Origin of the sequence: Spirosoma endbachense (assembly GCF_010233585.1) — a bacterium.
GTDB classification, from domain to species: Bacteria; Bacteroidota; Bacteroidia; order Cytophagales; family Spirosomataceae; genus Spirosoma; species Spirosoma endbachense.
The window spans coordinates 2887479-2945149 of record NZ_CP045997.1 but is presented as its reverse complement, the minus strand read 5'-3'; the positions used below and the strand labels follow the sequence as shown (position 1 = coordinate 2945149).

At 47.2% G+C, this 57671-nt stretch carries 43 protein-coding genes and 1 pseudogene (1 of these 44 only partly in view); 28 read left to right on the top strand and 16 right to left on the bottom strand.

Translation table 11 applies throughout. The features are described 5' to 3' along the window. The 6 genes from mads2 to mads8 form a co-directional block, all read left to right on the top strand. Positions 1-596, top strand: partial view of a methylation-associated defense system DNA methyltransferase MAD2 gene (mads2, locus tag GJR95_RS11670; protein ID WP_198424837.1) — the 3' end only. 2353 nt of this gene lie to the left of the window's left edge; only the last 596 of its 2949 coding nucleotides appear in the window; its start codon lies beyond the left edge, outside the window; it ends in the stop codon at positions 594-596. After that, positions 593-2002, top strand: coding sequence for a methylation-associated defense system restriction endonuclease subunit S MAD5 (gene mads5 / locus GJR95_RS11665; protein WP_162386028.1), 1410 nt, complete (start codon positions 593-595; stop codon positions 2000-2002). Before mads2 ends, mads5 begins: the two co-directional genes overlap by 4 nt. 111 nt (positions 2003-2113) lie before the next feature. Further along, positions 2114-3208 carry a PDDEXK nuclease domain-containing protein gene (locus tag GJR95_RS11660; protein WP_162386027.1) on the top strand — a complete coding sequence of 365 codons (1095 nt, stop codon included), beginning with the start codon at positions 2114-2116 and terminating at the stop codon, positions 3206-3208. 8 nt (positions 3209-3216) lie between these two features. Next, entirely contained in the window at positions 3217-7479 is a 4263-nt protein-coding gene (gene mads6 / locus GJR95_RS11655) for a methylation-associated defense system protein kinase MAD6 (protein ID WP_162386026.1), read from the top strand. Positions 7480-7482: 3 nt separating this feature from the next. Beyond that, entirely contained in the window at positions 7483-9045 is a 1563-nt protein-coding gene (gene mads7 / locus GJR95_RS11650; RefSeq protein ID WP_162386025.1) for a methylation-associated defense system protein MAD7, read from the top strand. Next, a complete protein-coding gene (gene mads8, locus GJR95_RS11645) occupies positions 9042-14489 on the top strand; it encodes a methylation-associated defense system ATP-binding protein MAD8 (RefSeq protein WP_162386024.1) in 5448 nt (1815 codons plus the stop codon). Before mads7 ends, mads8 begins: the two co-directional genes overlap by 4 nt. Positions 14490-15187: 698 nt before the next feature. Here the strand turns inward: mads8 and GJR95_RS11640 are convergent. The 3 genes from GJR95_RS11640 to GJR95_RS11630 form a co-directional block, all read right to left on the bottom strand. Beyond that, positions 15188-15907 (bottom strand): LytR/AlgR family response regulator transcription factor, encoded by a 720-nt coding sequence (locus GJR95_RS11640; protein ID WP_162386023.1) that lies wholly within the window; start codon positions 15905-15907, stop codon positions 15188-15190. A 27-nt stretch (positions 15908-15934) separates the two neighbouring features. Continuing rightward, complete coding sequence (locus GJR95_RS11635) at positions 15935-17317, bottom strand: sensor histidine kinase (protein ID WP_162386022.1); 1383 nt, start codon at positions 17315-17317, stop codon at positions 15935-15937. Positions 17318-17417: 100 nt separating this feature from the next. Continuing rightward, complete coding sequence (locus GJR95_RS11630; RefSeq protein WP_162386021.1) at positions 17418-18218, bottom strand: SDR family oxidoreductase; 801 nt, start codon at positions 18216-18218, stop codon at positions 17418-17420. 810 nt (positions 18219-19028) lie between these two features. Here GJR95_RS11630 and GJR95_RS11625 point away from each other — a divergent pair. Then, on the top strand, positions 19029-19370 hold the full coding sequence (locus tag GJR95_RS11625) for a hypothetical protein (RefSeq protein ID WP_162386020.1): 342 nt from the start codon (positions 19029-19031) through the stop codon (positions 19368-19370). Between the two features lie 371 nt (positions 19371-19741). Here GJR95_RS11625 and GJR95_RS11620 read toward each other — a convergent pair whose 3' ends face one another. Next, positions 19742-21370, bottom strand: coding sequence for a toprim domain-containing protein (locus GJR95_RS11620; RefSeq protein ID WP_162386019.1), 1629 nt, complete (start codon positions 21368-21370; stop codon positions 19742-19744). A gap of 29 nt (positions 21371-21399) precedes the next feature. On the opposite strand from GJR95_RS11620, the gene GJR95_RS11615 reads away from it, so the two are divergent. Further along, entirely contained in the window at positions 21400-21891 is a 492-nt protein-coding gene (locus GJR95_RS11615; RefSeq protein ID WP_162386018.1) for a hypothetical protein, read from the top strand. Positions 21892-21903: 12 nt separating this feature from the next. Here GJR95_RS11615 and GJR95_RS11610 read toward each other — a convergent pair whose 3' ends face one another. Beyond that, entirely contained in the window at positions 21904-23292 is a 1389-nt protein-coding gene (locus GJR95_RS11610; RefSeq protein ID WP_162386017.1) for a DUF3945 domain-containing protein, read from the bottom strand. Between the two features lie 116 nt (positions 23293-23408). On the opposite strand from GJR95_RS11610, the gene GJR95_RS11605 reads away from it, so the two are divergent. Next, entirely contained in the window at positions 23409-24242 is an 834-nt protein-coding gene (locus GJR95_RS11605; RefSeq protein WP_162386016.1) for a M23 family metallopeptidase, read from the top strand. 1 nt (position 24243) lies between these two features. Here the strand turns inward: GJR95_RS11605 and GJR95_RS11600 are convergent, their stop codons facing one another. The 4 genes from GJR95_RS11600 to GJR95_RS11585 all read right to left on the bottom strand — a co-directional run bounded on the left by GJR95_RS11600 (position 24244) and on the right by GJR95_RS11585 (position 29582). Continuing rightward, the gene (locus GJR95_RS11600) at positions 24244-24564 is read right to left on the bottom strand and encodes a helix-turn-helix domain-containing protein (protein ID WP_162386015.1); all 321 of its coding nucleotides are present in this window, start codon (positions 24562-24564) and stop codon (positions 24244-24246) included. A 66-nt stretch (positions 24565-24630) separates the two neighbouring features. Beyond that, positions 24631-26733: a YWFCY domain-containing protein gene (locus tag GJR95_RS11595; RefSeq protein ID WP_162386014.1), complete on the bottom strand. Its 2103-nt coding sequence runs from the start codon at positions 26731-26733 to the stop codon at positions 24631-24633. Between the two features lie 259 nt (positions 26734-26992). Continuing rightward, complete coding sequence (locus GJR95_RS11590) at positions 26993-29083, bottom strand: relaxase/mobilization nuclease domain-containing protein (protein WP_162386013.1); 2091 nt, start codon at positions 29081-29083, stop codon at positions 26993-26995. 1 nt (position 29084) lies between these two features. Next, positions 29085-29582 (bottom strand): hypothetical protein, encoded by a 498-nt coding sequence (locus GJR95_RS11585; protein ID WP_198424836.1) that lies wholly within the window; start codon positions 29580-29582, stop codon positions 29085-29087. An 821-nt stretch (positions 29583-30403) separates the two neighbouring features. Between GJR95_RS11585 and GJR95_RS11580 the strand changes: the two genes are divergently transcribed. The 18 genes from GJR95_RS11580 (at position 30404) to GJR95_RS11495 (ending at position 46362) form a co-directional block, all read left to right on the top strand. Further along, positions 30404-31120, top strand: coding sequence for a ParA family protein (locus tag GJR95_RS11580; RefSeq protein ID WP_162386011.1), 717 nt, complete (start codon positions 30404-30406; stop codon positions 31118-31120). A 13-nt stretch (positions 31121-31133) separates the two neighbouring features. Continuing rightward, a complete protein-coding gene (locus GJR95_RS11575) occupies positions 31134-31754 on the top strand; it encodes a DUF3408 domain-containing protein (protein ID WP_162386010.1) in 621 nt (206 codons plus the stop codon). Next, entirely contained in the window at positions 31754-32611 is an 858-nt protein-coding gene (locus GJR95_RS11570; RefSeq protein ID WP_162386009.1) for a hypothetical protein, read from the top strand. Before GJR95_RS11575 ends, GJR95_RS11570 begins: the two co-directional genes overlap by 1 nt. A 532-nt stretch (positions 32612-33143) precedes the next feature. Continuing rightward, positions 33144-33476, top strand: a complete 333-nt coding sequence (locus GJR95_RS11565) for a DUF4134 family protein (protein ID WP_162386008.1) — start codon at positions 33144-33146, stop codon at positions 33474-33476. 10 nt (positions 33477-33486) lie between these two features. Then, positions 33487-33807 carry a DUF4133 domain-containing protein gene (locus GJR95_RS11560; protein ID WP_162386007.1) on the top strand — a complete coding sequence of 107 codons (321 nt, stop codon included), beginning with the start codon at positions 33487-33489 and terminating at the stop codon, positions 33805-33807. Positions 33808-33827: 20 nt separating this feature from the next. Then, entirely contained in the window at positions 33828-36347 is a 2520-nt protein-coding gene (locus tag GJR95_RS11555; RefSeq protein ID WP_162386006.1) for a TraG family conjugative transposon ATPase, read from the top strand. Positions 36348-36352: 5 nt separating this feature from the next. Continuing rightward, positions 36353-37336 (top strand): hypothetical protein, encoded by a 984-nt coding sequence (locus GJR95_RS11550; RefSeq protein ID WP_162386005.1) that lies wholly within the window; start codon positions 36353-36355, stop codon positions 37334-37336. Further along, positions 37320-38255 carry a hypothetical protein gene (locus GJR95_RS11545; RefSeq protein WP_162386004.1) on the top strand — a complete coding sequence of 312 codons (936 nt, stop codon included), beginning with the start codon at positions 37320-37322 and terminating at the stop codon, positions 38253-38255. The genes GJR95_RS11550 and GJR95_RS11545 overlap by 17 nt, the downstream gene beginning before the upstream one ends. Further along, positions 38252-38722: a hypothetical protein gene (locus GJR95_RS11540; protein WP_162386003.1), complete on the top strand. Its 471-nt coding sequence runs from the start codon at positions 38252-38254 to the stop codon at positions 38720-38722. The genes GJR95_RS11545 and GJR95_RS11540 overlap by 4 nt, the downstream gene beginning before the upstream one ends. Continuing rightward, the gene (locus tag GJR95_RS11535; RefSeq protein ID WP_162386002.1) at positions 38719-39762 is read left to right on the top strand and encodes a hypothetical protein; all 1044 of its coding nucleotides are present in this window, start codon (positions 38719-38721) and stop codon (positions 39760-39762) included. Before GJR95_RS11540 ends, GJR95_RS11535 begins: the two co-directional genes overlap by 4 nt. Before the next feature lie 17 nt (positions 39763-39779). Continuing rightward, complete coding sequence (gene traK / locus GJR95_RS11530; RefSeq protein WP_162386001.1) at positions 39780-40439, top strand: conjugative transposon protein TraK; 660 nt, start codon at positions 39780-39782, stop codon at positions 40437-40439. A gap of 317 nt (positions 40440-40756) precedes the next feature. Further along, the gene (traM, locus tag GJR95_RS11525) at positions 40757-41968 is read left to right on the top strand and encodes a conjugative transposon protein TraM (protein WP_162386000.1); all 1212 of its coding nucleotides are present in this window, start codon (positions 40757-40759) and stop codon (positions 41966-41968) included. Between the two features lie 9 nt (positions 41969-41977). Next, positions 41978-43036 (top strand): conjugative transposon protein TraN, encoded by a 1059-nt coding sequence (gene traN, locus GJR95_RS11520; protein ID WP_232541155.1) that lies wholly within the window; start codon positions 41978-41980, stop codon positions 43034-43036. After that, a complete protein-coding gene (locus tag GJR95_RS11515; protein WP_162385999.1) occupies positions 43033-43623 on the top strand; it encodes a conjugal transfer protein TraO in 591 nt (196 codons plus the stop codon). The genes traN and GJR95_RS11515 overlap by 4 nt, the downstream gene beginning before the upstream one ends. Next, positions 43620-44042 carry a TraQ conjugal transfer family protein gene (locus tag GJR95_RS11510; RefSeq protein ID WP_162385998.1) on the top strand — a complete coding sequence of 141 codons (423 nt, stop codon included), beginning with the start codon at positions 43620-43622 and terminating at the stop codon, positions 44040-44042. The genes GJR95_RS11515 and GJR95_RS11510 overlap by 4 nt, the downstream gene beginning before the upstream one ends. 252 nt (positions 44043-44294) lie before the next feature. Further along, positions 44295-45089, top strand: a complete 795-nt coding sequence (locus GJR95_RS11505) for a hypothetical protein (RefSeq protein ID WP_162385997.1) — start codon at positions 44295-44297, stop codon at positions 45087-45089. A 171-nt stretch (positions 45090-45260) separates the two neighbouring features. Further along, the gene (locus tag GJR95_RS11500) at positions 45261-45431 is read left to right on the top strand and encodes a hypothetical protein (RefSeq protein ID WP_162385996.1); all 171 of its coding nucleotides are present in this window, start codon (positions 45261-45263) and stop codon (positions 45429-45431) included. A 340-nt stretch (positions 45432-45771) separates the two neighbouring features. Then, a complete protein-coding gene (locus tag GJR95_RS11495; RefSeq protein WP_162385995.1) occupies positions 45772-46362 on the top strand; it encodes a hypothetical protein in 591 nt (196 codons plus the stop codon). 192 nt (positions 46363-46554) lie between these two features. On the opposite strand, the gene GJR95_RS11490 is transcribed toward GJR95_RS11495, so the two are convergent. From GJR95_RS11490 to GJR95_RS11470, 5 genes are all read right to left on the bottom strand, one after another. Beyond that, the gene (locus GJR95_RS11490; protein ID WP_162385994.1) at positions 46555-51615 is read right to left on the bottom strand and encodes an N-6 DNA methylase; all 5061 of its coding nucleotides are present in this window, start codon (positions 51613-51615) and stop codon (positions 46555-46557) included. Continuing rightward, entirely contained in the window at positions 51605-51994 is a 390-nt protein-coding gene (locus tag GJR95_RS11485; protein ID WP_162385993.1) for a hypothetical protein, read from the bottom strand. Before GJR95_RS11485 ends, GJR95_RS11490 begins: the two co-directional genes overlap by 11 nt. A 268-nt stretch (positions 51995-52262) precedes the next feature. Beyond that, entirely contained in the window at positions 52263-52871 is a 609-nt protein-coding gene (locus GJR95_RS11480) for a hypothetical protein (RefSeq protein WP_162385992.1), read from the bottom strand. A gap of 130 nt (positions 52872-53001) precedes the next feature. Then, positions 53002-53250, bottom strand: coding sequence for a helix-turn-helix domain-containing protein (locus GJR95_RS11475; protein WP_162385991.1), 249 nt, complete (start codon positions 53248-53250; stop codon positions 53002-53004). 60 nt (positions 53251-53310) lie between these two features. Beyond that, the gene (locus GJR95_RS11470; RefSeq protein ID WP_162385990.1) at positions 53311-54048 is read right to left on the bottom strand and encodes a hypothetical protein; all 738 of its coding nucleotides are present in this window, start codon (positions 54046-54048) and stop codon (positions 53311-53313) included. Positions 54049-54749: 701 nt separating this feature from the next. On the opposite strand from GJR95_RS11470, the gene GJR95_RS11465 reads away from it, so the two are divergent. Then, positions 54750-55877 carry a replication initiation protein gene (locus GJR95_RS11465; protein ID WP_162385989.1) on the top strand — a complete coding sequence of 376 codons (1128 nt, stop codon included), beginning with the start codon at positions 54750-54752 and terminating at the stop codon, positions 55875-55877. A gap of 310 nt (positions 55878-56187) precedes the next feature. Here GJR95_RS11465 and GJR95_RS11460 read toward each other — a convergent pair whose 3' ends face one another. Beyond that, a complete protein-coding gene (locus tag GJR95_RS11460; RefSeq protein WP_162385988.1) occupies positions 56188-56862 on the bottom strand; it encodes an AAA family ATPase in 675 nt (224 codons plus the stop codon). Beyond that, positions 56843-57529: pseudogene (locus tag GJR95_RS11455) on the bottom strand (restriction endonuclease subunit S); the annotation flags it as partial. The gene GJR95_RS11460 and the pseudogene GJR95_RS11455, both read right to left, overlap by 20 nt. Between the last annotated feature and the right edge of the window lie 142 nt (positions 57530-57671).

Genomic DNA, 57671 nt, shown 5'->3' with positions numbered 1-57671 from the left:
TACTGGAGAAGTACGACCTTGGCCACAGCTGGAAACGCGATGGCAATGGCGGCTGGGATATGGACGGGCGGCTCAGTGCCTCGGAACCACCCGAAATTTTGTTTATCGATCGCTGCTACCAGTTTCTAAAACCAGGCGGACGGTTAGCTATTGTCTTACCCGATGGTATTCTGGGCAACCCGAACACCGAATATGTTCGCGACTGGATTCTGAAACGCTTCCGTGTGCTGGCTTCCGTTGACTTGCCCGTAGAGGCTTTCTTGCCACAGGTAGGCGTACAGGCTTCGTTGCTATTTCTCCAACGCCTTACCGAAACTGAACGTGCCTTACAACGCGATGGAAAATACAAAGCCTATGATGTGTTTATGGCTATAGCCGAAAAGGTAGGAAAAGACCGCCGGGGAAACCCCATCCAGGAACGAGACGAAGACGGTAAAGATATCATCACGGAGAAGACAGTGTCGTACCTGCAATTCGACACAAAGACTAACACTAAAACCTTGAAAGAGCGACGCGAAAAAACCCCCGTTCTCGACGACGACTTACCCAAAATTGGCGAAGCATACCACCGCTTCCGTAACGGCGAACGACTATGATGACTGTAAAAACCGGCTCCTCGGCTTGGTATACTGAAGCTGGCACCCGGCTTGATGCAAGCTACCATTTAAGTGAAGCTCGTCAGGCAAAAACGCTAATTGATAAAGCCCCACTGGGCTGTTTAACTCTCCGGCAAGCTACAGAAAGTGTGTTCCTCGGCGGACGCTTTACTCGTGTGTACGTGTCAGACTCTTCAAAAGGGTACCCGTACCTTACAGCTTCTGACATGATTAAGTCAGACCCTTTCTCAGCTACGTATTTGTCCAAAGCTTACACGAAAAATCTAAGTAAACTTACTATTAAGAAAAATTGGATTCTGCTATCCTGCTCAGGTTCGATTGGCCGCACTGTATACACTAATGACTTGTTCGATGGGCAGGTTGGCACACACGATTTAATTCGGATTGTACCAAATTCAACGGTCATACCAGGTGGATATTTGTATGCCTATCTATCGTCAAAGTTTGGTTACGCTTTATTGACTCAGGGTACCTACGGTGGTGTCATTCAGCATATTGAACCGCACCATATTGCTAATTTGCCGATTCCTATTCTACCAGATAATGAGCAGCAGGCTATTCACACGGCAATTGAAACAGTAGCCAAACTAAGGGTTGAGGCCAACACGCTCTTGAGTGAGGCCGAAGCGCAGTTCTTAGGCAATCTTGGACTTGACAAAAATACCTTTAAACGCCTGACCTCCGCCAGCGAACGTGATACAGCCGCCGAGTTTGTTGTCAGTAGCGCGGCTCTGTCAGCTCGCACCCTCCGAGCCCGTAACTACGCCGAACGCCTACGCGAAATCGTAGCTGCGCTGACCGTTGGCAAGCACGATGTCTTGGTCGATGTATTGCAGCAGGAGCCATACTATACAGGGCGATTCAAACGCTTAGAATCTACAGCAGCCTCAGCAGTGGAGCTTTTCTCACAGGGAGACATTTTTGCCTTGAAACCAAAAGGGCAAATGATTTCTCCCCGTACAGTGCCGACCAATAGTAAAGCCCTCACTGAAAAGGGTACTATTTTGGTGGCAGGGGTAGGTACGTTGGGTGAAAACGAAATTTTCGGCCGTGCCAAATTCGTCTGGGGCTATCTCGAAGATAAATTGGTTGCTCAACACATTATTCGGTTTGAGCCAAACGAGCAATTGATTAATTCGGGCTACTTGTTCACAGTACTCAATTCAAAGTTGTGGTTCAGGATTTTACGGTCGTCAGTTTGCGGCACAAACCTGCTTGGCTTCATAGTGCCTATGCTTAACGAGATGCCTGTCCCCCGGTTCGATAAAGCGATTGAAGACGCTATCGGACAACGGGTCAAAACTGCCTATGAGAAACTTACCGAAGCCAACAAATGCGAAGCACAAGCCATTGCCCGGGTCGAAGAACTGGTGGGGAGTTGGTAGGAGGACATGCCTGAATTTGACATCGGGCCGCCGAAGCGGACGCGTCTGCCAAATTCAGGTAAAAAAATTACCATACGAATCGCAAACGATATGCTGAAACGAACGGATTAGATGGACTTTAACCAGTTAATAGCCAACATTGAAGGTATTCATGCCGAATTAGCAGGTCGGGCAGTACAGCAGGTCAATACGGCTATGACTGTGCGAAACTGGCTGATCGGCTTTTATCTGGTCGAGTTTGAGCAAAACGGCGACGACCGGGCTACTAAAGGGGAGCAATTAATGAAGCGTACCGCACAAAAACTACGCCACATCAAAGGCATGACTATTGCCAACCTCTTTAATTTCAGGCACTTCTACATTACCTATCGTTGGTTTGCCGATTATGTGCTGGCAGATAAACTACTACCTGCATTTTTACAGACGCTGTCTGTAAAAATGGACGATGCCAACATAGAGGATGTCAAACTACGATTACCGGCCCAACAGCTTTTAAACAGCTTAACCTTTTCACATTTTATTGAACTGGGCAGGGTCGATTCAGAATTGAAGCGTCGGTTCTACGAGGTTGAAGCGGTGAAAAATGCCTGGACAGTTAAGGAATTGACCCGTGCCACCACTACACTGCTCTTTGAACGTACCGGCCTTTCGACCGACAAAGCGGGCGTGATTGCTAAAATTAATGAGCGGCAAACCATCTTGCCCGCCGAGGTTATTCGTAACCCATATATGCTAGAATTTCTGGGCCTCGACGAAAAGCCACAGTACTCAGAAAACGATCTCGAAACGGCCATTCTTAACCATCTGCAAACGTTCCTGACCGAACTGGGTCGGGGTTTCTGTTTTGAGGCTCGCCAACGGCGCATCACCTTCGATAATACTCATTATCGGATTGATTTGGTTTTCTACAACCGCATCCTGAAAAGCCATGTGCTCATCGACCTTAAACTAGGCAGATTCGACCACGCCGACGCAGGGCAGATGAACGTTTATCTGAACTATTACAAAAAATACGAGATGACCGAGGGCGATAACCCACCTGTGGGCATCATCCTTTGCGCGGACAAAAACGACAGCTTAGTTGAGTTTGCTACGGGCGGACTGGCCAACGAAGTGTTTGTATCAAAATATTTAGTGCAACTGCCCGACAAAGACGTACTGCGCGCCCTAATTGAAGCCGAAGTAGAAAACCATACTCAAAACTAACTGAACGCGTGGCCCAACTAATCCGCACCATTTATGACAAAGGCGAGGTAAACGAAGGCGAAACCCGGTTGCTGGCTTTTCTGGAAAAGAACCTGCCCGACACGTACCTGGTGGTGCCGAACGTAGAACTACCTCACACCAATCCGCGCAACCGGGCGGTGGAGGTGCTCGAATACGATTGCCTTGTAGTAGCCCCGCACGCCATCTACCACCTCGAAAATAAAGACTGGAATGGCTACCTAACCGGCGACGACCGTGAATGGTTTTTGAACGGTCGGCCCAAAGGCAACCCACTACGTACCTGCGCATACAAGACCAAAGTACTGGCCAGTAAGCTCAAAGAACAGGATACCGCCTGGGGTCGCGCCTGGGTAGCCTCGGCCATTACCCTGTCGCACCCCAGTATGGTGTCGATGCAACTCGAAGGCGACAGCGCCGACGTAGCCTTTACGCTCGACAAAGGCCTGACCGAGTTTTTGCAGGACCCCGACCGCGCCCGGAGTTTCGCGGGGAAAATTGGGAACCTGCAAGAACCCATTTGCCGGTATCTGACCGCCCGGCAGGCTCCTGCCCAACGACGACCCCGCCTGTTCGAGACCGAGTACGAAATCATTGAGATTCTTAGCCAGACTGACAGCCGAACCGACTATTTGGTAAAGCCAAAGGGCGTTCAGACAAACCTTTACCGCAAAGTATCGGAATATGCCGTGTCGCTGGCGCATCTTGATGCCCACGCCCGACGGTTACGCTTGGGAGGTATTAAGAACCAGTACGTGGCTCTGCGGAAGATGGCCAGCAGCCCCCATATTATGCACGTTGATTTTAGAAGCGACGATGAACAAGGGTATTTCTACGAAATCAGCGATTATTTAGAAGAAAGTAGCCTCCGGCGTGAGTTGCAGCAACGGACGCTCACCTTTCAGGATCGACTGGGTATCCTGCGCAGCATAGCCCAGGGCTTGAAAGTCGCGCACGCGGCCGGGGTGTATCACCGCGAGGTCTGCCCCGACAATGTGTATCTGGGCATTGATGGCTCGGCCTTTCTGGCCAACTTCGGCAAATCGTACTTCTCGGATGCTGAGCGGCAGGGGCACACCGTGTTTCCCACCCTGCGCGACGAAGAACTGAGCGTTTACATGCCCATGGAGATGGCACGCCCGCATGAGGCCGACGCCCGAACCGACGTATACGGCTGGGGTATGACTGCTTACGAAACGCTGGTGGGTCACCTACCCCGCTACAACGACGGCGACGACTTTACCCAATGGAACGACCTCGATCACTTTGGCGGACGGCTTAAACCAGAACAACTGCCCCATGCTGTGCAGCCCGAACTCCCTATCTGGACCGATGAGCTCATTGATCGCTGCCTGCAACTAAACGCCGACGACCGCTTTGCCAGCCTGGACGACGTACTGACGTTTCTGGATAAAGTGAAGCAACAGGCTCAGACCAGCGTTACATCCGATTTGCCTAATAAGGCTGCGGAGGCAACCGCGCAATACAGCTACCGCGATAGTGAAGAACTAAGACAGGGCGACAAGATCAACGACTTTCTGCTGATCGATAAAATTGGTAATGGCGGCTACTCGGAAGTATGGCGAGTGAAACACACCATTCAAGGTCGAGATTACGCCATGAAGGTGTTTTACCCTAGTGTGCAGTTCGATAGCATTCTAGACGAATACGCGGCTCTGGCCGACGTGGAGCACGTCAATGTCGTGCGCTTTCGCTGGAACGGTCGGCTCAGCAATGGGCGTTACTTTACACTCATGGACCTGCTGGAAGGCGACTGCCTGCGCGACTACGTGTATGGTAACCCACCACTCGGCATGACGTTTCCGAACGTGTTTCGAGCCGGGCAGGAGCTGTTGCAAGCTCTGACGTACCTGCACGAGCGGAACATTCTGCACCGCGATATTAAACCCCACAACATCATCTGGCACCGGCAGGAACGGTTTGTGCTGATCGATTTCAACGTGGCCAGCATTGCTGCTAACACCGACCGGGTTGGTACCGACGCCTACGCTCCACCCGACAAAGTGCAGGATAACCGACGCATGGCCTGGGATGCCAGTTGCGATACGTTTGCCTTGGGCGTGACCCTCTATCAGGTCATTTGCCATGCCCATCCGTATGGCAAAAATCAACAACCGACCCTCACTAATCCACCGACCGACCCACGCCGACACGTAGAAAACCTTTCCGACGCCTTTGCCGACTTTCTGTTAAAAGCGGTGCAGCCGCGCACGGCCAACCGTTTTGGTTCGGCAAGCGAGATGCTCACAGCGCTGGAAGCCATTGGCCCAGGTGGTCTTACCAGACCGATGCAGCAAGTAGCTGTTATACCTTCTGCTAGCGAATCGTCGGCCGAAACAGCGATGCCGACGTCGGATTTTGTAGACGCACTCAATCGTCTGTTTAGCCAGTCGCGTTATAATAACGCCGGCACGCGGGCCTCAACCCTTCGAGGACTCGATGCTTTCGCTCGCGATACCTACATCGAAACACGCTTAGACACGCATCTCAAGCAAGCCATTCTGGACGGAACGTTTCGATTAGTCATCATCACCGGCAACGCGGGGGATGGTAAAACGGCCTTCATTCAGCGGGTAGAAGAAGCCTTGCAGGCTGATAACGGCAGCCAATTTACTCCATTGCCGACCGGCAACGGGGCTAGTTTTCGTATTGGTAACGTCCCATTTCAGAGCAACTACGACGGTTCACAGGACGAAGTAGACCAAGAGAATAGCGCTGTACTAGATGCCTTTTTTCGCCCTTTCGCCCATTTGACCAATTTTCGGCAAGCACCTGAAGGGCGACTACTGGCCATCAACGAAGGTCGGTTGGTCGAGTATCTTCAGCAACGGCGTGCTGAATTTGGCTTTCTGGCCGATACCATCGAAGCGTTTTTTTATAATGAGAATGCCGGAACCCTACCCGATGGTCTGCTGGTGATTAACCTCAATGTCCGGGCCGTGGTTAGTGCCACCAATGAAACGGCGCCAAGCCTGTTTCGCAAGCAGGTAAAGGCATTCGTGAAGCCCGACAATTGGCAAGGTTGCACCGATTGCGCCATACGGGAAGCCTGCTTTATCCGTTTCAATGTGCAGTCGATGAACGACCCTGCCGCAGGCGACGAAGTAATTAGTCGGATGGAACAACTCGTTCGCACGGTTCATTTTCGGCGAGACCTGCACATCACCATGCGTGATTTGCGTTCGCTGCTGGCGTTCTGGATTACCCGCGACCATAGTTGTGTCGATGTGCACACCCTCGCCGAGAAGTCGGTACAACCGGCTGACTGGCTCAGTAAGCATTATTATAACCTGACAGCCCCACAAGATGACCCAGGCAATCAGGATCGGCTGATCGACAAGTTGCGACGGCTCGATGTCGGCCGTAGTGTCGTTCCCGCTCTTGACAGGGCCTTGTTTTTTTCGCCATTGGTGGCTCGCCAATACATTGCCTTTGAGCAGCGCGAAGGCGACTTACTGATGGTATTAAACACCTGGAAAGACGATCCCGCTGCCCCTACCGACCTAACTGCCGGGCGAGTGGTGCAGCAACTGTTGGCTCGGCATCAATATTTCGAGGGGCGTTTTTACCAAACCTACCGCCCTGATCGCGACGACCAAAAGCGTAAGGAAGGAGCCCAACCCGAAGATGACAACCGGAGACACGAAGGTGAGTCGGTTCGAAACCCCTACCGTTCCGTGAGTTCGTTTGGGCGTTTGGTGAGTCCAGCTGGCGACAGTGACGCGGTAAAAAAAGCCCTGTTCGACGCCAAACAGAGCATTGCGCAAGCCATAGCACGACTCGAAACTGGCCAGAACCCAGATATGGCCCGCCGGTATGTGGTGCAGGCGGCTGGTCGTCCCGACCCGTTGAGTGCGTCGTATCGGCTATTTCCGCTAGACGATTTCGAGCTGGTAGAAGACCGCCGTCCCAGCCTGAGCGACTATATGGAATACGTACCTGACAAGCTGATTTTTCGGCACCGTGACCCGGCTAACCGCCACATTGCCCTGACTATTTCGCTCGATCTGTACGAGATGCTGTACTACATTCAGAAAGGCTTTTCGCCCTCGCTCAACGACCTAAAAGGCCGTTTTGTCGAGTATCAGGTGTTTCGTAACATGCTCGCCAATTTACCCTACCGTAAAGTAGTGGTTACGGGCGACCGCCAGGGTAGCGCGGGCGAAACCTACGTAGCCATCGAAGCCGACGCACAAAATCGGCTTATTATTCACAACGAACAATTCGACTGACCGATGCCCATTAAAGTACCTCAGATCAAAGGCAAAAGCGAGTTCAGAAACGAACTGGTGTGCTTTATCGATCCTAAACAGATTGACATCGACCGGACTATGACAAATCTGTTCGTGTTATTACGCTATAACGGTGGTAAGCCCCGGCTACGTGTTCGGCGGGCCTCAGACAAACTCGATATTGATAAGCTTGTCAGTGCATTTCAGCAGACCGAACGGGACGGAAGGGGGATAATAGGTGCCATTGAGCATCCCGACGCGGTGCGATGGTGGCTACGTAGCAACCTCTCTGATCTGGTCTCTCGGGGCAGTGAATCCGAAAGTTTTGCCACTCTACGGCCTATCCACTTGCAAAGCTTCACCTTCCGCAATGCCCGCCATACCCGCGACTATTTTACGTCTGAGCAGGTCTATTCCTTCTTATCGGAAGATAAAGCCGTGCGCGACGAGTTGCGCCAGTTTCTCGATGAGGGGTGGAACGGGTCGAGCATCACCAGTAGCCAAAGTTTAGACGTAGATAGTCTGGGCATTTTACGACTGATTGAAGATAACACTACCAACGCACAGGAAGACAGCCAAAATGTGTTTGCGCGCGTAAGGCCCCTGCTGGCTATCGACGCTAAAAACTATTGCGATGATGTACACCGGCTATTGCAATACCGCAATACTGTGCCACGTCACGTGCTCATAGATTATATCAAGACCCTAACCGCCTTTCACCTCAGCTTGTACACCATCAAACTAGTGCGGTATCTACCGCAGATGGTACGTGCCGGAAGTACCGATATCGACACTGCACTTTCTATTGTGGTAGATCTGACCGACGACCCCGGCAGCGGAGCAGCTCGGCTAGCCAATGCCGACGCACAAGGTGTATACGATTCCATTCTGGAATACATCAAGGCGAATTTTGCGCTGATGTTGTCGCTTCGTAACCTGGATCTATCGACCACTAACTCAGCACACCTGGAAGCAGCCCTAGCCGCACTTAAGCAACCCGATGACAACTTTATGGCCGATACCCGTTCGGCGCTGCGGGCCATTCGGGAGCATGAAGACAACAAAGAAGAACTAGAAACCATACAGGATATCATCTCGTACGAGGCCGACGATATTCAGAGGTATTTAGCCCTAGTAGTGAAAGCCCGGGGGCCATTTTACCATAAGTATCTGGTGCAGTTGCTCGATACGCTGATGCTGAAGAATAACGAAAGCGGTATGCTTATTGGCGGACGTACTCGCAACAGCAAACGCCGGTTCGTGCTGGGCACCAAGTTACTGGAAATGTTGGTGCAACTCAGCGTTTTAAAAACCGATGGGCAAACATACCGTACTGAGCCGGTATCTATGGAAGACTTCCTAACCTGGCTAAACAGCCGATATGGACTGGTTGTCAGCGGGATCGATACCCCTCGCTTCCGAGATGCCGATTTGGAAACACACCAGGCCTTTCGCGACAACGTACAGGCGTTTCGGGATAAACTAAGGCAAATTGGTTTCTACACCGTGCTGAGCGATGCCTATATCCTTCAAAAAATCCGTCCACGCTACTCGCTCAACCCATGACCTACGCCCAGTATATAACCGATATTATTTACGATCTCTTTATCGACGAGTTACAGGTGGCTGAGCCTGGACACTGCATGAAATTATCGGGCGTGGCCGATAATGTCCTGGAAGAGTTGACGCGCCGATTTCGTACTGACGTTCCCACGCTTGATACCTTCCTGCTTGATGCGAGCCGAAATAAAGCCCCCTACATCACCGCGACCAAGCTTATCGAGTTGCGTAACCGGGAGGAGCGTCCAATCCTTGTACTGTGCCCATCAACGTTACGAACGGCTGCCGAAGACTCGTTCGGCAATGCAACATTTCGCGAGTTACCCATCGACAGTGCCGAGTGGCATTTGTTATTTCGACTTCGTGACCAACTGACCCCAGCCGTACGAACTGCCTTTGAGTTGCTTTGGGAACAAACGCACGGGACACATACCCCAGGCCAGTTAAATACCTACCTAATCGATTTGCTTGAGCAGGGACAACCCATCGACCAATTTGGGAACCTGCTTTTTCACCTTGACCTGCTACCCGACCGTACTCTGGCGAATGATCTTGCCCAGCTAAAAAACCGTTTGGTCTACAACTTGCAATGTACGCAGACCATGACGGCCTTCAACCTACCCGTTTATGACCGGGTGAAGCAGTTGCCCGTTACAGATCAGACGTTACAGCGCAGCATTGCCCAATTCCTGAACCAGAACGCCCATCTTCGCACACCAGCGGAAATTGGACGTCAGATTTACGAACAGGAGCCAACCCTGAATTTTAGTCATTGGACAATCAATGAGTTGCAGCAGCAACGTCAAGTGCAGGTACGTGTGCTGGCACTTATGCCCATCAGAGGCAGTAAAGGCCAGCTCCGGGAAGATAAAAATGGGGATTATGTCCTGCTTTGTCCACCCGATCAGAAAGCCGACGTTACGCTTAAATTTACCACCGTACCCGTACCCCGGAAAGAGCCCGAATTGGCTCAGTTTCAGGTTATGCTCATGCGGCATGCCGGTGCGGGCGAATACGAGTGGGTAGCAGATATGGGGCGCTTTGCCTGCTCACGCACCAACCGAGACTATCAGACCCGGAAGCTTACCCTAAACCCATCTGTCATCGACCCTGAAGATAATTACTTCTTCCGGGTAGTAGCCTTCGACAAAAATAACCTGCAACTAAACACGAATGACCCGTTCTCGGATCGCACGTTGCAGGCAGAATGGGAAACCGAACAGCAGCGTTGTGTGCAGGCCGGGATTCAACCCGATAAGAGTCAGTTTCTGGGTAAATTTATCAGCGATTCACCCAGCTTTCTGTTCACGGTCGATCAGGAGGAAGGGGGAGAAGACCGCACTGGGCGCGACCGGAAAGATCGGTTATCCAACATGGTGCAGGCCTACTTCGATTATCGATTACGACTGCTGCGAGCCCGTGAGATACCTACGTTACTTGACCGAGACGATGCTGATTGGCGATGGACCGAATCGAATAAGCAGACACAAACTAACGTGTTCATTGCCCGGTACGTCGACGCTCGGTTCAGTTACCAGGTCGAGATGTCGGTAAAGCTTCGGCAGATTGAAGTCGAGATCCTGGCGAATCCCAAGCAATTGGGTACATGTCAGGTTCAGTTGACGGGTTCCGAAGCACTGGAGCGGGGCTCGGTTACACTGGGAGCGGGGGTGCTAAGTGACCATCCGTTACTTACGCACTTTATAGCGTTACGTACCCAGTTGTTTGCTGTTATTCAACAGGAACTAAGTACCGGCGACGGTGTTTGGGAAACGTTCGAGTTATATCGACACAGAGAATTGGCGGCTGCGTATGTTGCCGAATACCGGCACGTATTAGCCACCTTGCAGCAGCAGCTTCAACAAGCAGCCACCTTGCCGGATGATCAACGTAGGGAGTTGTTCGATCTGACCTATGCCCTCCAACACCTTGACATTATTCAGTTGCAGGCAACAGTACTTCGGCAGGAAACTGTTCCGGCATGTCTGATTCCTCCACTTCACCCATTACGCATGGGATGGTGGCTTCAATTACTTGACCAGTTTGACACCTGGGAGGGCCAGACCCTTGACCAATCTAGTCGACTGGCCTATTGGAACGATGCCGTAGAAGACCTGTTTTTCGGCAGTTTGTTTCCCACGAATCAGCCACTGGTGCTGGCAGGCTTCGACAATCAATACAGCCACGAGTACATTGGTGAGTTAACCTACGGCTGGGGACTATACCTGCGGTCGGTGCCAGTTGAACGTGATCTGGAGTCAATGGCGTCTCGTAACCGGCTACTGCTGCAATCTATCCAGCGATTATTTAATATCACGGGACGAAAACAGACTGAGAATGATGTCGATAAACAAGTGGTGCTTCACCACCTAAAGAATTATATCCAACTGCACCCGTATACCGAGCAACTCAATATCAACCTGTTTAACGCAGGCGAGGGACAGGTATTTGCCCAAGTACTGGTTGAGCTGGAAAAAAACGTACAGTTCAAAGGGTTACGCTACGAATTCCGCTTCTTCTACAGCACGGCCCAGGGTCGGGCTGATCGACTCGTGCGGCATGGCGAAGGCATTATCAGATTGCTTAATCCAGACGCAAACGTTTCAGAGGAAGCTGAGTCGTTCACGCGCATCACCGGTGACCGGCTACATCCCCGTCTTCGGGTGAGCACCAATCGACTGGAGGATTACTTAGCCCAGCCAAATGCGTATGACGCGCATCTGAGCTTTTTGATCAGCCCCTTTCCACTTCGCACGTTTATCTCCCAGCCACCCGCAGAAAGCCAATCGTACTACCTGAACGGACTACTTATAGAACCGCAGATCGACGTACATGTGAGCCACGAAACAACTACCTATTCGTGGGCTCGATTCATCACGAATGCAAATGGTCGCGTCTCAGGACATTTGGCTACAGACATGGCCGGTAGTCTCGATACGCTGAACTGGCTAGTCAGTTACTACCTAAGCACCGGTGCTGGCGATAGCTCTCTGCCCGCTACCCAACTGACGCTTTCGAATCAGGATCAGGTGCTACTGAATCTGGTACACCGTACCAGCGACTGGGTAATCACGTTCGACCATCACCTCGGCCCCGAACTTTACGATTTACCAAAAGAAGGCGATCAGGTGCCGTTTCTGCTTGACTACATCCCTGGAGAGCGGCTACTGGGTATGAACACGTACCTGACTACCAAACCCAATGAAGAGGTCGAACACTTGATAACCCCTCAATTACTGCGATTTGGGCTGCCCTTGGCCGACGTTGGACAACTGGCCACCGAGCTGCTCGATGATTTACGAACTATTTCTGGTACGATTGTTCTACAACTTAACAGCAATCCAAACCGGGTACTCGAAACCATCGGAATCGGACTAACAAAGCGCTTTTTGGCACGGAAGGGGGTATTAGATAGTCAAATTCTGGTACCGATTGACCTGCATCAATACTTATTTACTGATAAAACCATCAGTGAATCAAAAAGCAGAGCAGACCTGATGTTGGTCCAGCTACTGCCCTCTGAACAACGTATTCACGTACAAGTAATTGAGATTAAAGCTCGCACAACTGGACTAACTAGCGATGAGCAGACTGAGCTTATGCTGGAGATGACTGAGCAAATGGATAATACGGTGCGGGTATGGGCGGGGCAGTTTGGCTCGAATACAGAACGATTCGACCGTGACCTAAAGCAGAAAGAAATGGCCGACATGCTTAGCTTTTACCTGCGTCGGGCGCATCGATATGGATTATTAAACGAAGTGGAACGGTTATGGGGACTTCAATTTCTAAATGCCCTTCCAGTTGATTATACATTTACTTTCGAGCGTAAAGGGCTGATTTTTGATTTTGGCAGCTCAGATGCGTTTCAGCTTCTACAAACCGACGATGATCTAACTTTCTTCTTAATAGGCCAAGCGGGCATTCGTGACCTCTTCGATTCACAATCCGCTGTCAACACCCGCCGGTCAGACAAATCGACGGACGATGTGGCAGAACACTTTACAAGACGTACCCGTCGTGCCTATACAATCGGTGACAATCCAATCCCGGTACGTTTAACGTCTTCGGTTCCAGTTGCGCCGACTCAACTGACCACTGCACCAAGTTCAGAAAGCCCGGGCGAAACGTTGCTTTTACCATCTTCGTCAGAGCAAATCATAGACGGGCAACTCTCACGTGAGGAACCGCCCGTCTATGACACTGTTACAGCAACGGAAGCTCCTAAGTTACCTGCACCACCTGCATTCGACCTACTCATCGGCGACGACGAACCGGGTGGGCAATACGGCATTCTAGGGCAGACGTCGAGCCGCAAAACAGTGGCTATGAGTTTGAGTAATACCAACACGATTAGTCTTTTTGGCGTACAGGGGGCTGGTAAGAGCTATACCCTGGGTGTGATTGCGGAGATGGTACTCAAGCAGATGCAAGGGATTAACGCCCTAACTCAACCGTTAGCAGGCGTTATCTTTCATTACAGCGAAAGCCAGGATTACGCGCCCGAATTTACGGCTATGAACCTGCCGAACACACGAGAAAGTGAATTGCAGAAACTAAAATCCGTCTATGGTGCTACCGCCGACCACATCGACGATATAATCTTACTGGTGCCCCAGGCAAAGTTAGAGGAACGACAAGCGGAGTACCCAAACTTAACCGTTCTTCCACTAACCTTTTCCTCCAAAGAATTGAGCATAAAAGACTGGCTGTTTTTAATGGGGGCTTCCGATAATCAGTCACTCTATATGAAGCAGATTAATAACCTGATGCGTATGATACGCCAAAACATCTCATTGGGTTTACTTGAAGATACAATTGCCAGCACAACGCTTCTGAATGATTCGCAGAAAGAACAGGCACGTTCGCGGTTGATGCTTGCCCACGAATATATCAATGACAGTAATAGGCTGGGGCAGTTGGTAAAACCCGGACGGCTACTGATTGTAGACCTACGCGACGAGCTAATACTTCAGGATGAAGCATTGGGACTTTTCGTTATCATGCTCAACATCTTTGCTAATGTGAAAGGCGACGATGGACAACCCTTTAACAAGTTCATTGTATTTGACGAAGCGCATAAGTACATGAACAACCGGCAACTTACGCAGAACATCGTTACTGCTATTCGAGAGATGCGCCACAAAGGTGTAAGTTTATTGATCGCCAGTCAGGACCCACCCAGCCTGCCCAACGAAATCATTGAGTTAAGCTCCATTTTGGTTATGCACGAATTTCGGGCACCCCAGTGGCTCAAGCATGTACAACGGTCACTAGAGCCAACGGCACATCTGACTGCGAAGGAACTGTCTAGTTTGAATGCAGGTGAAGCTTTTGTATGGGCTGCCAAAGCCAATTCAAAAGCCATTACCCAACAACCGGTTAAAATTACTATCCGCCCTCGTGCTACCAAGCACGGCGGAGCAACGATAAAAGCGGGTACTCACTAACTATTCTGTTTTTTATCCATTCAAATTTACACAGTCGGTTAAAGTTTTCAGTGCACCCTAAATGTTGGAGAGTTTTGGGGTGCTCAATAGGCATTAAAACTGACCGCTAAAGGAAGATTTCATTTATATCTGAATAGCTAATTCTCTGAAACCGTCCAAATAAACGGTGCAGAGAATCAAAACGCTGAACCATTAAATTGAACGGGTTTATTGAACGCCAAAAGGCCTGTTTTAGGATACTTCCCTCCCACCCTACTGTAGTTCATTAAAACGTCCATAAAAATGAAATTCTAGTTGAGCTTTTGAAGAATCCCAAATACCTTCTCCTACCCAACATCTTACTGCTGAAAGTAATAGGTTTCAAACAAGTCTATAAAAACACTAATTTCCAAAATTCATTCGGCTGGTGATAGAAGCCTTTCCGGCGCTACATCATAGCGCGAATCGCCTTATTCACTATCCACGTTTTAGGAGGATATCGAACAGTTAACCTTTTTAAAATATGGTTCTAAAAGCGATTAAGCGCTTATTTATTTAATGGAGTTCAAAAGCAACCAAAACTTTTGAACTCCAGGCCAACAAATCCCTATAATTTTGATTGACCTTGATAGTCAGTTTTAACATGATCGTTACAACTGTACTAGCTCGTTCAAATGGGTTTTAGTTAACGACAAGTTGGAATGTTGAAAAGAATTTTCTTAGCCTTTTTCTATCGCCTGAAGTAACTCTTTTTTGTATAGGCTACTTAGTGGAATCATAACGATTCCTTCCGTTCGTTTGACTCCGATTTGATCCTTTTCCACAAACTCGATTTTATCCAGTGAAACAATATATGATTTGTGAACCCGCATAAAATGAGTGACAGGAAATTCCCCTTCCAGTTTGTTAAGAGTCGTTTTGGTAGCGATATGATCGTCAGCGCGAAAAATAGTTGCGTAGTTTCGATCTGCTTCCACATAGCATATGGAATCGAACAGCATACGAACTTTCTTGTTGTCTGACCTAACGTATAAGGAATCGATAAGTTTTGGACTAATCTCTTGAGCCTGGGCTGGCAGTTGAATTCGTTCCTGTGCTTTTTGCACTGCCTTTGCAAAGCGATCGAACGAATACGGTTTACGAAGGTAATCGACTACATTATATTCATAGCTCTCTAAAGCATATTCTGCGTGAGCCGTAACTAAGATATATCGCTGGTCAGCTTTCATCAGTTTCATAAAGTCAATACCGTCAATGTCAAAATTGGGCATCTCTATGTCCAGAAAAATTAAATCGACGGTATTCGTTTGTAGAAACAGAAGGGCTTCCTGTGGATTAGTGAAAGTACCCATTAGCTTTAAATATGGGACTTTTCTGATATTCTTATCAACTAAAAAATTAACTGATAATTCTTCATCGTCCAAAACAATACAGGTCATGTTATCAATATTTAAAAGTGGATCTTGTTAAATCTCGATTTGAGACGCTAACCCATCTTGCAGATCATTCGTATTTACTGATAAATCAATACAAAAGCTTTCTTCGTCCTGATTAATATCAAATGAATAATTTCGGTACGTTAAGTCCAGTCGCCGACGTGTGTTATTCAGACCGATAAGCGTTGAGCTAACCCTCTTTTTAAGGTTTTTCTGATTACATGTGAAAAATTTAAGATAAGGAGGAGTAGCTTCAATTGTAATGATCAATGGCTTTTCGGGATTAAGCATATTTCCGTGTTTAAATGCGTTTTCCAACAGACCAATAAAGAGGAAGGGTAATACCTGAATTTGATCAACTGGACCCTCTACTGAAAAGTCAATGCACAGTCTATTGTTGTTACGCAACTGGAGCAACTCGATAAAGTGCCGCATGTGTTTGATCTCTTCATCCAAATTAACACGATCTACATTGTCTCGTACACTGTACTGCATGATGTCAGAAAGCATCAAAATAGAACTAGCTAATTCATCGGAGTACTCCGAACTTTTCATGTAGAAGTAGTTCAGAGTGTTAAATAAAAAGTGTGGATTAATCTGGGCCTTTAAATTCTTCAGTTCTGTTTTAAGGGCTTCCTCTTTCAGTAATGCACTTTTTAAATCTTGCCGACGAGCCTCTTCGAGAGCTACTTTCATATCAGCTTCTACATCGGGAACAACCTCAGTCATCTTTTTGGCACTATCAGTAAAGAAATAAGCTGACAGATACGCTACCACTATGAAGCAAACCCACATATTAAAATAGCGGGAAGCTTTTGGAGAGTTCATGTGCTGCCTCTTCAACAGCTCCTGTCGGTTGACAGCCCATTTTTCACCCTTGGCTAACGCAGTCTCGTAGCGTGTCGATTCAGCTGACGTCAGGTAATTGTACTGGTAGGAATAACCTTTCTCCATAAAGGTTGTATAAACCAGAATACCTAATACGATTGAAAACCAGATAAACGATGCTTCTCTACCCAGCAGCATTGCAACGAGCACAATGAGTGAATGTCCCAATCCAAAATCAGTCAATAACGTATCATTACTGGGATTGCCCAAGCCAATCATAAAGCAGAAGCTCATCATCATGATGGCTATTAGACTTGCCCAACGCAAGCGTTGTTCAAACTTGTTTGTTGTTTTAAAAGCGATAGTGAACCCTAGTATATTCCGGGATTGACTAGGGCTCATGTTAACATAGGTGTACACGAGCGAAATGGCATTTGTAACCCCAACCAGAACGTACACATACCATAACACTTGCACGGGTACTGCCTGGCCCGTGGAGAACCATTCCGTTAGGATGTACTCAGCTGCCAGCACCAGATAAGTAATGTTAACAACTAGAAGCAACCGGCGCTGACTTTCAGCCACTGGCCGCGTTAATTTTTGGAGCGCCCGGTGCAGTAGATGGCTGATATTAAGTTCACTTGATTTAGGTATCATTAGTGTGTAAGAGGATTGGCTAGCAGAGCTACATTTTATAATGATTCCGGATCATTCGCTCATAAATGGTGGTAGGCAGTAATTTCTTCAGAACCACAGAAAACTTTTCCAGTGGTTTACCAACCCGGTACATCCGCTCAACTTGCTTCGACTCAATAATTTCCTTAACCAATGGCCCAAATACGTCGGCTTCGATCCCCCCGCTGACACTCTCGTCGATTAATTCATAAGTACGGTCAAATGTTTCTTTGTAAGCGCTGTGGTTAGGCAATGAGACGCGTAGTCTATTTTTATTGATGTCGGTTTTTGTCCCACCCGGCTGCACGTAACAGGCTTGAATACCGAACTGTGCAATCTCAAATCGTAAGGCTTCAGTCAGCCGATCCACGGCCGCTTTCGATGCGCAATAGCCTCCCCTAAAAGGCAAACCAGCTTCGGCCGCAATCGAACTGATGTTGATAATTAAGCCTGACTTAAGGGTTCGCATAGATGGTAATACGGCTTGAATCGTACGAAGCGTGCCCATGACGTTGGTGTCAAATACACGTTGTACTTCTTCCAGCGGAAGGGCTTCGACCGGTCCTGCGATAGCCAGGCCAGCATTGTTTATAAGTACGTCTATACGACCATGTTTTTCGATGATCCGTTGGACAGCATTCTGAATACTTTTATCGTCGCATACGTCCATATTCAGCGTATTGAATGATTTAGGCAGGTTTTCAATGGACCGTGAGGTGCCATACACTACGTAATCCTGCTTGGTCAGGTAATTGGCAATGGTCTCACCCAGGCCCGTTGAAGCGCCTGTAATCAAAATAATCTTTTCCATAGGAAATTCTAAAGCACGGAATTTGTAACTGTAAACTCACTATCGGCGGTAAGTAGTAGCTACCGTTATTTCAAAGAAAACCCAAAAATGCCAATTTGGATTGTTTCAGGTATCAATTATTCAAACAATGAAGTGATGGTAATGTGGCTTAAGTAAGGCTCCAAAGCGAACTTACTGCGGAAAGATCGGCAACCAGTGATTTGATTCTCTGTCAGTTCGTGACGAATCTCAACAAAAAAATCACCTAACGCATACAAGCTAACGCGTGATTTTTCGACAGGTCAACTTAGCAAGAAAAAAACCTGGTCCTAAACACGTTGATAATGATCCTCTCTTTATAACGTATTGAACTCGTAAAAAGTCATAATAAATTCGCTGGTGGACTCCCCAACAGAAGGGTATGAAATCACCAAATAAAATAATGCTTTTGTTCCTTAGGCTGGGAGTCAAGTCTAGAAAAAGAACTATTCTATATAGTTTTGATAAAAAAGTTACTGTTATGAAACTCCATTCCTGTTTGTCTATTTATTAGGAATTGCCGGACAAGCGGTCAATAAAACTGAATATATACGTGGATTCGTTAAATAATCGTTATGGTCGGGACTGGGTCATGCTGAATGCTCATAGCTATAATTCATCCTGGGAGAGAAACAGCAATGGCCTTCTTCATGTTGTACGACCAAGTGGAGTGGTATATTAACTGCGGAATAGTCTTATTATCACTTCTATAAAAGAGTCAAAATATCTCTCTTTATTCGTGAATCTTAAGGTGGTTCTTGAAGTGGTTGATAGTTTAGTGATTCAAAATTTATGCCTTCTCATTATTTATTAAAAGATCTTATTCCAATAGGCATGGATGTAGATGCCGATGGAAATATAGATAGTTACTATAAACTTCCAGCTCCTTTACTTTGGGTATTGCGGATTCCTCATCACGATGATTTAAGTAAATACACGCATACGGAAGTTATTGTCACTAGAGTTGCGGTAAGTATTCCAGTCTCTGCTGAAAATAAGGCTACAGCATGGGTGGTTCCTCTTAACGAAGACGACGAACCAGATATTAATGGGGCTTTAGCCTTTGAGGGTGTCAGTTCGTATGAGGGAGTTTTAGCCAAATTAGGATTTGCTCCAGATTTACCAACTAACTAGTAAGTTGGGGCGCTTTGCCGTTGCGGTCACTTGGGTTCTATTTTACGGTCCGGCTCCGGCGTACCGACCGGGAGTGGTTGAATCAAGACTTTAAGTAATCATAATGTCAGTGGCTGTTGCAAAAGTCGCTGCCCGCTTTCCAGATCTCATTTATAAGGCGATTTCTGACCACTAGATGGGGTGTAGGCGGTTGAACAACCCGGCTCTTGACTTGCTAACTTTTACTGGTCACTACGTTAAGATCATTCATAGGCAGTTAAGCAGTTAATGTGCGTAGTCACCGGTTAGGATTAAGGCTCGGTTTACATTGACATTCTCAACACCTCTCTCCTACCCCTATTTTCCTTTGTACGTTCTGGATTTCCTACCTATTACAACGTTCGTTCGCTGGTTACCTTTGGTACATGGCGCTGTCGATTAGCCTGCGTTTTGAACGTATCAGAATAGCTTATTTCTAAACCTGAGGGGGTCACGTGAATATCACCTAGTACGGTTGGGTTTAGCCTAGAAGGCCCTATTTCTAGTAGGTGAAGTTCAGTACCAATTGACATTGTTTTTTTCGTTAATTCGTTCTCGATGAATTGACGAGCCTCATCTTCGGTGGCAAATCGGTTCACGATCTGGCCTTTAGCGTCATTGATCAAAAGAAGGGGCCGTTTTACCTGACGGAGTTGTTCCGCTTTCAAATCTTCATTGAAATCCTTTCCCCTGGGCCGAACGATAGCTACCGAGCGGGTAAACTGACCGTACTGAATGAGTTGATTCGTTACGGTGTTTAACAGGGCCGTATTAATCGGAATTTCCAGTGTGGGTACGTTGGTCTCTGCTCGCCATTGGAACATGTTCTTTTTTAGATCAGTCCCTCCTTCGTTTAGCGTCTCAGGCATATACGTTTGCATTGCTCGGCTGTGTTCGTCAATTAAGCTTGTAAAGACTTTCTGGAGAGCAGGTGAGGGAACTTGTAGGGCAACATACCCCTGCTGACTGGCCTGGGTCAACGACAAATTGTCTTTTGACATCGCCGCCAATGCCGTAAGCGCGTAACGGGCTCCTTTATCATCGTTGTCAAACGCAAATACTAGTTGCGTTGAGGTAGTCATAAATTTTTCCAGGGTCGTCATATTATCCAGCGACAAACTACCACCGATGGAGGCATACCGGCTATCGGCCTGGGGATGGAGGCCCGTACAAATTTCCATCTGTCGGTACGATAACAAATCAATAGCGCTTTCACCGACGAGGAGCCGCTGAGTTGGGTTTTCATTGGCATTGGAGATCCATACACCGTGGCTGCGGTCTGAGCCAGCGGCGTGACTTTTAAACGTTGCGCTTCGCAGCTCCAATCCATTGATGGCTTCTCCATCGCCTGAAATGTAAGGGAAGGCGATATTTTCCAGCACCCGTTCGCCATTGGGTGACGGTTGATTACCAGCCAGGTATATTGGCTTGCCCTCGTCAAAATAGAATCGCTGGGTGGCCACTGTCCCCGAAAACTGGGGTGAGTTGAGTAGTTCGGGAAGAATACAGCGTTCTTGGGTCAAGTAGTTTTTGTCGGGTAGCTGGCTGAGTTTATAGAGTTCCAGGGAGAATTCCTTCTCAGTGCCCGCTTCCCGAAAGCTTTGATGAATAAAGTTTTCCAACTTTTTCACCGATTGCTTTCGCTCGGGAACGATACCCAGATAATCTTTGAGGACGTCGTTAATGCACTGCGCGGGGGTACGATTGGGATTATTGAATTGACTAAAGCAGGCCGTTAACCGATTGGATACGAAATTGATCAATGTACCGCGATCCGCGTAAGAACCCGTTTTAAAATATACTTGATTTGCTGAGTCGTTGGGGTTTTTAACGACAATATGATCATCGAATCCGACATGGTAAAGAACAGGCAGCGTTTTTCCTTTTTTGGGTTGCCACTCGTATCCTGAATGCAGGGCCAGTTCGATAATTGAGATTTGGTTCCGGTAATCCTGAAAACTGGGTTGGTTGTAGGTAGGCATATTTGTATCCAATTACTAGATAGATAACTATGAAACGTTTGATTCTTTTCGTAAGTCTTACCCTGCTGTTGAGCTGCAAAAAAGGGGGTGGGGATGAGCTCACCCCGGCGTTTGATCCGGCGCTGGTCGCTGGCACCTGGAAACTCCAGGCCTTAACGATTGACCCGTCAGAAACCGGCGTATGGGGTAAGGATGTGACGGACTTATTAGCCGCGTATCGAACTCAGATTGGGGATGAATGCATTAATAATTTTCGCATGAACATGACCAGCGCAGGTACCATCTCGCGCACAACGTCCGATAACTGCAACTCCCGCACGCTGACCCTGTTTGGTTTTGCCGAAGGGGGCGTTTGGAAAGCCGCTGGCTCTACGTTACGTATTGTATCGCCCTACGAATCCGGTGATTACATCAATGTGACGGTTGATCAGTCGACGATGATTTGGCACCGGCACATTGATGTGATCGACAGTGAAGATAATAAGGTTCACACAGCGACACTAACTTGGGCTCGTCAGTAACGTACGCTGCACTCACCCTACGCTAAGACCCTGATCCTTCTGGGTCTTTTTGTTTTTAGCCTGGCTTTTCTTTTTATTTGACGCCTTCTGAGCGGTTTGTTCTCCAGCGTTACCAACGTTCGGGTCAATACCACGATTGGTAGCGTCCGTCTTTCGTTGTTGCTCAGGTAACCTAGTCTTCGTGGTAGCCCCCCCGGCTGAAGTGCCTTGCAGTTGATCGGATGAGCGTTCCATCTCCTTCGCTGTTTTTACATTGAGGGTTTGTTTGATCGCTTCGGAAGGGGGCGAAAAGCTGAGGCTTCGTTTACCAGCGGACACCTGGACATCGGCATCAAACTTCTGACCGTTTTCACTCGTCAAACCACTCAAGCGAATGGCTCCCCCTTGTTGCAAAGTTTCCTGTTGTTCTTTCGATAGGGTAACGCCTTTAATTTGAATAGGTACGTGAAACCGGTCGGCCCGCCAAACGGTCAGCGAGTTGGTCTCCTGATCGACCCCCACGTAAGCGGTAAATTTCTTTTTCGTATACTGGTCGTCTAACTCGACCTGCTTACCTAATTCCCCTTTTTGTTTCAACGTATCTTTGTCTTCCTGACTAAACGAGTATCCCCATTTTTGATCGGGCACTTGCAGCGTCTGCTTGACCGTTTGGAAATAGGGTTTTACTTCTTCCCCCTGCCCCACCAAATAGAGCTTTCCCCGCAAGGCCGTTTCCTGATTATTATACACCGATTTAAAGTCAATTACGCCGGTTTTTTCGCCCTTTAATAACCGGTCCAGATTGCCTGTTTCAGCTAAGATTTCCCGGGTGAGCCCCATTTTTTCCAGGGATGCTTCGACGTCCTGCCATTGATAGCGCGTTTTCTTTCCCATGTCTAGTGGCGGATTTTCTTGAAGGTTATACGCTTTTTTAAAGTTGTGGAGAAAGTTAGCGATGAGCCCGCCGTTTACGATCTCCAGGCTTCGGTCCGGTTGTCGTTGCTTTACTTGTTCAGCCACTTCCGGTTTAGCTTCAGCCCCCGGCAGAGCTTGAATGGTCTCGACTTGGTAGAGCCGATCCGCTCGAATTTGGTCTAAGGCTGGGTCCTTAACAATTTGGTGCAGTTCCCATAGATAGTCTGTTAATTTTTCCTGCAAGCTCTTGTTTTCAGTTGGAAGATTCAGCGTCGAAAGCTTTTCGGCAAGTTCCTCCTTCCCTAATCGGCCATCTCGCAGGGCTGCACTAATTTCATCATTACTCAGAAAACCATCGTTCCCCAAGTACTGACGCAGTTCCTGGTATTCTTCCGGCAAGAGCAGTTCGTAGAACTGTTCTTTGAGTTGCTCGGCTTCGGGGGCCATTTCACTGACGGGCGAAATTTTTAAGCTGGGTGACCGGTTGGGTTTGTTCTGTTTAGCCATCGTGCTTGTTGCTCAGCGTTTAGGGATATTGGGGGAACAGTCTTTAAGTAAGCGAATTACTATAGTATATACTAGTACACTATAGCATCCAAGAATTTTTATTTTTATTTTTGGCTATGCGCATTTTGAATCAGTTACTCACAATTTATCTCCTATTGGTCGGGTCTCAATCCGGTATAGCTCAGGGCGTCTTTACCGCTCCTACCCTGCTCTCACCCAACTCAGAGTTGGCTACATCCGATACGGCCGCTCAACGCGCTGAGCATTCCTTTCCAATTACGTACCTCGACAAAACCAATTCACTGGCCAGCTTCTCGAAACCGACCTCATCGGCTATGACCGATGTTCCCCTTAGGGATAGCGTAAAATTTTTACGATACGTGGATAGCCTGGCTATTCTTCGGGTAACGGCGCTTCGGAACAAGGAAGTAGTGGGCAAAACAGTCCTTACAGATCGGCAACGATCGTTGAATCGCTTACGAGATATTCCCTCTATTTTACCTTTTTATGTGGAAGCGGATAAAGTAACCGGTCGGGTGAAAACCCGCATGAGTTCTGGGTTTGGTATGCGGCAACATCCCGTACTAGGGAGTCTGGCATCTCACACGGGTATTGACCTACCGGCTTCGTTGGGAACCCTCGTTTACGCTACCGCCGATGGCTTTTGTCGGCAACTAATCAATCAACCGGACGGCATTGGGTTAGCTATTTACCTAACGCACGGACGGGGCCATCAAACGCTCTATGGACATCTACTCTCGTCTTGGGTTAAACCTGGTGACTTTGTCTATCGTGGCCAAGTTATTGGGCAGGTTGGCGCATCGGGCATGACCACCGGTCCCCACCTGCACTACGGCGTTCGGTATAACGGGCAGGTTGTCGATCCCCTACCCTACTGTTTCCTCCTTTCTAAACCGGCTCAGCCAACGACCACATTCACAAGAAAGTAGCCTATTCACTGGATTGATCCATTTCATCCAACGTTTCCCGAAACGCTTTCAGCAACTGAAGTTTCTTCTCCTCAACCTTACTTTCTCCGGCAATGATGTCGAAGGCCGTATTCGGTTCACTTAACAACCAGGCCGGATTAACCCGTCGTTGATTGATGTAGTAGTCCAGGATGTGCAGTAATCGATGGCTGCTAATCTCCATGGATGTTTCAGCCCGGTGGAGCATGGGTTGTTTAATCCCGATGGCGCTGGCTGCCTCAGCCTGCGTCAAGCCCAGTTCAATCCGGGCCTCTCGTAATCGGTTACTCAAACGTTCCTGCATTCCTGTCGCGCCAATTCCAAGTCAAATTATCTGCTAAATAATCAAATTGGCTTGACATATACTGCATTAGTCCTCTTGGGCTTCCTGGTATTGGGTAACTAAGTGCTGATAGCTTGGATCATTGTTCAGTCGATTCAACTCCGATGCTACTAATTTTTTTATTTCTTTTTTAACCCGTTTGAAGTTATCAGCTACTAGCTTATTGAGTTCCTCATCCGTATACTTAGCCATTTCGGGCCGCTCCGGAATAGGGGTTAGTTTGGTTAGCTGGTCAATCATGGCGGGTTCAACGACCAGTTCACCATTGAAGGTTTTTAGCTTAACTTTTTGATCAAAATTATCGGCTACGCTACCCACAAACGAACCTTGAGAAAGGGATGAAATTTTAGATTCGGGGATTAACGGTTCCATCCGTTCGGACAGGCTTATATTCGTATCCCGTTCGTTGATGGATACGGACCGGCTTTGCTGACGGATCTTCCCAAATCGACTGGATAGGTCTTTAGCCGTCTCTCCTACTACCTGACCGGAGAATATATTTCCAATAATCGTCCAGATGGCTGCGGCCTCTTTGTCACCATACATTTTTTTAATTTGGGTGTAATCCTGAATTCCCAGACAGGTGGATATCTTGTTACTCCGAGCCGTAGCGATGAGGTTATCCAAACCCATCAAATAGATCGTTGGTAATTCATCAACAATGATCGAGCACTTCAACTGGCCTTCTTTATTGATCAGTTTCACCATCCGGGAGTTAATCAATCCAATTATGATCCCCTGGGTATCCTTACGTTCCTGATTATTTCCTAAACAGAGAATCTTAGGCTCCTTGGGATTGTTAATATCCAGGCTAAAATCATTTCCCGTCAATACCCAGTACAAGGCTGGACTGGCCACGCGCCCCAGTGCAATCAGCGCCGATGAAATCTGTCCTTCCAACTGGTTGTTAGCGCCCTTCAATAAGGCAGAGGCAAAAGGACTTAGTAGTAATTCAATGTCTTCCTCGGATTGCAGAATGGGAAACAATTGTTCCTTAACGGTGGCAATCAGTTCGATAACGTGTGGTAAGGTGCAATAAAACCGTCCATCGTGTTCAACCCCTTTTTGGTTGGCTTCCTGTAGCATCCGGTCGTCGTATCGCTTCAGATACCAGATAACGGAGGTCAGAAAGTTAATGGCTGAATCAGCAAAGTAATCACCACTCTTTCCAATCCAGTCCCGGTTGATATTATACATTATGATTTTCGCCGCTTCCAGGGCGTCCTGAATATCGGTCATTTTTGTCGGCAGCAACGGATTGATCCGTAGCGATTCCCGCGGTTTATCAAAATTGACATTGCAAAACATAGGCGTTGCCCCTAGCTCACCCGTCTTTTTATTCTTGTTCAACTCGGGGTACTTATCCTTATTTTTCAGATAATAGGTGTAGGCAATTTTGGTGAGCGTCGGATATTTGATGTCATAGACCATCATCGAAAAGCCCTTCTCGATATGCTGGCGGATGAAATTATTGAGCACAGCGAACGACTTACCGGACCCCGGCGTACCCACAATCATCGTTGCCCGGTAAGGATTAATGATATTTACCCAACCGGTCCTTTGCTGCTTTCCATAGATGTAGCTGATTGGAATATTGACCGAATCCTTATTCTCCAGTTTCTCTTCCTGGTGCATAAACTGCTCGTTGACTTCATTATAGGGATCGTCCCGTAAATTGAATCCCAGGATGCGTCTTGCCAGGCTTACCGCACTCAGCAGCAGTATAAATCCAGCTAGTGTTGTGACCAGGTAAAGCGTGTTGCGGGTGTCCACAGGTACCGACGATACCCGCAATAAAAAGAAGTTACTCAGGAAAAGGACTAGTCCTGGTAAACCATTGGCCCATACGGTCGTCCAGGTTGTCGTCAAATCCTTTTTGGGTTTATTCGCCCAGCCGTACAGCCCCAGCAGCCCCAAACAGATCAGCTTTGTATACAGCGTATTTGTAAACAGGTGACTCTGCCGATTTACCTTAAGCAGGAAGTTATTGACGATGGTCCATGTATAGCCACGCGTTTCCAGACTATCAAAACAGAAAAAGTAGGCGTGCACCATCAAGATGACAAAGCTGACACTGAGTATACCCCGGTGTACCCAATCATTTTGCTGTTGTTCGTGTTGATTACTCATATTCGACCTTTTTAAATTGTTGATTACCAAACCCCTAACCTACTTTTTGCGGTAATGAAATCAAACAGTCGTCTGCATTAGTGAAGGTGTATTGATAATCTGAATAGTGGCTGTGAGTCTCATTAGTCCCCAAAAAAAAGGCGTTCGTCCCCCTAAAAATCCGATTTGTCCCTAATAAATTTTTCATCTTTTTTTAAATTTTATTCGTAAAACTGGTTGCCTGTTGAATCACCCGGTGTCCAGACCTCGCCCCTTACAGTTATAATTCTCGGCCTTTGTCCCGTTTTTTTATACCCTTCCCTACGTTTTTATACTTGCCTGTTTGCTCGTAGCCGAATACATCTATGGCTCGGATGTTTAAAAGGGAGGTATATAGGGCCGACTCATTCATGTAAGCGTTCGTGTCCTGCTTAGATTCCAGATCGGTTTGTTTAATCCAGCCTTTTCCCTGTAAGCTCCGCTTCTCTAACACGCTGACCAAGTCCTCATCGGAGAACATAACCAAGGCCGGATCACAATGATGTATTCGCTCCCGCAAGAAGGCAAGATCGTTCGACTTTTCGTTGCCGTTCTTCTCTTGGCCACGCTTGACCTGGTCTATCAATTGCACCAAAGCGACCATGTATCGACCGGCCTCAGTCGATAATCCCTTTTGCCAGTGCTCTACATGGAGATGAGGTATCTGTTTCTCGAACATTTTTCCAGCCGCTACGGCCGCCTGATGGGGGGCTTGGTGGTAGCGAATTGTAAAAGCGGATTCGTTGTCTGTCTTACCCGTAGCCAGTTGCGGTGGATCTAGCACTATGCCCCGTTGATAAAAATAGCGTACCTGGTCCACGCCTAAAACGGGGCCGTCTGCCAGTAGCCGAGCGACGTAGTTGGCGTTCAGTTGGGCATGGATACTGCTCATCCGCTCCGGTTTCAGGATGCGTTGCAGGTGATCCGCCCGTACATCGTAGTAGCTTTCCTTAAAAGGCTTTTTCGACTGACTCAGCAGCATAACCGTCCGTTCTCCCCGTGAATAGAGCGTAGGCATGGTAAGCTCAGGCCCATCACCGGTTTGAATTCGCTCTAGCGCTGCTCGCCCGATCGGGTAAGCTACATGACGATTGGTCGGACTGGTGATCCAGCCATCGACCGTTATTTCCACACTAAGGGCCGAAAAAAAGTCATTTTTGTTTTGAGCACTACCCCGGATCTCACTAGCGATCTGGGTATAGGTTTCCATCGTACGCGTAAAGGCCAACTGTTCCTTCTTAATAATGTCAGGTAGTTGCGCACGTTTGTACGCTTCAAAGCGACGCACAGCCTCGTTGAGTTCCCCCTCGCTTAGTTTGTGCTGGGTGATGGCCTGGAGCCGGGCTTGCATAGCTGCCGTTGGAAAATTTTCAAGTAAGGCGCTATCGTAATAGATGTACTGCTGTTTTTTGTACGCCCGTAGGTCATCCGACAGGATCGATGCCAGCACTTTATACTTCTCATACGTAAGCTGAGTTGACGGGTCTTGCCCCTGCTGCTGGCCCCTCTTGCCAAACTGCTTTTCTATCTCTTTCCAGGTAGCCCAGGTTCCGATTTCACTGGCTTTAATTCGGGGCGTTGCCGGTTTACCAGCCTCATCGGTGAACTGGTAACTAATGCCCCGAAGGGCTTTTCCAGCCACTGAACTCTGATGTAAAACCGTATGAATATGCTGTTTCTTTAACAGTGCTCGGTATTCATCTAAGTTGTTGAACGTCGCTTGCTGAAAGGTTTCCCGCAGAATGGCTTCCAACTGGTCTTTCCTGTCAAAGCCCCTTGTTGGCTGGGCCTGTCCGGGCGTCACCTCGTCAGCTTGCACCGGTCTCGCCTGACGGATCTGCTCAGTAGTTTTTCCTTTACCTCGACCTTGGGCTTTGATGAGACCAAAGCGCAGCTCCAGCTGCTGGCGTACGGCATTTGTCCGCCGTTTAATAAAGGAATCGTTGACCTTATGACCTGTTTCATCGACGCAGGTGGTCACTATGTGAATGTGAGGATGGGCCGTATCGTGATGGCGATAAACCATATAAGGCTGATGCTGGTAACCCATTTCAGCCATAAACTGGTGGGCCATCGCTTTGAATTTATCATCGCTAACCTGCTCAGTGGGGTGCAAACTCAGCGAAAAGTGAAGCGTTGGCTTTTTGACATTTGCATTCTTTTTGGCCTGACTTTCTAAAACATTGGCGGCATAACGCAGACTTTTTTCAGCTAACTCATTGTTGGCAAAGCCGGTGGCACCCAGTACATGAGCCTGTTTCTGAACAACTTTTTGTTCATTATAGCGCAGCGCCCCGCCGATTTGTGTCCCAACTGTTAGCCGAATGACCATCCTATTTTTTATAAATTGCTTCGGTTTGTGCCTTCACCAACGTGTCTATTTGCGTGAGTAAGGGCCCAATTTTATCGATTATAACCTTACTGGTTTGTACCTCATAATAGAGTTTCCCAGTATGCTCAATGCTGTTGATGCGCCTGGCGATCTGGTTGTAATTCGTATCCAGGTGCTTTAACTGCTGGCGGATGTTATGCAGCGTCTGGGTTAGTTCGATCACCTGGTCATTGTTGACCACTCCGTTTGTCGCCGTCAACTTGGGTGCGTTTCGGGTCAAAATAATTTCGCGGAGGTAGTCCGCTATCCGGCCAACGCGCCCACTTTGCCAAGCCCTGAAATCCCGCTGGATGGCTTCATTATCCCGCTCATTGACGCGTGTCACCAGCCGGTAAGCAAGTACCTCGTCACCGGAAAGATTCGGTCGTCCACCTGGATGTACGTTCTTGTTTTCTGCCTGGTTATCCATAGCCCTGTAGTAAATCAGACTGCGTAGCATAGAGCTGCCCCGGAGCCAAGACCCCATTGTGGCAAGATGCTGGCCGTAGTCGCGTTAGTGCAAGGCCAGGTTTTGCGGCACGCAAAACACATCTTGCTCTTTGTTACAAAACAAAGCTACTCCTAAAAACGAGTCGGCCATAAAATTGGACAAGAAATTTTTTGAGGGTAATCGAGCTGTATGCACCAACATGTAAAAATGAAAAATGTAACCTTTTTACATTTTTACAGACAGGACGTCAACTATGGATAAGTACCTTCTACTACGAACCGGCTACAGAGGACAATAATGTAAAAAACTTACATTGTAATAATGTTACAAAGTAGGTCTACTCCGAATAGAACCTTCACAACCCTAATCGATCGCTGAAGATATACTAATGTGAAAATGTAATTTGATTACATTTTCACATTAGTATATAAACCATATTTGGTATACGTGCCCCTCACGGCTATAGGCTTACAAAGACATTTCGTTACAATGTGAAGTGCTTACATTTTCACATGGGAGCTTATTCGCAATGTGAAACCCTTACAATGTAAGAAAAGTATAATGTTATATTTTTACATTGTATTATTATTACATTTTTACATTGTTAGTTTTGTTATTATTACAATGACAATTCTTTACAATGTGGATTTATCACAATATATATTTTATACATTTTTACATTGTTAGAAAGTAATTTTATGACAATGTTTGTTTTTATCATTCTACTTTTTATACATTTAGGCATTCTTACAATGTATAGCTATACATTGTAAGAATGTAACATTTTTACAATGTCAGAATGTAATAAATTAACATTTTAACTTTTTGTAATGGCAAAGTTTATCTCATTTTGTTCTCAGAAAGGGGGCGTAGGCAAGACCAGCATTACCACGCACGTCGCTACCTACTTCTATCAGGTAGAGCGGATTCCGGTGGCTATTTTTGATTGTGACTTTCCACAACACAGCTTACAATCAATTCGTACCTCAGAAATCGAACGGTTAAAAATGGATGAGGGGTTTTTGAGGAAGGCCGAAAAATTGGGACAAACTCCATATCCGATCTATGCTGACTCAGTAGCCAATACGTTACCTAAGCTGGATGCGTACGCCAATAAGAATGAGCTTGTCCTCATAGACTTACCCGGTACATTAAACGTGGAGGGGATGCCCAGCATGATACAGCGGTTAGACGCTGCGGTCCTATTATTAGAGGCTGATCCGCTGTCTTTTGAATCGACGATGCATACCGTGTTGGCGATGGCCAAGTTCTCCAACAAAAACGGAGGTATGGTTCCGACGTATTTGCTATGGAACAAGTTTGATAGCCGCGAACGAAAAGATCGGTATTCGGGACTGGAGCAAGCAGCTATAAACTACTTAGATAGTTTAAACGAATCTCGTAAAACGCCGATGAATGTTCATTTTATGGAACATCGTATTCCCGATACAGTAGCCATCAAAGATACCCGATCCACTTTATTTCCGAACGCAGTCATTAAACCTTTAATTCAGGAACTGAATAATATATTTGCTTCTAATTCATAGACCGTATACTTTTATGGCCAAGAATACTAAAAACACAGTGCCAACGATCAATCCACCCAATAGTGGATTGAGGGCGTGGCTAAGCCAAACCAGTCCAGTTTCAGGTGAGTCGGCAGCCGACGATTCAGAACCGAAGGCGGTAACAACCCCAGTACAGGTTGATAATTCCGGACCGGAGATGTCGGCTGAGACGCAGGGGGTAAACCAGTCTGAACCAGAGGCAATGGCGTCTGTTGAAGAAGTTAGTCAACTCAGCAAGGGGAAGGTAGCTAGCAAAGGGGAAGAGGTGGCAACTTCCCAAGAACCAGTGGTTACCAAGGAGGTGGCTCCAGCTCCTCGGAAACCAAAAAATAGGGGAGGGGAGGAGCCAAAGTCCAGTTCGTATCTGGAAACGTTCTTTAAAAAGCCGGTAAAAGCAAACGGTTCCAGCTTAGCAAGCGAGGGAAAACCGATTCGTGTTTCGGAGGAATCTCATTTGTTACTTTCTGTACTGGTCAGCGAGGGCCGTCGGCAAGGATACAAACTGAACGTAGGTGATTTAATCGACAATTTGTTGGCCCATCACCGGTCGGAACACAAAAGTGAGGTTAATGAGTTGATTGCTAAATGGAAGACCCGTAAAAGTTTTGACTGATGGATACCATACTACTAGTGATCGGTGTAGTAGGCTTAAGTATCTCGGGCTGGGTGCTGAGGGGGTATTTTTTAAATACGCCTTCAGCTATACCCTCCGCAGATAAACAACACAGGGGAAGCGTAGTCGATCGTGCTGAGTCTGGCCAGGAAAAGCCAATTACGTATGTTACCTCGCAGGAGCACCAACAAGTTCTGACGCGACTGGCTGAATTGGAGAAAGGTGGTTACTCGCCAACGATCAAGGAAAACGGCACTGGTCAGCCTACCGACACTACTGAGCCACAAGCGTCGACTACTACTGGCTCAACGGCTAGTCAGGAGAAAGAAACGAAAGCCGATGAGCTAGAGCTTTCTGAAGCCTGGAAGGAAATTTATGCCTTGAAGCAAGCTTATAGACTGGAGCGTGAAAAGGAAAGTGAAATTGATTATGAACGGGAACAGATCCTATTTGATTTGTCCCAAGGATACGATGGGCGATTTACAGAAAGTTCGGCCCCTACCGAGCTGTCTGAAGAAGATCGTATGAATCAACGCATACTGGATAATCAGTTGGAAGATGGCGAAGAGTTGACCCTGTATCAGGAGCGGATGAATGAATTGGCTACGTTGACGAAAGAAGTGCTACTTACGCGTTTAGAGGAGAAAGACAATCAGCTCAGAGAGCAACAGGAAAGGCATCAAGCTGCCTTATTGACGATCATTAGTACGCTTATTGAACGATTGCCAGGCGATGTAAACGTAAAGAGCGTCGTTCAATCAAGTTACGTGGCGGCTTCAAAGGAAATATCCAACGAAGAGGGCGAAGCCAACCGCGTATCATTTGCGGAGATGTTTCACCAACATGTCAGAAATTAAAAATTTTATAAAAAATGTTTAAAATTTTTTGCGAGGACGAAACGAATACTTCTGGGGATAAACCCCTTTTTTTTGGGGACCAATGAGACTCACAGCCACTATTTAAGTTATCAATGTTGTAACATCGAATACTTAACATGTTTGTATTCTCCGTTGACGGCTGTAGGTTAGTTGTATAATAGTTTATGAAAGGTTGATTGAATGGTCTAAATACTAATTTAAATATTACACTTTCACTAGATAGTTCAATTTTTAAAATTATGAAACAGAGACGCAATAGGGGGCTAGCTCGGCGTGCGCCGCTAACCGGCAATAGGCTTGTGAGGGGCGATCAAACAGTAAGCTCAGGCCCCTTATCCCACCGCCTTCAGACAGCGAATCGGGCAACACAGCCAAGAACTTCCTGAAGGGAAATTGGCATGGGGTATCCGTTACCCCAAACTTGGGTCTACGGAACTGCCCTCAGGCAAAACCGACTAGTACCACTCCGTTTTAAACGCATTCAATAGTTCACTAACTAATTTATTTCACAATGAAAAACGTTCGCGTTCATTACTTCGCAGCGCTCGCTCTGGTAATAGGTTTTGTTCTATCAACAGGGAATCTGTATGCCCAAGGCCTACAATCGGGCGCTATTGCCAAAGGTGTTGATAAAGCAACCTCAGAGCTTCAAGATGTCGGCAAAAGCGTAGGTGACCTCATGTTGCCTTTATGCCTGATAATGGGCTTTGTGGGGGGTATATCCTGCGCTTCCAAATTCTTCAACAATGACCCCGATTTCAAGAAAAGTGTCATTAACTGGGGCGCGGCTATCGTGTTTGCCGGTGTCGTCGGGCTCGTCTTAACGGCTGCTTTCGGCAAATAAGCGCTTCACGATGGCGTACGAAATTAATAAAGGCGCGGATCGCCCTCCCCAGGTACGGGGCGTAGTAGGCATGGATTACCTGGCTCTACTGGTCAAATGGATTATTGGCATCGTCGTTACGGGGGGGGTATCAGCGGTTTTTGTGCCACTACCTGGATGGGTGATTTTTTCAGCCTGTGGCATGGGGAGTTACGCCGTCTACATGGGCCTGGTTAAACGCTCAGCCAATCAGGGGGCGGGGGGCTACGAGCGGACGAAAGCCCGCAAGAAATTACCGGGGATCGTAACGGTTCGACAGGATTCGGTTTACCGAAATCTTCGTAAAAAATAAGCACAACTAAGGGCGCAATTATGGCATATTCTGTAAAAGAACTGGCAAAAGTCTTTCCACTCGGCGCGGTCGAAGAAAACTGTATTTTTTCTAAATGGGGCGACTTAACGCTGGCATTCCAACTTACCCTCCCGGAAATTTTTACTCTCAATGCGCGGTTTGAAAACGGCTCGGAAATGGGTGACTACCGGGAATTGGTGGAGACCTGGACAAAAGCAATAGGCGTTTTGCCAGCGGGTACAATTCTGCACAAACAGGATTGGTTTGTTGAAGAAAGGTATCGTCCTAACGCCAAGGAATTACCCGAAAGTTATTTGGACCGTTCATCCGAACTGCACTTCAATGAGCGTCCATTTTTGCATCATGAGTGCTTTTTGTACGTAACGTATTCTCAGGGTGAGCGAACGCGTACGAAGGCGGGGGCAACTTCCTTACTCAAACCGGGGCTAGTCCCCAAGCGGGCACTTAATACCCAGGAGATTGATAAGTTCATAGTGGCGGTTCTCCAATTGAAATCGATCCTTGAATCCTCAAGACTCATTAAATGCCGGCGCTTAGGGAATGATGAATTGCAACCGGATCGGGATGCTCCGGTAGGGCAGGCCGGTTTAATCGAGCGGTACATGACCTTATCGCTCAAGGATGAAGTCGTACCCTTGATGGATATGGACTTTACCTCAGAGGATGAGCTGCGGATAGGGGGGAAGTTTGTTAAATACTTTACCATTTCGCAAGTGGATGATATGCCAGATGCGATAAACACCAATGTTCGGATTGGCGCATTATCGACTGAAAACTCGAATCTATCGGTAGGGTACGCAACCCCCATCGGCCTGATGCTAGACTGCAATCACATCTACAATCAGTACGTGTTTGTCGATGATAAAACACTCATCACGGCGGAGCTTGAAAAGAAAGCGGGCAACATGCTGGCTTTATCCAACTTTGACCGGGCCAACTCCGTCAATGCGGGCATGGTCAACAACTTCCTGACGTTGGCGGCTGAAAAATCGTGGACGCCTATTCGTATTCATTCCAATGTACAGGTGTGGACCGATGATAAGCTGCGGTTACCCGAACTGCGTAACAAAACAACGGCGGCTATTGCTAAGATGAATTTGAAGCCGCGTGAGAACACCAAAGATGCCGCGTTTCTGTTCTGGGCCGGTATCCCGGGTAATTCTCCCGATCTGCCCCGTGAAGACACGTTTACGCAGTTTGCTCCCCAGGCGGCCTGTCTGTTCAATCACGAAACGAATTACTATACCTCGGAATCGTCAAGGAATAGCGTCCGGGTTGTCGATCGCCTGTCCGGTCGGCCCCTCTGGGTGGATTTTTCGGATGAACCCATGCAAAAAAATTGGGTCACCAATCGCAACAAATTCATCATTGGCCCTTCGGGATCGGGTAAAAGCTTTTTAACCAACCACCTGCTACGGAGCTATCATACGCACGGTGCGCACGTGGTGATCGTAGACGTTGGGGATTCGTACCGGGGTTTGTGCGCCATGCTGGGAGGGAAATACATTACCTACACCATGGAAAAGCCGATTCACTTCAACCCGTTTCACATTGAGGGACGGTTGATGCCGGATACGGAGAAAGCGGAATCGTTAAAAAACTTGCTGCTGACGCTATGGAAATCTGTAGAAGAGAAAACCAACCGCTCGGAATATAATGCGCTGTCGTCGGCAGTGATGGGCTATTTTAGTAAGCTTCGGGAGAACCCCGACATTGTCGCCTGCTTCAATACTTTCTATGAGTTCATGCACGACGATTTTAAAGCGTATCTGAACCGGGAAGGGGTTAAAGATGACTACTTTGATTTTGACAATTTCATGTTCAATCTCAAACCCTATTATACGGGAGGTGAATTTGATTTTCTGCTCAATTCCACGGAAAACCTGGATTTACTCCACGAACCGTTTATCGTCTTTGAGTTGGACAACGTGAAGGATCACCCGATCCTGTTTCCTATTGTCACCATCATTGTGATGGATACGTTTATTTCTAAAATGCGAAGGCTGGAAGGGACTCGGAAAATCATTTTGATTGAAGAGGCTTGGAAAGCAATCATGACGCCGAACATGGCGGGCTACATAAAGTACCTCTACAAAACGGTACGTAAGTTCGACGGAGAAGCCTGGATCGTAACCCAGGAGATTCAGGATATCATCAATAATCCAATCGTCCAAGATTCCATCGTCAACAACGCCGATTGTAAGATTCTGATGGATCAGCGCAAGTACGAAAACAAATTCACTTTTGTCAAAGAGTTGCTGGGCCTGACCGATAAGGAAAAAGACTTAGTCTTATCGATGAACCGGGATAACGATCCCAATCGCAAGTACAAAGAATTTTTTGTCAGCTGGGGTGGACAGCGGTATCGTGTCTATGGTCTGGAAGTTTCACGGCCCGAATACTATGCCTTCACCACCGAGCAAAGAGAAAAAATCCGGGTCTCTCGTAAGATTAAGTCGAACGGTGGAAATTATGATTTAGCCCTTAAAGAAGTAGTCGCTGAAGATCTAAATGCATAAATTCTATGAAACCAGTCAAGTTTGTTTATCGGGGCATTTTTTCGTTGCTTCTAGTGGCCGTAAGCGCAACAGTAAGCCTGGCTCAGTCGGCTGACACGACGGGTACGCCGCCCGATATGAGCCAGTATATGCCCATCGTTGATGTGCCACTCATCGGCAAAGCGACCGTTATCTTTCCGGGTCAAGCACCCATTAAAGTCGCTAAAGATGACCTGGGCGATGTAATTGGCAACTACGTGGAAAACTTGTCGAATCAGCTTTCTCCGGATAATGTCTTGAGTAGCATTGGCACTGATCTGACGGGCTACTTCGCGAGCATGAAGGATGAGCTGTCCGATGAAGTCTCCAATCTGATTGGTGAAAAGGAAGATCAGATTATGTCGGGTATCAGTGATAAGATTGCGCAACTAGCCTCAAAAATTGCGGATGTGGGTACCACACCGGCCGGAGAAGTTGAACGGCTGAAAAAGATGGTTGCGGATGGTTACTCGGCGCAGCAAAAAATTACCTACCAGACGCTTAAGGTCGATTACGCCTGGAAAAAATCGCATACCTCCCTCTCCCCTGAGTTCTGTTCCTACTATAAGGAGTTGAACATTAAAGGGCTATTTGACGCGGTAAAAAGCCACGTTCAGGATCTGAATAAGGTGTTGAGTTCACCCGTCTTTTCGGCGCAGGAACGCCAAGGCTATGCGTCGTTACTTAAGTCGGTGGGGAATACGCAGGATCTAGCCTCTTCGGTCAACATTGTTTGTAACTTAGGTAGCAACGGGTTAGGGGTTACGGTTTCTTGGATGTCCCAGGGGGAACGCATGGACGTACTGGATCAGGCGGATGAAGACATCAAAAAGCGATTGGAAGCGATTGGTAGCCTGCGGGACCAGTTACGGCGAATCTACGTCTACCGTATCGCAAAGCAGCAGTCGGATGAATTTAAGCAAAATAGCTTTCAACGAAAATCGGGCCTCAACCATGTCTATTCAAACTAATTACGCGCGTTTAGTAAGCCTGCTAATTATCCTAGGGCTACTAAACTTTTTACCCTTTCGTAGCCAGGCTCAGGATGAAGCTACCGATGTTTTAGGCCCAGGGCAATTGCAGGGAGGTATGCCAACCGATCCAGCGCTTCAGGCTGAGATTGATAAGGTGCTCGGCATGACCGAAAGTAAGATCAAACGGGGGATTGTTGATCCGGGCGTCGATCTAATGAACCTTATGGTCAATAAGGCGCTGGATGAGATGATTAAAGCCATTGCGGATGCGGTTGTTGTGGCTCCTGCGGCGGAAAAAATCATGTCAATTTATCAAAAAACCAAGGATAAGCGACTCGTTAAAAAACTGGCTTCATTGCGGGAAGTATGGAAGGACGGGCAGGAGCGGTTGAATAAGCTCAACTATCAGGATTTTAAACTAAGGTACGAATGGGCCCTGCAACATAATGAAGAGACTAAAGCCCTCAAAGATTCTCCTATCAAAGGCATAGAAAGCAAAATGACCAAAGATATATGGGGAACCGAAGTCTCCGCTATTGATCAGAGTTACGACAATGGCGGACCGACCTCAAAAATGATCAAACGCTATCTTGATAAGGCATCAACGGATGATGTAGCCTTTTACAACAACGCCATCGTCATGGGGACGCTGGGTAATACGGATTTGATAAAGGCCCGTAACGCGTTTAGTGCCATGAAAGGCAAGCCTGTTTTTCTATCGCCCTATGAACGGCTAAAATCGCAGCAGAAATCGCTAGCTCAAGCCAAACAGCAGCATCAGGATCTAGTCAGTTTTGGGACGAAGGTTGCGGCCTCGGTTGATTATTACCGGTTGGCGGAATCGGAACAGGCTATGCGGTCGATGCTAAGCAAAAAAATCTCTGACCCGTACATGGTTCGCTTCAAAAAGAAATGAAAAACGCACTCATAATGCTAGGCTTGCTGACGGCGGCTTGTCAGACCAAGCACGAACGGTTTAGGCGGGAAGCCTCTGCTTTTCCTCCTGGTTACATAGGCCGCTGGGAGACTGTCGTACCGGGTATTGGCAATCAGATTTTCCAAGCGGGCGTTTCCGTTGAAGCCTCTGGTGATTCGTTGCTATGGACCTACTTTTCTCAGTTGGTCGATACGACCAATCAGAAAACCTATGCCTGCGGACCTATTGTGACAACTATGCCAATCTGGTGGGATGATTCCCTGCAACTGGCTCAGGCAAATCATGGCGTTGGGCAGGGCTACGGGTTTGATTTTTTGCGACTGGTCAGTACAGACCGTCTACAAATAAATTCACCCGCCCTGGCCACCAGCTGCCGGGGGCCGGGCGGCTTTAATGCAAGTCAGTTACAGTTATCTAAAGTCACTTCTTTCCGCTATAAACCATGATGTTACTTCAAGCTCCTGGAACCGGCTGGAACGCTTCGGGTGCCAGTGGTGCCATAACCAGTATTGAAGAAGCCGCTGATGCCTTATTTGATACAATGCTGCCTGAATTCTCATCCTTTATGGCCATCGGGCAGGCAATAGGACTTATAGGCGCTTTGTTTTATGTCTTCTACCGGTTATGGGCGCATCAGGCCCGAAATGAAGCGATTGATATTTTCCCGTTGATTCGGCCACTGGTCATTTCGATGCTTTTATTGTCCTATCCTGGTTTGTATAGTGGCCTGGTGTATGTAGGGAGAACGCTCAACGAGGCTACGCAGGAAATGGGGGCTTCCCGGCGCGATGACGTGGAGCAGCAGGTAATCACCAACGCAAAAACGCGCATCCAGAATTTGACTAATTCCAACAATCCACCGCCGGTAGCCGCTGCGGAGGACAATCGGTCCTGGTTTCAGTTAATGACCGATGCGGTCATGGGTATGTCTAATTCGATTTCATCAGCGGCTGCGGACGCGGTGAATTTTGTGATCGACACGACGGTGAATTATGTCTTGATGGCTTTATTCAGGCTGATTTATTTTATCGTCATTATTGGCCTCAAAATTATCTCCACGTATTTTCTGATTATCCTGGGCATATTCGGTCCCCTGACGATTGGATTAGGCTGCTTTGATTGGTTTTATTCGTCCATTGCGGCCTGGGTGGGTCGGGTTTTGCACACCCTTTTATGGATTCCGATTGCTAACATGTACGGCTTCATTCTGGATAGTTTTCACCTTTCCAGTTTAACGGTTGAATTTCAACAACTTCAGGGTAATCCTGGTATGCCTAGCTCATCGATTGCCAATCTGTTATTTTATGCGGTGGGCATCTTTGGGTATTTGCTGGTTCCTAAACTGGCAACCTGGGTGTTAGATTCAACGGGAGTTTCGGACGGATTGCGAGCGATGTCGGCTCCCTTGCGTACCGCGGGTCAGGTAGCGGGTGCGGCCTCGGGCCAGATGGGTGGTCGGGTGATCGCTGCGGCGAGTAGCTATTAACTAAAAAAATCACGTGTATGAATGCAAATTTTAATTTTCGCTACCTGCGAAATATAGAGACGTCGTTTCATTTCGTACGGGCTATTGTCTTTTTAGCTTTACTTGGCTTGCTGGGTTTTGCTTCCTGGGTGGCTTATCTGTCCTACAAGAACAGTCACGAGTCGCGCGAAAAGATCTATGTGTTGGATAGCTCGGGAAAGTCGATTATGCTGGCTTTGGCGCAGGAACAAAATGCAAATCGACCCGCCGAAGCCAAGGATCACGTCAAAACATTTCTCAAGCTTTTTTTCAATCAGGAACCGGATGAGAAAGCCATCAATGAGAATATGAAACAAGCGGCTTACCTAGGCGATGAGTCAATTACCCGGCATTATCTTGATCTACGGGAAAAAGGATTCTATACAAAGCTGCTTCAGGGAAATACCATTCAAAAAATTATGATTGATTCGGTAGGTCTTGATATGAGTAAATCCCCTTACTACTGTTCCATCAATGCCCGGATACTCCTGGTCCGGGCAACCAATATCACGTTCCGAAAATTAAAAGCGGATTGTTATCTGATTGACGCGACCCGAACCGATAATAATCCGCATGGCTTTGTCATCGAGCGGTTTAGGGTAACAGACAACTCGGACATCGAAACGATTAACCGCGACCAGTACGAATTCAATCGCTGACAACCCCTTTGCTTCCTTAAGTACCATGGTATCCAGATTCTTACGTTGGCGGCAAAAGCCGCCCTCGGAGCGTATGGCATTCGCCTATCAACGCGCTCAACACCAGTTCGTCACGTGGCTTGGAAAGCTCGTTCGTATATGGGAAACGCAGCCCGTCCGCACTCAAAAAATTCAGTTGATTTCCGCTTTAGTGGTCCTGCTTTTACTGAGTTGCCTAAGTGTGTATCATACGGCTACCAGCCTGGCGCGTTCCGGCCTGGCGAGGCCTGACCTAGCGAGGCCCGGCCATTTTCCGACTCCTACAAATCAAAAACAACATGGACAACAACCAAGCGTTGGACCGCTTCGACGGAAGTAGAATCAAGCAGCTATTTCAGGATAAACGTTTCGTAACGTTCCTGACAGGGGCTGGCGTTTGCCTGATTCTTATTATCTATTATTTCATCCATCACACGCGGCCTAAAGAGACGGAGACGGGTAAGCTTCCTGTCAGCCTGAACGCAAATTTGCCCAATGCGGGCGATTCAACGGGCCTGCCATCCCGATCCAAACTAGAGCTGGCGGCTGATGCACAGCCGCTGGCCATGCCAGATCGGGGAGAACGGGGACTTAACTCGAATGTTCCAGGAACTCCGCAACTGGATATGCCTCGTCGTGGAGAAGCCGATTCCTACATTTATGGAAACGGTGTGCCTAAAGAAATTTATCAAGAACCCGATACGTCAACCATTCCCCCTCGTACCTTTTCCAGAAGCCGTAAATCAGCCAAGTCATCATCGGTTCGCGCTGATCTGTTATCGGATGAGCAGGAGGATGACGGAGATGAGAGCCCCGCTAAAACGAAAGCAGCCATCGAGAAGGAGAAAAAATTATTAGCGCTACTCCAGGAATACAAGGCGGATAAACTGAAACGGCAACAGGAAGCGCAGGGACGCGCCCTCAAGCCCGAAACGGTTGAGGTAACAACCGTCTCGTCACTGAACGGTCCCACGGGTAAAAACAGTTTTTATGGTCTTCAGTCTGATATGCGTAAGCAGCAGATGGACGCTACGGAGGATTCGCTTTCAGTAACCGTGAAAGCAATGGTTTTTTCCGACCAGGTAATTACATCGGGAGGCCGGGTCACGCTCCGGCTTTTGGAAACGATCACGCTACGTGGCCGCCTGATTCCTGAGGGGTGTTTACTATACGGGGTGGCCAATTTTGGTCGACAACGAGTCAACATTGCCATCAACCAAGTACAATATGAGGGACGTATTTTGCCCATGAGACTAACCGTGTACGATATGGATGGCTTGTCCGGCATCTATGTACCGAACGTGCTGGCGGTCGAACAAGGTCGTCAGGTGGTCGCTCAGGCAGGCCAGGGTTTCAATGTTTCAGCACCCGTTTATTCAACCAATGTTCCAGCCGTAGCAGCGGCTTCGGCGTTACAAGCCGGTCTTCAGGGAGGACGTAGTTTTCTTTCCCGTAAGGTATCCGTTCAGAAAGCTACCCTCAAAAACAATTATTACGTCCTGCTTAAATAAGTTTCGGCTATGAAAAATGTATTGTATCTAACCGCTTTTCTTTTCGTCATGAACCGGATAGCCTTCGCTCAGGCTCCTGACTCGGGGAAAAATTCGACGCCAAGCAAAACCAATTCTCTAGCGCAACGGCTTGACTCCTTACGCAAACGGGTGAACGGAAACAGCCATTCAGCGCCACCTAGCGCGGTTACACCCGGTAACGCCCGTGCAGGGATGCCGGGAGAAGCTCCCACACTGCCCACTGTGTTTTCCTATGGCTCTATTCCCATTCAGGATCGGAACGTCATTCGGTCCTACTATGTTGATTTAGCCTTTAACAAAACGACCTGTATTCTATTCAAATCACCTATTCGGTCGGTTGATTTAGGCTCGAAGGATATTATTGCCGATAAAGCCAATGCGGTTGATAACGTGTTACGCGTAAAAGCGTCCAGCATTGGTTTTAATGAAACGAACTTTAGTGTTATGACCGCTGATGGCCAGTTTTACAGCTTCGTGGTGAATTACAACGAATATCCCACGATGTTGGCTCTAGATTTATCGGTGAATGAGGATGGCGTTGTTCAACAGAAAGCCCGCTCGGTTAACCAGAAAGGTACAATTGTCAATTTTGCTGGGGTAAACACGTCGCAACAGGAGATCGTACAAAACTGTGCGCACATTATCGATCAGCGCCGACGGGTCAAACATGTTGGCATTAACAAATACGACATCCAGGCGAGCGTACGGGGACTGTACTATAAGGACAACGTACTCTATTATAAGATAGGGATAAAGAACAAATCTGCTATTAATTACGACCTGGACTATATCCGTTTTTTTATTACGGATAAGACGATTGCGAAAGTGACATCCCATCAGGAATTAGAGGTGACTCCCCTCTACGTATATAACAAACCGTTAGTCATAATTCCCGGTCATCAAACGGTTGAAAAAGTATACGCCTTTCAAAAGTTTACCATCCCCGATGACAAGGTTGTTCAAATTATTCTAGGGGAGAAAAACGGGGGGCGCACCGTTTCCTTCACGATGGCTAACCAAGATATTTTAGACGCCGATACCTTATGAAAACGATTCAGATAGCCCTGCTTTTCGCGAGTTTATTAGTAGTCCGACAGGCCTCTGCGCAGCGGCATATAAAAGGCCAGACAGCGGTTAGTTGTGTAGTAGGTATCGTTGATAACATACCCCATATAGCCTCGCCCCATGCACCGGATAGCGGCTATATGGGGGCCGTTGATTACGTATGGTACCGCAAAAACGAGCGGTATTGGAAAGCTTCCTTTACGTACATGCGTAAGTATTATGAAGCCCAGACTAGGCCTCAACCTTTGGTGGAGCACTATTGGTTAGCCGTGGAGTATGTACCGTGCGGTTTCTATACGACTCACCGCTGGCTCTATGTTGCGCCAACAGTGGGTCTCTATGTAGGCTATGAATCGGTCAACCGCAACCAGTCAAATATTGCCGAAGGCATCATACAGAATAAGTCAACAGGTGCCATTGGGCCTCAGCTTGGGCTGGAAGCTGAAGCATACGTAGGCCCGGCGCTGGCTCTTGTTGGTGGAGTCACTGAACGGTACATCCCGTTTTCAGAAGTTTCTACGTTTCGCACCACTGGATACCTGGGTATCCGTTACTGTTTCTTCCGATGAAAACGTCAATTTACTGGGCCTGCGGCCTATTACTGGCGGTTGCAGCCTGTCAAACTGAATCGCTCGATATACAGCGAACGTTTCCTTTTCAACTGGAGATGGATGCGTTCCCGGCGTCGATTCCCTGGCAAAAACCAACCTCTGTGGGCTTTGGTATTAAGCCAGAATACCTCACGTCGGGCAATGCCTATCGACTCTCCTGGCAGGTAGCAGCTCCCCGTAAAGCGGTATTGTTGCTGAACAACAAGGTTCTAGCGCCTGGTGGAAAAATCGTCGTTTCAGCCAACATGAGCCGGTTATTGAGCGATACACTCACGTACCTGCCGACTGATTCAGGTTCTCATGCGCTAACGCTTCGTGTGGTTGATTCGATGGGACAATCGAAAGATACAACCTTCACCTTAAGGGCGGTTAACTAACATGGTAGCACTCAAATCGTCGCCAGAGCCAGTTTCTACCCCGCCAGCTACTCGTGAGCGAAAAAGTAGATCATCGGCTTCCTGGCAAGAATGGCTGGTGTTATTGGCTTTGTTTCTAATCGTTTTTCTCCTGTATCAATGGATAGTCGCCCCTTGGGTAAACGCTTACCTATCCGACAGCCTATGGGAGCACTTTTTTACACGATTTCAGTACCGATAAAGGCAATTTTAACCGTTACTTCCCTTACTAGTATGATTAGTTTGGACCGTTATAAACAGCTGCTTGCGCTCACCAATTTTCAGTATGAGCAAGCTCGTCAACTGATCAGCGATTTCACTGATCAGGGAATTTTGCTGGCTCTGCCTGCTACAGTAGACAAACCAGAACACTCGTTTCTCGAATCAAAAGCTACCTACCAGTTCCGTAACGAACTCTATGGTGCCCTTCAATTCCGCCAGTATTCACTGGCGATCGATTTGGAATATCAAGTGACGGCTATGCTAGGCGAGTTGAACCTAACGGCGGATAATTTTCAAGAGGTCCGTGCGCTTTTCGGGCGTATTTTACTGGAAACAAAGCCCTTTGTCAAACGGCTGTATGCAAATTGGGGGGTTGACGAATCAGCGTACCGGGCTCCTGATTTCAATCTTGTTTTATTATGGTATAGCCGAATAGTGCTTAACGGCTGGGCGATTCCAGCATCTCTGTGGCCTGCTCAGGAGATGGTCACTTCGGAGGGGTATGAAGCGGCTAGTTTACCGGCTACTGGGTCTTTAGATGATCAAAAGTCGACAGACGTAAGCTGGGATTCGATTATAGAGTTGCAGACAACCCAACGGGTTAACCCAAACCTGCAAGCCGAAATTGATTTCCTTGCGCTTACCCAGAACGATACCGATGCCATAGGTGATGAGGTAACTAGTGAAATTGATCTTGATAAGCCATCTCAATCGGATCAATTCATAGCCATGTTTAAGGACCATTTTCCGACCGATAGGCAGGCCGACCGATTTGCCATTCCGAATCCGCCCGTTGCAGAAGGTTAGTTATACCTACAGCCTGATCGTTATCTTCCCCGTTTGACAGGTAATCCTATAAACCTTCGGATAAATTCCTTAACCCATTCCGTGCTCAATACCCCAATCAGCCTACCGACAGTAAAGGTACGGAGTAGGAAGCCAGTCTTTTTTGGACTCTCTAAACTCATTAATAGCTACATGGAACTTAACATTTTTAAGCGTAAATCGCTTCCAATGGCCTTTTTAAGCCTGGTATTGATCCTGGTTTCACTCTGCATTGTCAGTTTTCTGATCGCAGAATTCATCGTTCATTTCTGCTCTCGTACCGGCTCCGGTGTTGTCTTTAGCTTATCTCCTTCACGCAAATGACCGCTGCCCAGATCCGAGAAAACATCCTTTAGCAAAGTGACGAAGCACTGCTGACGAGCCTACCGACCACTACGCGGCTGGCTTGTCAATGCTGCGGCAGCGTCAGCGTAGCAAAACGGGCTCATTCTAAAAAAAACCAGACCTACTATTGTCCGGTTTGTAAGGAGGATAAGCCCGTTCACCCGGTAAGGTACTACAGTAAGAATAAAACCGCTGACCCGGTAAAGGCGGTGGCCAGGCACCGGGAATTCTGGCAAAAGATTTACTACGAACAACTCAACCGCGAGTCTGGGCCTAAGACGTTTCAACGGCCGGACTGATCACTACTTATTTCTAAGCGATGAAAATCTATTCTATACTACTAGGTGGTTTACTGGCTCTGCTAGCGGAACCCGGCTATTGTAATTCCCCAGCCAGTGGGGATTCCCTAATGAAAAAATGGCAACAGGCAGATCATTTCAAGGGGTTAATTGATCTACCAACATCCAGTCTACACTACGCCTTGAGCGGCATCAGTGACTCAACCGCGCAGACGTTTGTTCAATTCGGTTTGGCTCAGATTTATGATCACCCTGAGCGGGCTAAACTTTACGCCCAGAAACTACAGGCCTTTCTTCATACTCACCCGCTTGTAACGGACGAGCCGGCTGATTTTCACGATGGTTTTCTGTACAGCGGTACGATACCGCGCTCAAGCGCATCCCGGCTATCTCTTTATAATCCTGCACCTGATGAACGACCTAAACACGGAATAGATGGCTTGCTTGATCTGCTGCCCAGCTTTACTTTTTTCAAGACCTTGTGGGGCATTTTTTCGTTGTGTTGCACCTTGGTTGTTATGCTGGCGACGACATTGTATTTAGTAGGCCGCAAAAATGGAACAACCTTTACGCTCATTCTTAACCACAATGGCCAAACCACTCACTTATGAACGAAACCTCAGCTTTTTCGTCGCCATTCATTCGGTTAGGCGCTAAAAGAAGGGTGAGCTATTTTAGTTAGGTACACTTACCCAGTGTTTTTATTTTTTAAAGCTTGTCGGGTTACGTCTCGATATCACTTGTCCACTTTTGGTTGACGACTTACACTAGGGACCTATCTGTTTTGGTACATGAAATGTACATTAAGCAATTTCTATGCTTTGATCCTGTTGCTTTTTAACCGTCGTTTTTTCGATGTGTTTCGTTTGTTGCGGTTCTTTTTCCTGTCCAATCGTTTGCAGGCGTGTTTCGACCTGGCGCAGCTCTGATCTTAAATCCTGAAGTTTATCCCGTTTGCCCCAGGGCTTGGCTACGATGTCTGTCAACAGTTTATGCTGCTGGGTTAAGTTGTCAATTTTTTCCCGCTGTGATTCCATCAGGGAAGGAATTTTTTCGAGTCCCCGAACAAACTGCCGGGCCGCTACGTCTGGACTGTGGCCGCTTAAATAGCCATTGTTATACGAGTACGTTAGTTGATCACCTTTGACAATAAAGGCATTTTCTTTAACTGCCTTTCCATCGACACGGTAGCCAGCATCGGTTCGCACGTATAAGCCGAAACCGTGTAAGGTGCCCAGCTGCTTTAGGCCGCCCTTGGTGTCTACTTGTTGATCAACCTGATTGATGTATTCACCCAACTCTTTCAGTTTAGTGATCGGCTTGTTCGTTAACGTAATTTTTACGGCATTGGGTAGATTACCTTCTTTATCAAATTGAGTAACGGCGGTCAGCTTTGTATAATCAGCCTGAAGCTGCGATAACGTTTTCTGCGCTTTCTCCACCGAATTCGTTACCTCCGTTAGCATCGACCCCGCTTTGTAGCCCTCCTTCTGAAATAACTTCAATTCACTTTCCAATGCGGTGATCTGTTTTTCTAACCGGGCTTTTTGGAGTAGGTCTTGATTGCCCGATAAGATGGCCACGTACTCCGAAAAGTTCATGCCCGTAGCCTCATCAAAGGCACCTTCGTCTAACCGACGACCCGTCATTGCTCCGCTCTTGATCTGCGCGATAAAGGTGGCCTTGGTGTGCAGTAAATTAAACTTATAGTTGTCCAAGGACTGCTCGGTAGCGAAGACGTAGTTTTTAACTTCGTTATTAAAGTGATCACGGGCGACAACATTGCCGGTTCGTGAACCACGTCCAACGCGCTGGTCGAGCTCAGCCGGTTTCCAGGGGATATCCAGATGGTACATGGCGACCACCCGCTTCTGCGCGTTTACGCCGGTACCCATCGTTCCCGTCGAGCCGATCAGCACGCGCACCTCACCCGTATTGGCCATATCCCACAGTGCATTCCGTTCCTTGTCATTTTTGCACTCCTGAGCAAACCGAATCTGATGGTCAGGGATGCCATAGTCCTGAACTAGTTTGTCGCGCAGGGCGCTGTAAGCGTTCCAGGTAGCGCCTGGTTTATACGTACCCGTATCACAAAAGACCATTTGTGTTCCTTGGTAAGGGGCGCTCTCATGGTAGTGGCTGGCGATCAGCGCTGCACAACGGGAGAGTTTACTGCTCGGGTGATCGGCCAGGCTTGGGTCAATCAACCGCATGTCCAACGCGGCTTTTTTGGCGTAGTTGGTGGCAATGAGCATTTTCGCCGTTTGCTCTTTTTCCGACAGGGGCGCACGACCCAGTATCGTTCCGTCGCCGGTTTTGGCGAATTCAATCAGTTTTTTGTTGAAGTCGGCCTGATCCGGCGTTGGCGGCAGGCTGATCAGCCTATCAACCGCTTTAGGGCGGTCGAGGCCCACCATCGAAGCCGTTCGGTAGTCGGTGATCTGGCTATAAAACTGGGCCAGTTCGGGCACTTTAATGAAATGGCGGAAGCGTTCTTTGACCAGTAGTTGATTGGTTACACTGTACTCGTAATCCGACGTTTTCTTGGCGTAAACCGCGGCCCAGGCATCGAAATTGTCGATATGCTGCCGGGCCATCTCCTTTGGTCGTAAGTACTTAAACAGCAAGTACATTTCCGTCAGCGAGTTGGTGATGGTCGTACCGGACAGGAACGTCGCGCCCAGATCTTTACCCGTTCGCTCCTGGATGCTGCGCACGGCGTAGAGCAGGTTGGTGGCCCGCTGGCTGCCTTCCGGACTGCCCAATCCGGCAACCCGGTTGTGGCGGGTCGTAAACTGTAAATTCTTAAACTGATGCGATTCATCGATAAACAAGTGATCGATGCCCATTGTACCGAAATGGGGAACCGAATCCGTCTTTTTATCCAGTTCACTTTGCAACCTCAACAGTTTAGATGTTAGGTTGGCTTTTCTAGTTTCTAATCCTTTCAGTAGCGATTTGGAAATGGTACCTCCCGTTTTGGCCAACGTCTTTAAATCTTTCTCCAGGTTGCGCAGCTCGTCCCGCATAACTTTCTGCTGCACGTCGGGGGCCTGGGGAATGCGGGCGAACTGATCATGGGTTAGAATGATACAATCCCAGGCCCCGTTTTTAATCGAGTTCAGGAACCGTTCCCGGTTGGCCGGCGTGAAGTCATCCTGACCGGGGTAAAGCAGCCTGGCATTGGGATAAGCCGTCCGGTAGGTTTCGGCAATCTGGTTGACATTGGCTTTCATGGCCAGGATCATGGGTTTATTGACCAGACCTAACCGCTTCATCTCGTAGGAGGCTACCGTCATAATGAGCGTTTTACCGGTTCCAACCTCATGATCGGCGATACCCCCGCCGTTTTGAAGCAGCATCCAGGTTACATCCTTCTGCGATCCGTATAAACCGGGTATGCCCAGTCCTTTAAGGTTTAAATCGGGAAACTGTTGGTGAGCACCGTCATACTGCGGTTTGACAAAGCAATTGTACAACCGGTTGTAGCGATCAGCCAGGTCCTGTTTTAACTGCGGGTTCTGGGTGGGTAGCCATTCGACAAAAGCGGTACGGATCTGTTCAATTTTAGTGGCGGCCAACTGGGTCGCTTCGCCATCGAGTATCTTCTCCCCGTCTGGCCCTTCCTTATTGATGTTGGGGGTTGTATTATACAACGCATACTCCATCAGGGTCAGACCATCATACATCCGGAATTGTCCCTGTACGGCGTACTGCTGGGTAATAGTAGCATTCTTATAGTGCCACGAGGGCAGATCGACGCTGAATTCGTCTACGGAAGGCGCATAGGTCACCGTGAGGTTACTACCGAATAAATCCTTCGCAAAGCGTTCGTAGATTTCGGTTGGTATCCAGCGTTCCCCTAAATTAAAATCCAGTTCATCGAAGCTAATGGGCGTGGGCTGGCCCTCCCGGAGGGCTCTGAGGGCAGGCCCGGCCAGTGGATCGGCTGCCAGCACTTCCATCGCTTCCAGCTTCTCCACCACGTTTCCACTAACTAGGGTAGTTGGCGTCTGGTACTGCTGTTCTAGCGGATTGTACAGGATCTGCCCGTCCAGCTCCTTAACGAGCTGCGGCCCGGTCAGTTTGGTGAGTTCCTGGACATAGTCCATATCAACCCGACCCAGTTTACTCAGGCAAGCCGTCAGGGCATCCTGGGCGGTGAACTGCACCACCTTGGCCTGCTGAATGCTGACGGGCTGATTGAAAATATCCGCCCGAATAAACTGTTTGTTCGCATTGGCCTGCTCTAGCGCCAGCAGGCTGCGGCCATTGGGGTCGAGCAGCGCCAGCCCCGCATTCTTACCTTCATTGATGGCTCCGTAGCGCGTTATAAAAGCACCGTAGGCCGTATTTAGGGCCAGGCGCAAGTCGGGCTGTAGCTGCTGGGACTGGGTTTCCCGACGGTACAACCGCTCGTAGGCATCCCGGATTTGGAGCATGGCTCCTAGCCGGGCGTGGTCCATCTGGCCAGGCATTGTCTCCAGGGTTTTATAGTCAGGAGCCAACCGACCGACCTCGCCTTGTTGGAACACCAGACTACCCACCTGGTAAAATTCCTCCAAGGGCAGGGTTAACGGACGAGGTGGGCGAATCGCGGCTTCACTCACGGCAAACAATTCTCCCTGCACAAACAGGGGCGATGCGGAGCGGTCCGCGGCCCGGCTTGGTTGGACCCGCTGCGCGGTAGATTGCATCTTATGCTGCTCAAAGCTTTGTTGCCGGAAGGTGCGGGCCATATCCTCACCCACATAGCGGCCAACCTGCTGGGCGATTTTGTCCAGCCCACCTTCGTACTCATAGAGCAACGCGGGTTTGCCGTATTGATCGGTGTCGATTCTCTGGCTGGTGGCAACGATGTTTTCCCCTTTAGCAAACAGTTCATTGATAACCGTCTTGGCGGGGCTAACGGTGGACTTGACAAATTTCCTTTCCTGATCGGTGAGTGCCGTTTTGCCGCTTCGTTTCTGAAGCAAAACAAGATCGCTACCGACGCTCGTGCCGGCATAGTCGGTAAACAGGTTATGGGGCAATCGAACGGCGGACAGCAGGTCGCAGGTCTTCATCAGGTACTGACGGACCGGCTCATTCGCGGGGGAATTCAGCAGGGCGTCCGTCGTCAGAATAGCCGCTACGCCGCCTTCCCGAAGTGCGTCCACACTTTTGACGCTGAAATACGTATGTAGCCGGGCGCAGGCCGACCGGCGCTGTTTGTCTTTACTGTTGGCCAGGGCCTCATCCCAAATCGCGACGTTGCCAAAGGGAATATTGCTAGCCACCAGATCGAAGCGATCATTAAGCTGACGGCCCGTTTCTTCAAACCCTTTATTGGCAACGGTATACTGCGGGTAAAGTGCTTTGAGGACCAGGGCGGTAGCCGGGTCTTTTTCGATCAGCTGCGCGGCTCCGATCGGAAGACCACCCTGGGCAAAAGCCTGGGGAAAAATGCCAGTTCCGGCTGATGGATCTAAGTAGTGAATAGGCGCAGAACCCATAGCGCTGGCCAGTTCCTTGCCGACCTGCTCCACAAGCTGCGGGGGCGTATAAAACCCAGACAGGACGTTATTTCGGATGCCGGATAGGTACGCCTCCGCCCGATCGCCAGCGGCCTGGGTTATTAACTGGTGCAGTTGCTGAACACCGGGACGCAGCTGATTATCCAAGGCAGTCGTCCAAAATTTATCATCCTGAATGGGCAGTAGGACCGATTTTAGGGCACCAAAGCCACTGTAGGCCGATAAAATCGCTCGTTCGTCAGCGGTCAATTCAGCCGGGTTAGCGGCTTTGGTGCGCTCCTCGACCAGAAACGCCAGCCGTAAGGCTTCCAGGTTGGCGGCTAAATGCGCGCGATGATTAAACGCCATGGGTCAGGTGTTTATCGCGGTACTCCGTGATTAATCCAATGATGTAGGCATTGGCCAATCGGCTCTGAGGCTCAACCAGCCAGGACATAAATTTCTGTAGCAGAACGGGGAAGTGGGGCGAGCTGGCCAGTTCAGGCTGCTGGTCGAAATCGTCAGCCAGGATGTCTTTTAGTCGGCTGGCCGCGTCCAGGGTAGGAGTGATGGTTTCGAGTAACACCGACTCGGCGTTTTCGAGGGCTTGCTGAAGTGGTACGCCTTGCCGACGTAGTTCTTCGAACGTGTTTTGTGCGGCTGTGACGGCCGACTGCTGCTGATCGGCATGGATGGGCAAATCGGCAGTAAGACTGCTTAATCGAAGTGAAAAGTAATCCGTTTCCATAGTTGAATAACACGAGTTGAACTACCTCACTGGCAGCCCAGCGTTTAATCAAATATGGCGATTTAAAATCGAGATCACTAGTCCTTCACTATCAGCCGATTAGTGAGGTATTGCAGGCAGTTACTTGGCTGGGGACGAAGCATTAATAGTAGGGGACGAAACAGCACAACGCAGGGATAAAACAAAAACGGGACTGTATTAAAATTTTCGTTTATGATTGGCTCCTGTGCTTTAATTCTAGACCGGATGTAATTTTATTTGGGTATCGTCAAGGTTTCCACCAAGCCCGAAGCCTACGCCAAAAGGAGGTCTTCGATTTAATTAGCCCATTTTGGGATAAGATTATAGGACCAGGTTTAGCTACATTATCGTCAGAGACCATTAGCGGTTTATCGAAATTTTGTTGAAAACCCATATACTTATCCTCCAGCACCACTTCGTAGCGATAGGGTAATTTCAACAGCTTTGCCCACTCATTCAGGCGGCTGAAGACATCCAGGTAAATTTTTGCCGTTGACTCATCGGGCAGTTTAAACCGACGCCCAAAATCCAGAAAATTAATTGGACTGGCAACGAAATGCTGAAATCTGTACAGAACGAACCCCCGGTCTCCTGCTTGGATGTAGTGCGATAACCAATATAAGACAAACTCTTCCTCGTAGCTGACGATTGCCCAGTGGAGGTCCGTTGTGGCCTGTTCAAACGTATCTAGTGTAGGCGTTGATGGATCTATCTTATTTAACGAACTAAGTACATTCCGGATGGTAGTATCATCGGGACAAAACAGGATATTTCGTTCCAAAGGAAAGGGTTGCCAGGGAACCTCTTTCCAGATGGGTTGGTACTGTTTTTGGTAAAAAACAATAGCTTCTCTCATAGTGTTATTTCCTTTAAACCGACCGCCGGTCGGCCCCGCGTTAAAACGAAATCCTCTTCGCAAGATATTGATAGATAGCCACTTACCTATCCTGTACGAAAGTTTTGTACTCGTTATGAAGAGTACCCAATTAGTGTGAAGCGCCGGGAATGTGTTGGAGCGCGGCAGCCATTAATGTCACAAAATTTATCTCCAAATTGATGGCTAACTCCCAGGCCACGGGTAAGGTAGGATTTTTTAGACCTCGTTCAATTTGTGAAATGTACGTTCGATCTAACCCACACTTTTCGGCCAACTCCTCCTGAGTTATTCCTTTTTTTCGCCGTTCTTGTCGAATGGCTTTCCCAAATGCCACTGATATAGGACTTGCCTCTGCCATAGGACGGCAAAGTTCGTTGTGTCTGAGCGGTTAAAAAATGGACTATAGTCCACATTTAGTCTATTCTATTGAACGGATATAGAGTGATGACTTACCATAGCTCACCTTCTCAGTATAGTTTTCTAATTCCCGGTCGATGAGTTTATTATCATACGATACAGGACGGGTAATGAATTTTGAATCAATAAAGATTACGTTAAGCCGCTCAATTGAAGGTTGTTCCGATCGCTTTTCGTCACTGGCTTGCACATGCTTTAGTAAATGCTCATTGGCCGTGCCGGTTTTGATCTGCTCCTGATCTTCAAAGTAGCGGAATGAACAATACCAGTAGCGGTAATAATGTTCATAGTTAGAGGTACAGAACTCAAATTTTTCGGGCGTATGCCGAATCGCTCGTAATAAGGTATCAATTTCCTGTAGCTTTTGTTGCTGGCCAGGCGTTAGCTGATCCAGATAGGATTTATTAAATAGTGTGTCGCGCTGCTCTTTGAGAATAGTCAGCGCCGATGCTGCCTTAACCCCACGGCCTATTTGGTATTTATGCTTATTATAAAACGTAAGGGATATAGCGGGTCGCTCAAAGTTGACAAGTTTAAAATTTTTGTAAGGCTTGCCCGGCCTGTAATAAGGTCGAAACAGTTTCATGTGCTCTGCCGGAACAAAGTAATACTCCAGATCAGATTCCACAGGTAAAGCGCTGATCTGATGAATAATAGGTTGCAGATCGGTTTGATAATGCTTTAACAGTAGCCGAATAGCGGGCAGTGGCGCTAGATCAGATTGCTTTGCTTTAGCCATAAGGGGGATTTTTAGCAAAAATAGCATAACTATTTCCCTGTAAGGTAAATAGTTTATATAAATTTAGCCTTTTTACCCTTTTATATAATCAACATTAGCGTTTTGATTTTTTGATTTTTATCAATATCTATTTGATTGATTTAGGAAGCCTATAACCTGCTAATAATTAAAAGGTTATGGGAAGCAAAACAAGGTTTGGTCGGTTAAAAAACAAGGTTTGGTCGGTCTGAGTATATTCAGAAAGTGAGTTTTGGCCGGATTTATAGTGAGGTTTAGTCGGTCCTATGGTAAGGTTTAGTCGGTTAATTTAAGAATAGTGAGTTTTGGTCGGTTTAAAAGTGAGGTTTAGTCGGTCAAGTGCGCAAAGTGAGCTTTAGTCGGTTTAAAAGTGAGCTTTGGTCGGTAGGGGGGAGGGAGAAGCAAACCAATCTGTTTTTTATCCTAAAGACAGCCGATAAAATTCAATTTGTCCACATTTAAGTCTATTTCGTCCCCACAATTGTAGCAGTTATCCCCACTTTTTTGCTTGAGTTTTATGAAAAAGTGAGGTTTAGCCGGACGAAAAGTGAGGTTTGGTCGGTCAAATATTGAGAAAAGTGAGCTTTAGTCGGTCAAAAAGTGAGTAAAAGTAAATTTGCATTGATCACATTTACTTTTTTAACGGATTATTTATAACCTTTGTAAATCTATCTGATCAAGCCATGCCAAAAGCTGCACCTACTCCTCAGCAGTTATCGCTTTTTAACCGGTATCCGACTAACTATCAGTCCAATCTGTTTACAGAATCCCGGCAGGAATTTACAGAACTGGAAAAAAAAATCGTCACTTTACTCGTCAATCAATTGGGTAATATGGCGGTACAGGGTAAGATTCAGCCGGATGTAAACGTGGTGGTCACTATACCTTATGGTGAATTAACCAAAGATCGATATGAACGAATTACAGAGGCTGCGGAATCGCTGTCGAAAAAACGGATATCGTTCAAAGATGACCGAAACAATCAATTTATTTTTATTACCCCGTTTCCGTTTGTTCAGTCTTTGTTAACAGAGGGGCGGCGCTTCATTGAAATCAAATTATTAGCGGATGTTGTGCCTCATTTTGCGGCTCTAGGTCAGCGGTATACTAAATACGATTTGGACGTAATGCTTTCCTTATCATCCGTTTACGCCCAGCGTATGTTTGAAATTGTAAGCATGCATTTTCACATTAAAAAAATGCGATTTACGTATCTAGTGGAAGAGCTACGCAATATCCTGAACTGTCCAGAATCGTACAGGTACGTTGATTTTAAAATCAATGCACTTGAGGTTGCTCAGCGTGAATTACGCCAAAAAGCTAATATCATTTTGGAATGGCAACCATCCCGCAAAGAGGGCAAGCGGGTGGTAGAACTCGAATTTCAAATACGAACGGCCCAGCAGCTGGCAGTGGAGGGGGTACAGGAAGATGCTGAAAAGTTGAGCGCTTTAGCTCCGCACGAGTTAGTAATTAAAGGGTATGAAGTAATGGCACAGTATCAACTAAAGCCTTGGCAAAAAGACCTAATCATAACCGATCCTGAGCTGCTGGAAACCTTATTCCGACTTCATTCTGAATTTCTTAATGGCATGCGTCCAGACGTGAAGAACCGCAATAAATATTTAGCTAAATCACTGGGGATGGATAAGCTAAAGCAGCCAAAAACTGCAGCACGGGACACCCAGACGTCAAAGGCGCTCCAGCCACAATTAAGTTTCCATCGACCAGCGTCTGATACACGAATGAGTGGTCAGGCTCAATCAATTGGATCATTACTCGGCACTATATTACCCGAAAAAAAGGGTTGAACTTTCCAGATTAAATGCCTTCTTGTATTTAGTCATCTAAGGCATAAACCACTAATTCCAGTAGCATACGATTCGTATGCTACTAGAATAGGTTTACAAAGGAGAACAGTACTGATTATCAGCCTGATATTGCACATTTCCGAACCGTACTTTTTTGTATGGGTACCATTTTAGTGGTGGATAGCCTTGACCTTGGTGAGTGACAATGAATCTACTGCATCGATTGAAGCCGAAGAATATGGCAGCTCAACTGGACAATTTTGCCGATGAATTTTCTTCACTAATTCAGTTTATGCAAGTGGAGGCTGTTTTATAAGAAAGCCCTGCCCTCACTAGCTAATAATAAATTAGAAACAACTATAGCTGCATTACTTTCATAATTCAATAAGAGTAAGTTAGGGGAAACTATTTTCTCTTGAGAGCCTTTATTCGAAAGTGCCTGTCTAGCAACCTGCTGTGCGTAATAATCTTGTAGGTCAACAAACGGCATGGTTAATAAATCATTTAATCCAGATGTATAAGCAATAACTAATGGTAAGTATTTTCTAGTTGATTTATCGTTTGGCAGTTTTACATAATTAATAGTACTAAAAAGATCATGAGCTATTCTTTTAATATAAAACAAAGGCTCATTCTTATTATCTTCCTTTCTCACTACTTTTATTTCATGCTCTTCTCCTTCTACTTTAATTTTATATCTTATCTCAAAGAAAATTGGTTCTTTTTTTTTATTATCTGCAAAAGCAAAGTAATTGGGACTTTCTTCTGTATAAATATTTTGCTTTTGCAAAAAATACACTTCAAGTTCAAAGAAAATATCTGCTAATAGTTCTAAGAAATTAGATTTTCCACTACCATTTAGACCAACTAGAGCAATTGGATCTAACTTACCTTTTAAAAGACCAAGCTTAGGGAATTTTTGCCCGTCAGGGATTGGCTCTAGGCTTCTGTAACGATTAAAAATTTTAATTTCTTGAAGCTTCATGGCTATTGATTTTATACTGTATTATCCCTTCGTGTTGCACAGCAATGAAGAATGGAGTAGCTAAATCCTCTCCAATAGCATCGTTGGTTAATTCTTGAAATACAGCCCAGAAATCATCATAATCAAAATCTACAACAATCTCGCCTATTTTTTTTCTTATTGTATTCATATCCTCAGCAGATAGGAACTCATTAGACGAAAAATCCTCTAAAGTAATTTCTTTAATCTTCGTCTTTATTTTATCTATTTCATTCGATTTTAAATAATATCTATTTATATATATTGTTCGATTTTTCTTTAACAAAATTTGTTCATTTGCAAATTTTACCTTTTGTTCCTGTAGGTCGTCCTCTATCTCTTTAAAAGTTAAACTTTCATTGTAAGATTGTAATCCATCTATTTGGAAGGCTTCACTAAGGATGGCTTTTTCTAATAATGTAAAGTTCAATACTGCTTCTTTATATTGCGATAAAACTCTATCAGAAATATTGAGCAGCTCTTTAGCTATTTTAACAATATTTTTTTGTTCTTCGATTGATGGAAGAGTTATTGGTAGCTCTAAGAGAGTTTTTTGGTTAATTTTGGGCATACTCCCAGATGAACCAGTAGCTTTATCTCGTAGATAATTCCTGCTTGATTGTGAAGATAGTACTAATAAAAGAAATTCATTATCGACTTTTGTACTAGTACTCTTCCAATTTAATGGTTAGATAAAAGTAGCTATCTTTCCGACATGGGCCAAATCGCTAAACCGTTTGTGCTGTCGGAAGCCGATCTCACAACGCTCGACCAACTCGTTCGTAAAGGTA

Coding starts and splice junctions, on each gene's coding strand:
- mads5 (WP_162386028.1), top strand. CDS start 593: ATGATGACTGTAAAAACCGGCTCCTCGGCTTGGTATACTGAAGCTGGC.
- GJR95_RS11660 (WP_162386027.1), top strand. CDS start 2,114: ATGGACTTTAACCAGTTAATAGCCAACATTGAAGGTATTCATGCCGAA.
- mads7 (WP_162386025.1), top strand. CDS start 7,483: ATGCCCATTAAAGTACCTCAGATCAAAGGCAAAAGCGAGTTCAGAAAC.
- mads8 (WP_162386024.1), top strand. CDS start 9,042: ATGACCTACGCCCAGTATATAACCGATATTATTTACGATCTCTTTATC.
- GJR95_RS11640 (WP_162386023.1), bottom strand. CDS start 15,907: ATGACCTGTATTGTTTTGGACGATGAAGAATTATCAGTTAATTTTTTA.
- GJR95_RS11630 (WP_162386021.1), bottom strand. CDS start 18,218: ATGGAAAAGATTATTTTGATTACAGGCGCTTCAACGGGCCTGGGTGAG.
- GJR95_RS11625 (WP_162386020.1), top strand. CDS start 19,029: ATGCCTTCTCATTATTTATTAAAAGATCTTATTCCAATAGGCATGGAT.
- GJR95_RS11620 (WP_162386019.1), bottom strand. CDS start 21,370: ATGCCTACCTACAACCAACCCAGTTTTCAGGATTACCGGAACCAAATC.
- GJR95_RS11615 (WP_162386018.1), top strand. CDS start 21,400: ATGAAACGTTTGATTCTTTTCGTAAGTCTTACCCTGCTGTTGAGCTGC.
- GJR95_RS11610 (WP_162386017.1), bottom strand. CDS start 23,292: ATGGCTAAACAGAACAAACCCAACCGGTCACCCAGCTTAAAAATTTCG.
- GJR95_RS11605 (WP_162386016.1), top strand. CDS start 23,409: ATGCGCATTTTGAATCAGTTACTCACAATTTATCTCCTATTGGTCGGG.
- GJR95_RS11600 (WP_162386015.1), bottom strand. CDS start 24,564: ATGCAGGAACGTTTGAGTAACCGATTACGAGAGGCCCGGATTGAACTG.
- GJR95_RS11595 (WP_162386014.1), bottom strand. CDS start 26,733: ATGAGTAATCAACACGAACAACAGCAAAATGATTGGGTACACCGGGGT.
- GJR95_RS11590 (WP_162386013.1), bottom strand. CDS start 29,083: ATGGTCATTCGGCTAACAGTTGGGACACAAATCGGCGGGGCGCTGCGC.
- GJR95_RS11585 (WP_198424836.1), bottom strand. CDS start 29,582: ATGCTACGCAGTCTGATTTACTACAGGGCTATGGATAACCAGGCAGAA.
- GJR95_RS11580 (WP_162386011.1), top strand. CDS start 30,404: ATGGCAAAGTTTATCTCATTTTGTTCTCAGAAAGGGGGCGTAGGCAAG.
- GJR95_RS11575 (WP_162386010.1), top strand. CDS start 31,134: ATGGCCAAGAATACTAAAAACACAGTGCCAACGATCAATCCACCCAAT.
- GJR95_RS11570 (WP_162386009.1), top strand. CDS start 31,754: ATGGATACCATACTACTAGTGATCGGTGTAGTAGGCTTAAGTATCTCG.
- GJR95_RS11565 (WP_162386008.1), top strand. CDS start 33,144: ATGAAAAACGTTCGCGTTCATTACTTCGCAGCGCTCGCTCTGGTAATA.
- GJR95_RS11560 (WP_162386007.1), top strand. CDS start 33,487: ATGGCGTACGAAATTAATAAAGGCGCGGATCGCCCTCCCCAGGTACGG.
- GJR95_RS11555 (WP_162386006.1), top strand. CDS start 33,828: ATGGCATATTCTGTAAAAGAACTGGCAAAAGTCTTTCCACTCGGCGCG.
- GJR95_RS11550 (WP_162386005.1), top strand. CDS start 36,353: ATGAAACCAGTCAAGTTTGTTTATCGGGGCATTTTTTCGTTGCTTCTA.
- GJR95_RS11545 (WP_162386004.1), top strand. CDS start 37,320: ATGTCTATTCAAACTAATTACGCGCGTTTAGTAAGCCTGCTAATTATC.
- GJR95_RS11540 (WP_162386003.1), top strand. CDS start 38,252: ATGAAAAACGCACTCATAATGCTAGGCTTGCTGACGGCGGCTTGTCAG.
- GJR95_RS11535 (WP_162386002.1), top strand. CDS start 38,719: ATGATGTTACTTCAAGCTCCTGGAACCGGCTGGAACGCTTCGGGTGCC.
- traK (WP_162386001.1), top strand. CDS start 39,780: ATGAATGCAAATTTTAATTTTCGCTACCTGCGAAATATAGAGACGTCG.
- traM (WP_162386000.1), top strand. CDS start 40,757: ATGGACAACAACCAAGCGTTGGACCGCTTCGACGGAAGTAGAATCAAG.
- traN (WP_232541155.1), top strand. CDS start 41,978: ATGAAAAATGTATTGTATCTAACCGCTTTTCTTTTCGTCATGAACCGG.
- GJR95_RS11515 (WP_162385999.1), top strand. CDS start 43,033: ATGAAAACGATTCAGATAGCCCTGCTTTTCGCGAGTTTATTAGTAGTC.
- GJR95_RS11510 (WP_162385998.1), top strand. CDS start 43,620: ATGAAAACGTCAATTTACTGGGCCTGCGGCCTATTACTGGCGGTTGCA.
- GJR95_RS11505 (WP_162385997.1), top strand. CDS start 44,295: ATGATTAGTTTGGACCGTTATAAACAGCTGCTTGCGCTCACCAATTTT.
- GJR95_RS11500 (WP_162385996.1), top strand. CDS start 45,261: ATGGAACTTAACATTTTTAAGCGTAAATCGCTTCCAATGGCCTTTTTA.
- GJR95_RS11495 (WP_162385995.1), top strand. CDS start 45,772: ATGAAAATCTATTCTATACTACTAGGTGGTTTACTGGCTCTGCTAGCG.
- GJR95_RS11490 (WP_162385994.1), bottom strand. CDS start 51,615: ATGGCGTTTAATCATCGCGCGCATTTAGCCGCCAACCTGGAAGCCTTA.
- GJR95_RS11485 (WP_162385993.1), bottom strand. CDS start 51,994: ATGGAAACGGATTACTTTTCACTTCGATTAAGCAGTCTTACTGCCGAT.
- GJR95_RS11480 (WP_162385992.1), bottom strand. CDS start 52,871: ATGAGAGAAGCTATTGTTTTTTACCAAAAACAGTACCAACCCATCTGG.
- GJR95_RS11475 (WP_162385991.1), bottom strand. CDS start 53,250: ATGGCAGAGGCAAGTCCTATATCAGTGGCATTTGGGAAAGCCATTCGA.
- GJR95_RS11470 (WP_162385990.1), bottom strand. CDS start 54,048: ATGGCTAAAGCAAAGCAATCTGATCTAGCGCCACTGCCCGCTATTCGG.
- GJR95_RS11465 (WP_162385989.1), top strand. CDS start 54,750: ATGCCAAAAGCTGCACCTACTCCTCAGCAGTTATCGCTTTTTAACCGG.
- GJR95_RS11460 (WP_162385988.1), bottom strand. CDS start 56,862: ATGAAGCTTCAAGAAATTAAAATTTTTAATCGTTACAGAAGCCTAGAG.